We start from the raw sequence: 55,211 nt of genomic DNA, 5'->3' as shown, positions 1-55,211 counted from the left end.
CTGCGCGAGGAAGTGCTCGACACCCTGCGCCAGGAGCCGGTCGCCCGCTACGAGCAGGCGCTCGCCTACACCGGCACCATCGACTACCTGAATGCGCGCAACGGCCTCCACGAGAAGCTCGCGGCCCACGGCGTGCCAGTGCTCGATGCGCGTCCCAGCGAACTCGGGCCGGAGCTGATCAGCCGCTACCTGGGCTGGAAGCGCGCCGGCGTGCTTTGACGGATCAGACCGACTGCGGCTGGCGGGGGAAGCTGAAGTAGCGGCGCAGCGCCTCCACCAGTTCGAGGAATTCGGCGGGCGGCGCCAGCAGGTGGAAGCCGGAATCGAAATGACCGGGCGTGACGTCCTCGCAGGTCCACCGGCAGTCGGCGGAAAAATCGATGCATTGCGGGCGACCGCCCAGTCCCGGAACCTTCAGGCGCAGTTCGAAACGCGCGCCGACCAGCATCGGCAGTTGGCTGATCAGCAGCAGGCCGTCCTCGGAGACGTTGCCGATGTAGCCCATCGGCTTGTCGGTGATGCGATTGAACACCTTCAGGTAGCTGGGCAACTGATGGCGCTGGATATGTCGTTGAAGACCCATAATGGCATTTCGCTATGATTTGCAGTCCAGTATGACGATGCCGGCGCTCGGGGAACAAGCTCAGCGGCAGCGTTCGGACTCCCGCGAGGCCAGTTCGCGACGAATGGCGTCCAGCTCGGCATCGCTCAGGTAAACCGGCCCGCCGCCGGCGTCCTGCCGATAGAAGCGGCCGCCGCGTTCGAGCTGGGACAACTGTTGCCGCAAGCGCCCGCATTCCTCGGCCAGCGCAGCCTGGCGCTGGCCGGCACGTTCGGCGGCGGCGGTGCGTTCCTCGCGACGAGCATCGAAATACTCCTGGGTGCGCTGCTCGCGCTGGCGGGTCGCGGCGTCACGTTCCACCACCTGCGGCCTGACTTCGACGCGTTGCGCGCCGGCCGGTGGCGTGGCGGAGAAGTGTACCTTGCCCTGGGCATCGGTCCAGCGATAGATGTCCGCCTGTGCCAGCACGGGCATCAGGGCGACACAGAACCACAGGGCACGCATGCGAACCTCCTCCGTGAAATCCAGGACGAAGCTTACCGGATCGACCGGGGTCCCATGCGACCGACGGTCAGCCTGAACGCCCGTCCAGTCTCCCGGCCGCCTACAGGCGGGTCGGCACGGCGCTGGCCGAGGCCGGCGTCTCATTCAGCCGGCCCAGCTGGCGCAAGGTCTCCAGCCGCGCCTTGGCACGGTAGGCATATTCGCTGGTGGGGTAACGGGCGATGATGAAGTGGTAGGTCTGCGCCGCGTCGACGAACAGGCTCTGGCGTTCCAGGCACTGGCCGCGCAGCAGCGAGATTTCCGGCTGCAGGTAGGGCCGCGCGCGAATCCGCCGTTCGGCCCGCGACAGGTCGAGCATCACCTGTGCGCAATCGCCTTTGTCGTAGGCGCGGTAGGCCCCGTTCAGGTCGCTGTTCAGCGACCAGCTGTTACAACCGGTGGCACTCAGCGCCAGGCAGGCAACGATCAAGCTTCGCATAGGCATATCCTCCGTTGGGAACTGTATCGGCGCGTATTGGCGTGACTGAAGGGCCTGACTAGACTGGGATGCCCCTCGCCCTGGCGCCAAGGAGATGCCATGCGCTTCGCCCGCCGTCTCGTCCTGCTCCCGTTGCTGTCGCTGCTGGCCGCCTGCTCGCCGACCACGCCGCTGTTCGTCGCCCAGGTGACCACTGGCGAAGTCGCCGAATACAAGCAGATGAAGAGCAACCGCATGACCGCCGCCATCGAGGAGGAAGGCGACCTGCTGACCTACAGCGCCATGGCGATCCGCGACAACAGGAGCACCGAGGCGGAGAAGCTCTACCTCACCGGCTACGACAATAGCCGCTACAGCGCCGAAGTGCGCGGTATCTCGCTGTACCAGATCGGCCTGATCTACATGAGCCGCTACAACGACCAGCGCGACGACGCCAAGGCCACCGACTACTTCCAGCGCGTGGTCCGCGAGTTCCCCGGCACCCACGCCGCCGAGCATGCCCAGGCGCGCCTGCTGGCGATGCGCCAGCGAGCCAGGGAGCCGGTGCAGAAGAGCGCCCGCGAATTGCTCGCCACCTGGAAGCCACAGCAGAACCTCGACCTCTACAAGACCAGCCTCGACCCGGACATGACCCTGCTGTCGCGCCGCGCGGTGCTCAAGGATCGCGTCGACGAGGCCGCCGAACTCTACCTGCTGGCGGTCAACGATCCGGCGATTCCTGCCGGTATAAAGGAAAAGGCCCTCTACCAGCTCGGCCTGATGTACCTGGCGCCGGACAACCCGCACCCAAACCGCGACAAGGCCATCGAATACCTGCGCCGCCAGTTGCTCGACTATCCTGAAGGCGAATTGTCGAACAAGGCCAGCCGGCACCTCGACCAGGCGCTCAACGTGCAACCGCGCTGATCCCCGCCGGACTGACCCAGATCAAGCGCCCGTCGCGGCGCCTGGTCTGCAATGGCATTCCCGCCCAGTGTCAGGAGCGTTGCCATGAACCTGCATAACCTGCTGGTGGTCGTCGATCCGAGCAGCGACGAACAGCCGGCCCTTACCCGTGCCCAGTGGATCGCCGAACGCAGCGGCGCCAGCGTCGAGTTGCTGCTGTGCGACTTCAACCCGGCGCTGGACGGCGGGCTGTTCTTCGACAGTCACTCGCTGCAGCGTGCCCGCGACCTTTACCTGGACGAACGGGTCACCTGGCTGGAGCAGCTTTCCATGCCGCTGCAGCAGGCCGGCATCCGCACTCAGGTCGAGGCCCAGTGGGGCAAGCCGCTGGACCGTATGGTCCTGCAACGGGTCGGCGAAACCCGGCCCGACCTGGTCCTCAAGAGCACCCGCAAGCACAACCTGCTGCGCCGCCTGCTACTGGGCAACAGCGACTGGCAATTGATCCGCCACTGCCCGCAGCCGCTCTGGCTGGTCCATCACGACGCCTGGCGCGGCCAGCGCCTGTGCGCGGCGCTCGACCCACTGCATGCCAGCGACAAGCCGGCCGCCCTCGATCACCGGCTGATCGCCGCCGCCCGCCAGCTCGAAGCCAGCCTGGGGCTGCGCGCCGACTACCTGCATACCCACGCGGCGATGCCGCGCAGCCTGCTGTTCGACGCGGAAATGCTCGCCGGCTACGAGCGTTTCGTGCTGCAACATGAGGAACGTCACCGCCAGGCCTTCGACGACCTGCTGGCGGCCTACCCGGAGATCGCCGCGGAGCGCCGCCACCTGCTGGCCGGCTATGCCGAGCAGGCGATCCCCGACTTCGTCCGGGCCAACGACATCGACCTGTTGCTGATGGGCGCGGTCGCCCGGGGGCACCTGGACAACGCGCTGATCGGGCAGACCGCCGAACGCGTCCTGGAGGAGGTGGAATGCGACCTGCTGGTGCTCAAACCGACAAATGACATCTGATGCAGATAGTATGACTCCGCAGTCGCCGCCGAGCCTCGCCGGTGGTAGCCTGCACGCCAGCGTTATCCAAGGAGTCCTTTGCATGTCCGTTCGCCGCACCAAAATCGTCGCCACCCTCGGCCCAGCCAGCAATTCCCCGGAAGTGCTGGAGCAACTGATCCTGGCCGGGATCGACGTCGCCCGCCTCAACTTCTCCCACGGCACCCCCGATGAACACCGCGCCCGCGCCAGGCTGGTGCGCGAACTGGCGGCCAAGCACGGCCGCTTCGTCGCCCTGCTCGGCGACCTGCAAGGACCGAAGATCCGCATCGCCAAGTTCGCCAACAAGCGCATCGAATTGCAGGTCGGCGACAAGTTCCGCTTCTCCACCAGCCACGCCCGCGACGCCGGTACCCAGGAAGTGGTCGGCATCGACTACCCGGACCTGGTGAAGGACTGCGGGGTCGGCGATGAACTGCTGCTGGACGACGGCAGGGTGGTGATGGTGGTCGAGGAAGTCGCCGCCGACGAACTGCGCTGCCGGGTGCTGATCGGCGGCCCGCTGTCCGACCACAAGGGCATCAACCGCCGCGGCGGCGGTCTCACCGCGCCGGCGCTGACCGACAAGGACAAGGCCGACATCAAGCTGGCCGCGGACATGGACCTGGACTACGTGGCCGTTTCCTTCCCGCGCGACGCCAAGGACATGGAATACGCCCGCCGCCTGCTCACCGAGGCCGGAGGCAAGGCCTGGCTGGTAGCCAAGATCGAGCGCGCCGAGGCGGTCGCCGACGACGACGCCCTCGACGGCCTGATTCGTGCCAGCGACGCGGTGATGGTGGCCCGTGGCGACCTCGGCGTGGAAATCGGCGATGCCGAGCTGGTCGGCATCCAGAAGAAGATCATCCTGCACGCCCGCCGCAACAATAAAGTGGTGATCACCGCGACCCAGATGATGGAGTCGATGATCCACAGCCCGATGCCGACCCGCGCGGAAGTCTCCGACGTGGCCAACGCCGTGCTCGACTACACCGACGCGGTGATGCTCTCGGCGGAAAGCGCCGCCGGCGAGTACCCGGTGGAAGCGGTGCAAGCCATGGCCCGCGTCTGCCAGGGCGCCGAGAAGCACCCGACCAGCCAGAAATCCAGCCACCGCCTCGGCCAGACTTTCGACCGCTGCGACGAGAGCATCGCCCTGGCGTCGATGTACACGGCCAACCACTTCCCGGGGATCAAGGCGATCATCTGCCTGACCGAAAGCGGCTTCACCCCGCTGATCATGTCGCGCATCCGCTCGTCGGTACCGATCTACGCCTACTCCCCGCACCGCGAGACCCAGGCTCGCGTGGCGATGTTCCGCGGCGTGGAAACCATCCCCTTCGACCCGGCGGCGCTGCCGGCGGAGAAGGTCAGCCAGGCCGCGGTCGACGAGTTGCTCAAGCGCGGCGTGGTGACCAAGGGCGACTGGGTGATCCTGACCAAGGGCGACAGCTACACCGCCCAGGGCGGCACCAACACCATGAAGGTGCTGCACGTCGGCGACCTGCTGGTATAAGCGCACGTCGCGGCGGATAACGCCCGTGGCGTTATCCGCCCTACGGACCGGCGCTCCGCTAACTCAACGTGGTGTAGGGCGAATAACCGCTACGCGGTTATCCGCCGTTTCAGCCGCATCGCGGCGAATAACGCCTGGGGCGTTATCCGCCCTACGGATCGTCGCTCCGCGGGCCCAACAGCGGTGTGCTCAGGCGAACCTGGAGAAATCCGGCTGGCGCCGGTGCATGAAGGCGCTGAGCGCCTCGATCGCCTCGGGCGAGCGCAGTCGGGTACTGAAGATATCGCCTTCCTCGGCGATCACCCGGCGAAGCTCCTCGATAAACGGCGCTTTCATCAGGCGCTTGCTCTCCACTACCGCCGAGGGCGCCAGGTGCAGGAAGCGCCGGGCCGCATCGCGGGCGTGCTCCAGCACCGTGGCGCCATCCTCCAGCGCCGCATTGGCCAGGCCCCAGGCCGCCGCCTGCTCGCCGCTGAAGTCCTGGCCGAGCATCAGCAATTCCGCAGCCTTGGCATGACCGAGCATGCGCGGCAGGATCAGGCTCGAGCCGAACTCCGGTGTCAGGCCGAGGTTGACGAACGGCATCTTCAATCGCGCGTTGCGACCAACGAAGACCAGATCGCAATGCAGCAGCAGGGTGGTGCCGATACCCACCGCCGGTCCGTTCACCGCGGCGATCACCGGCTTGGGGAATTCCAGCAGGGCGCTCATGAAGCGGCCGACCGGGCTGTCGCGCAGGGATGGCGGTTGCTCGAGGAAGTCGAGGATGTCGTTGCCGCTGGTGAAGCAGGCGTCGCCGCCAGTGATCAGCACCACCCGCACAGCCGTATCGGCCTGCGCCTCCAGCAGCGCCTCGGCCATTCGGCTGTACATCGCGCGGGTCAGCGCGTTCTTCTTGTCCTGGCGGTCCAGGCGCAGGGTCAGCAGCCCCGTTTCGCGTTCGACCCGAATCAGCTCGCTCATCGTCACTCCAGGGATGCGGCGCAGGGCCGCGGCAATGGCTGCAAGGCACCGCCACCGGCGCCGCGTCAGGCGTGGGGCAGGAACAGGTCCGCCAGGGTCTGGCTACGCGGTACGCCGGCCAGGTAGAGGTGCCGGGCGAAGCGTTCGACGCTGGCGGGTTGGCCGCAGAGTAAGGCCATGCTGCGCCGCGGAACAAGGCGGAGATCGGCCAAGGCAGAGGGCAACTGCGCCGCCGACACCAGGTTGACGCGCAGTTGCGGATGACGTCCGGCCAACTCCGCCAACTCGCTCGCCAGGTAGTGGTCGCGCGCCAGGTGCAGCAGCTGGATCGGCGCCTGGTGTTCCGCGCGCAAGGCTTCGCGAAGTATCCCCCAGAGCGGCGCCAGCCCGGTGCCGGCGGCCATCAGCAACAGCGGTCGCTCCTGCCAGTCCGGCTCGTAGCGCAACGCCCCGCCGCGCAACTCGCCCAGACGCAGGAGCGCGCCAGGCGCCAGGCGCCGGGCGCGGTCGCAGAACGCGCCGGGAGCGCTACAGTCGATGTGGAACTCCAGCCATGGGTCCTCGTGAGGCAGGCTGGCCAGCGAATAGGGACGCGCCACGCCATCGTCGCTCCACAGCAGCAGGTGCTGCCCGGCGCGATAGCGCAAGGGCCGCTCCGGCTCCAGGCGCAGGCGCAGCACATCGCCCAGCCAGTGGCAGGCGACGACCCTGGCCGGCAGCCCGTCGCGCTCAGGATCGAAAGGCTGCAACACGAGGTCGCCGAGCACCCGGCACTGACAGGCCAGCCGCCAGCCCGCTTCGCGCCGTACCGGATCGAGCGCCTCCGGGAGGGTGTCTTCCACCTCGCCCTGCAGGCAATGCACCAGGCAGGCGTGGCAACTGCCGGCGCGGCAGCTATGGGGCACGGCGATGCCGCCGGCGAGCAGCGCATCCAGCAGGTTGCTGCCGGCGGCGACGGCAAGACGTCGCTCGCCGACCCGTATGTCAGGCACTGGTGACCTCCCAGGTGGCGTCGCAGCGGTTTCGTCCGCCACGCTTGGCACGGTAGAGCGCCTGGTCGGCCCGCTGCAAGGCCTCGTCGAGATCGTCGTCGGCATACAGCAGGGTCATGCCCACCGAAAGGCTCAGGGTATCCACCGTGACCCCGACCGGTTCCGCCTGTTCGAACGCCAGGCGCAGGCGTTCGCAACAGCTTTCCAGCTGTTCCGCGTCGGCGTGGGGCAGCAGCAGGACGAACTCCTCGCCGCCGTAACGGGCCAGGACGTCGCCATCGCGCAGACAGGAACGCGCCACCGCGGCGAAGGTCTGCAGGACCCGATCGCCGGCGGCGTGGCCGTGGCGGTCGTTGATCCGCTTGAAGTGATCGAGGTCGATCAGCGCCAGGCCGTGCTGCCGGTTCGGCAGCAGGTCTTCCAGCGCCCGACTGGCCAGGCGCATGAAATGCCGGCGGTTGAACAGCCCGGTGAGTTCGTCGGTAGCCACCAGGTCTTCCAGTTGGCGCATCATGCCGCGCAGCGTGTCCTGGTGCGCCTGCAAGGCATAGCGGCGCTGGCGCATGCGTTGCCGCATCGCCTGTATGTAGCTGGCGAACAGGCTCAGCCAGACCATTACGATGAACATCACGAGCACCTGCAATGCAGCCCGGCCCGGCAGCTCGAGACGCTGCTGCAAGGCCTCTACCAGGTAGATGCCGGAAAAAGCGATGAACGCCAGCGCCGCACAGCGGGCGAAGACCCGCGGCGGCAGTTGGAACACGCCGAACAGCAGGGCCAGCACGTAGAACACCATGAAGGTGCCGCGCAGGCTGTCGACGTGATAGAGGAAATAGGTCAGCCAGGCGATCGCCACCAGCACCTGCGGCTCGGTCAGGCTGGGATCGGCGTAACGCAGGTTGCGACCGCTGGCGAACAGCCAGAGGAAGGCCAGTTGGCAAGCCACCACCAGGGTGGTGCTGGCCGCCGCGGTGGTCGGCGCTGCGCGGTAGAAGCCGCTGAGTAGCGCCAGCCAGAGCAGGACCAGGCCGAGCAGGTAAGTGCCTGCGGCCATGCCGAACCGGCGGAGCAAGAGCTTTTGCAGCGCACGCTGTTTCAGAGGAGGCTTGTCTGTGCGCATGGGCTCCGTCCCGTAATGGCACCTGGCCGCAATGTACCCTGCCCCCTGCGGGTTGCCTAGTCGAACGAACTGCCAGCTAGCGGACCGCGGATTTATCGGCCGACCAGCCGTGGCCGACCAAGGTCTGATCGTCGGCGCGTGCGCCCGTCTCGCCGGAACGGCTATACTGTCGCGCCTTTTTTGCGCCGGTGCCTGACCGGCGCGCTCCTCGGCTGCGGCCGGCTCCGTGACCCTGCCCCGCATTCGAATTACCCGCCTGAAGAGGACCGTGCTCCATGGCCGTGATCAAGCAAGACGACCTGATCCAGAGCGTCGCCGATGCCCTGCAGTTCATCTCCTACTACCACCCGGTCGATTTCATCCAGGCCATGCATGAGGCCTACCTGCGCGAAGAATCGCCGGCTGCCCGCGACTCCATGGCGCAGATCCTGATCAACTCGCGCATGTGCGCCACCGGCCACCGCCCGATCTGCCAGGACACCGGGATCGTCACCGTGTTCGTCCGGGTCGGCATGGACGTGCGCTGGGACGGCGCTACCATGAGCGTCGACGATATGATCAACGAAGGCGTGCGCCGCGCCTACAACCTGCCGGAGAACGTCCTGCGCGCCTCGATCCTGGCCGACCCGGCCGGCGCGCGGAAGAACACCAAGGACAACACGCCGGCGGTGATCCACTACTCCATCGTTCCCGGCGACAAGGTCGAAGTCGATGTCGCGGCCAAGGGCGGCGGCTCGGAGAACAAGTCGAAGATGGCCATGCTCAACCCGTCCGACTCGATCGTCGACTGGGTGCTGAAGACTGTACCGACCATGGGCGCCGGCTGGTGCCCGCCGGGCATGCTCGGCATCGGCATCGGCGGCACCGCGGAGAAAGCAGCGGTGATGGCGAAGGAAGTCCTCATGGACCCGATCGACATCCACGAACTGAAGGCCCGCGGCCCGCAGAACCGCATCGAGGAACTGCGCCTGGAGCTGTTCGAGAAGGTCAACCAGCTGGGCATCGGTGCCCAGGGCCTGGGCGGCCTGACCACCGTGCTCGACGTCAAGATCATGGACTACCCGACCCACGCCGCCTCGCTGCCGGTGTGCATGATCCCCAACTGCGCCGCGACCCGCCACGCCCACTTCGTGCTCGACGGCTCCGGCCCCGCCGAACTGGAAGCGCCGTCGCTCGACGCCTACCCGGAGATCGTCTGGGAAGCCGGCCCGTCCGCGCGCCGCGTCGACCTGGACAAGATCACCCCGGAAGAGGTGCAAAGCTGGAAACCGGGCGAGACCCTGCTGCTCAACGGCAAGATGCTCACCGGCCGCGACGCCGCGCACAAGCGCATGGTCGACATGCTGAACAAGGGCGAAACGCTGCCGGTGGACCTGAAAGGCCGCTTCATCTATTACGTCGGCCCGGTCGATCCGGTCGGCGACGAGGTGGTCGGCCCGGCCGGTCCCACCACCGCCACCCGGATGGACAAGTTCACCCGCCAGATCCTCGAACAGACCGGCCTGCTGGGCATGATCGGCAAGTCCGAGCGCGGTCCCATCGCCATCGAGGCGATCAAGGACAACAAGGCGGTATACCTGATGGCCGTCGGCGGCGCCGCCTACCTGGTCGCCCAGGCGATCAAGAAGTCCAAGGTGCTGGCCTTCGCCGAACTGGGCATGGAAGCGATCTACGAGTTCGAGGTGAAGGACATGCCGGTCACCGTCGCGGTCGATACCAACGGCGAGTCGGTGCACATCACCGGCCCGGCGGTCTGGCAGAAGAAGATCGCCGAAAGCCTGGCGGTCGAGGTCAAGTAAGCCTGCTCCATCCCTGGAAAAGCCCGGCCCCGCGCCGGGCTTTTTCGTACGGCCACTGGCCGGAGCCTGGACTGGCAGCGCCGCAGGCGCCTTGGTTCAGCCGAACCAGAAATACAGCAAGGTCAGGTTCGCCGCCGAGATCAGGCCGAACAACGACCAGGCCAGCGCGCTGACCCAGCGCGGGTTGACGAACTCCCCCATCAGGTTCCGGTCGCTGCTGAAGCGAATCAGCGGCCACAGGGCGAACGGCAATTGCAGGCTGAGCACCACCTGGCTGAGCACCAGCAGCTTGCCTACCGCGCCTTCGCCCAGCCAGAGCACGCCGATCAAGGCCGGCACCAGGGCCAGGCCGCGGGTGATCAGGCGCCGCTGCCAGCAGGGAATCTTCGCCCGGAGGAAACCCTCCATCACCACCTGCCCGGCAATGGTGCCGGTGAAGGTCGAGCTTTGCCCCGCCGCCAGCAGGGCGAAGCCGAACAGGAAGCTGGCCAGGGCGCCGCCCACCAGCGGGTCGAGCAGGTGGTAGGCGTCCTGGATCTCCACCACCTCGGTATGGCCGCTGCCGTGGAAAGCCGCGGCGGCGAGGATCAGGATCGCCGCATTGACCAGCAGCGCCAGGGACAGCGAGCCGATGGTGTCGAGCCGGGAAAAGCGGATCGCCGAGCGTTTGCTCGCCGCGTCGTCGCCGCTGACCCGGGTCTGCACCACGGACGAATGCAGGTAGAGGTTGTGCGGCATCACCGTCGCGCCGAGGATGCCGATCGCCAGGTACAGCGGCTCCTGGCTGCTCAGGGTGTCCCAGGATGGCCGCAGGCCGGCGGCGACATCCGGCCAGTAGGGGCCGATCAGCACCAGTTCGACGAAGAAACACGCGCCGATGGTCGCGATCAGCCCCAGCACTATGGCCTCCAGGCGGCGGAAGTTGGCGCCCTGCAGGGCCAGCACGATCAGGGTATCGAAGGCGGTGAGGACCACCCCGGTGGTAATCGAGACGCCCAGCAGCAGGTGGAAGGCCAGCGCCGCGCCGAGCACCTCGGCAAGGTCGGTGGCGACGATCGACAGTTCCGCCAGCAGCCATTGGCCACGCGCCACGCCAGGGCGATAGCGCTCCCGGGAGAGCTGCGCGAGGTCGCGGCCGGTGGCGATCCCCAGGCGCGAACAGAGGCTTTGCAGGAGCATCCCGGAAAAGCTCGCCAGCACCACCACGAACAGCAGCGCGTAGCCGAAGCGCGAGCCCGCCTCGATGGCGGTGGCCCAGTTGCCGGGGTCCATGTAGCCGACCGAGACCAGCAGGCCGGGGCCGACGAACAGCGCCAGCTTGCGCAGCGGCGAGGCGTCGGCCGGCACCGCCACGCTGTGGCTGACCGCCGAGGGACAGAACGGCGCGGTGGCCGTGGTGGGCAGGGAGTATTTCACGAGGCGACGCCGGATCGGGGAGGAAGTGCGACCAGCCTAAACGTTTCACCCCGGTCGCGTCTTCCCTCCCCTCAGGCCTGGGCGCGCTGGCCGACCAGGCTCAGCTCGGCGACCTTCTCGCGCCGCTGCGCCAGGTAGCGGGTGCAACTGACACGCAGGAAGGAGGCGAAGTTGAGCACCTCGCCGCGATAGTCCATCACTTCCTCGTAGAGCTTGGTGATCAACTGGTTGGTGCTCAGGCCCTCGCCTTCGGCGATTTCCCGGAGGATGTCCCAGAACTGGTTCTCCAGGCGCAGGGTGGTCACCACCCCGCGGATGCGCAAGGAACGCGAGCGCGATTCATAGAGGATCGGGTCGGCTTTCACATAGAGTTCGCACATGCGCGGGGGTCTCCTGGGTCTCAGTGGCTGATACGGGTGCCGAGCACCTCAAGGAAGCGCGCCAGCCACGCCGGATGCGCCGGCCAGGCCGGCGCGGTGACCAGGTGGCCGTCGATGTGGGCCTGGTCCGACGGAATGTCGACGTACTCGCCGCCGGCCAGCCGCACCTCCGGGGCGCAGGCCGGATAGGCGCTGCACGCCCGCCCTTGCAGGACGCCGGCGGCGGCCAGCAGCTGGGCGCCATGGCAGACCGCGGCGATCGGCTTGCGCGCGGCGTCGAAGTCACGCACCAGAGCCAGCACCTGCTCGTTCAGGCGCAGGTATTCGGGGGCGCGGCCGCCGGGGATCAGGAGGGCATCGTAATCCTCGGCGCGGGCCTGGGCAAAGTCGGCATTGAGGGTGAAGTTGTGGCCCGGCTTCTCACTGTAGGTCTGGTCGCCTTCGAAATCGTGGATGGCGGTGCGCACGCTTTGCCCGGCCCGCTTGTCCGGACACACCGCATGCACCTGGTGGCCCACCATCTGCAGGGCCTGGAACGGGACCATGGTTTCGTAGTCTTCGGCATAGTCGCCGACCAGCATCAGGATCTTCTTCGCAGCCATCACGCGCACTCCTTCGGGCAGGGCCCGGTCATACCGGGGATGCACCTAAGGTAGCCAATCCGCAGGGGGACGCGGGTAATAGACGGTTACTACACGCGTGCCGGGTTCAGATGCCGATCTTGTCCAGGGCCCGCCCGACGCCTTCCCAGAACGAGCGCTGCACGCGTTTCCGGTAGCCGCTGGCGGCGAACTGCATGGGTTCCTGGACCTGGTGGGTAGCGCCGATTTCCGCAGCGCCGAGATCGGCCGCCACCAATTGCAGCGGGCCATCGCCCTCACCCGCCGGGTGCTCGCTCTTCGGTGGCGGGTTGAGTTCGTCGTAGCGCAGGTAGTAGACCGAGCCGGCCCTGGCCTCGAGCATGAAGCTGGCGATGCGGGTGAAATCCATCGGACCGTCGGCGAACAGGGTCCAGAAGCTGCCCGCCAGCGGCCGGCGCATTTCCAGCTTGTAGCTGCCGGTCTCGAACTCGAACGCCAGGTAGCCGTTGCTCGGCAGGCTGCCGATCAATTCGTTGTTGAGGAAGATCCCCGGCGCCTCGAGTTCCTCGTCCGCCCACTGGCTCCGCGGACGGTAGAGGTAGACGGTGGCGTGGCTGGCATCGGCGCTCGGATGGGCGACGAAGGCCGGTCCGTCCACCGCACCGAAGAACGCGCCGGGCGTGCTGCAGCCGACCAGGCTCGCGACGATCGACAGGGCCAGCGACAGGCTGCGCAGCATGCTCCATCCCTCTTCTTATGGTTATCCGCGCAGCATAACCAGCCGGGTCGGGCCTGCCACCCGTCGAAAGTCCGGTTCGCCGGGAGAACGGCCTCAGGCCGGGCGCGGCACCTTGGCCAGCGCCGGCGTCGGCATCAGCCGGCGCACCAGCCACTTGCGCACCGGCACCACGCCGCGCTCCTGGAACAGTACGCAGAACGCCACTAGCAGGACCAGGAACAGCGGGTAGTAGAGCAGCGACGATGGCAGCGCGGCCGCCGCCTCGGTGCAGGCGCGCCAGTCGTCGAGACAACGCCCCGGCACGGCGATAAGGCGCTCGCTACGGGAGAACAGGGTGAACATCGGCACATGCAGGGCGAACAGCGACAGCGAGGCGGCCCCCAGGCGCGGCGACCAGTGGCGGACGAAAGCGCTCTTCGGGTCGGCGGGCAGCGCGCAAAGGCACACCAGCAGCAACTGGGCCGGCAGCAGCAGGCCGTTGTGCAGCAGGAAGTACCAATGCTTGGCGCCCTGGGTGAACAGGTAGTCGGCCACCAGGAAGGCCGCCACCACCAGCGCCACCAGCGCGGCCAGCAGGCCACGTCCCGGCACCATGCCGCGGTCGCGGTAGCCGCGGAACAACCCGTAGGCCAGGATGCCGCCAAGGAATTCCGGCAGGCGCAGCAACGGATTGCGATGCAGCAGGCCGGTCCAGGGGATCCCGTAGCTCTCGCTGGCCACCACCAGCACCGGCGGGATCAGGTAGACCAGCCAGACCAGCGCCAGCACCTTCCACTTGTGCCGGCTGCGCATCAGCCGCGGGGCGACGAAGGGAAACGCCAGGTAGAAGAACATCAGCGTCGACAGCGACCACAACGGCGCGTTGAAGGTCAGGTAATAGGGATTCCAGGCCTGCAGCAGGAGGATCTGCAGGATGCTGTTGACGAACAGTTCGGTGTTGCTCATCCAGTGCAGGAAGAGTTCCGGGTGGGTGCGGCCGAGCACTTCGTTGGTGTCGTAGATGACGAAGCGCGGGGTGGCCTTGTCCAGCTCGGGACCGATTCCCAGGTGGCTGAGGGCCAGCAACACCAGGATCGACAGCAGCAGGGAGAACAGGTGCAGCGGATAGAGATTGGACAATCGCTTGGTCCAGAAGCTGCGGGCGCTTTCGCGCAACCGGCCGCTGCGTGCGTAGACATGGGCCAGGAGGAAGCCGGAAAGCACGAAGAAGGTACTGGTGGCGAAGAACCCCAGGCTGGTCAGTTCGTCGAGACCTGGAAACTTCTGCTCTTTCGGATAGGTATGCAGGGTGTGGTACACCACCACGTACAGGCCGAGCAGGAAGCGCAACCATTCCAGTCCGATGAAACGTTCCTTGGAGTCGGGCGTTGCCACGCATCTCTCCTTTGTCATTGTAATGGGCGGTCCGGGGTAGACCCGCAAGCTCCCCGGCAAGTTTCACCGGGCCGGCCAGCGGCTACGAACGGCCGCTCCCTAGCGCCGGCGGTCGAGGAAATTCACCACTACCCGGTCCAGCCAACCCCACAGGCGCTGGTGCAGGCGCATCCACAGGGGTCGCGCGCGCCACATCGCCAGGGTCACCTCGCGGCTGTCGGCGAAGTCCGCCAGCAGGCTCGCCGCCGCCTCATTGGTGAAGTCCGGGTCGAGGGCCTCGAGATTGGCGTCGAGGTTGAAGCGTAGATTCCAATGATCGAAGTTGCAGGAGCCGACGCTCACCCAATCGTCGACCATGACCATCTTCAGGTGCAGGAAGCGCGGCTGGTATTCGTGGATGCGCACGCCGGCGCGCAGCAGGCGCGGGTAGTAGCGCTGCCCGGCATAGCGCACCGGGGCGTGGTCGGTGAGCCGCCCGGCCAGCAGCAGGCGCACCTCCACGCCGCGCTGGGCGGCCTTGCGCAGGGCCCGGCGAACCTTCCAGGTCGGCAGGAAGTACGGCGTCGCCAGCCAGATCCGTCGGCGCGAGCCGTTCAGCGCGCGGACCAGCGATTGCAGGATGTCGCGGTGCTGGCGGGCGTCGGCGTAGGCCACCCGGCCCAACCCACGGGCCGCCCCCGGCTGCGGCGGAAGGCGGGTAAGGGTCATGCTCTCACGGGGCTTCCAGGCTTTCTCTTCGAGACAGGCCAGCCATTGCCGCTCGAACAGCGCGGCCCAGTCCGCCACCACCGGGCCGTCCATCTCGACCATCACCTCGCGCCAGGCGCTGACGTCGCTGACCGGTTCCCAGAATTCGTCGGTGATCCCGGCGCCGCCGACATAGCCGAGGCGCCCGTCCACCAGCAGCAGCTTGCGATGGTCGCGGTAGAGATTGCCGCCAGTCAGCTTCCAGCGCAGCGGGTTGTACAGCCGCAGTTCGCCGCCGGCCTCGCGCAGGCGCTGGATCCAGGCGCTGCCCAGGCCGAGGCAGCCGAAGCCGTCGAACAGGCAGCGCACGGCGACGCCCCGGCGGCGGGCATCCAGCAGGGCGACGAGAAACAGTTCGGCGCAATGCCCGTCTTCCACCAGGTACAGCTCCAGCTCGATGCTCCGCTGCGCCGCCTCGATGGCCAGCAGCATGCGCGGGAAGAACCGCACGCCGTCATTGAGCAGGGCGAAGCGGTTGTCGCTGCGCCAGGGAAAGACCGGGCCGCTCACCGCGAAGTGAAGATCAGCACGGCGCCGACCGGCACCGAGAGCCCGATGCTGCCGGCGCCGGCCAGCTTGCGCAGGGTCTCGATGCCGGGGGCGAGGTCGAAGTCGGCGGCGTCCAGCACCAGCGGCGACAGGGTCACCACCTGGAAGCGATGCTCGTCCAGGCGGGTCACCAACAGGTCGCTGGCGTAGCTCTTGCGCTTGCCATGCAGGCTGACGGTCACCGGCTGGCGCATTTCCAGTTGCACGCCGTCGGCCAGCTCGACGATCGGCGCCAGGTCGAGCTGGGCGGTGATCTCCGCCTCGGCGAAGCGCTTGGTCTCGAACAGATGCTCGCGGATGCGTTCGTCGCGCAGCGGGATGTCGGTGCTCACCGAGTCCAGCTCGACGCGCAGGCGCGCCTGGCCCTTGTCGTCGACCTTGCCGTGCATGACCAGGAAGCGGCCGACTTCCGAAAGGGTAGCGTTCTTGGTGGAGATGAAACTGAGTCGCGACGACTCGTAGTCCAGGTACCAGGCGGCCTGGACCGGCAAGGCCAGGAGGGCCAGGCCGAGGCAGATCAACTTGTGCATGCGGGCTCCCTTTGCGTCCGGCGCCACCTTAAACCGGCCGCCTGGGAGCAGGCAAACTCCCGCGTCAGTCGAGCGCGTGCTGCAACTGACTGACGGTATCGGCCAGGGTTCCCAGGTGCCGGCGGCGCACCCGTTCGACGCAATCCTGGTCGCGCGGCCAGTGCAGCGCCACGCTGCCGAGCAGGCGACCCTGGGCGCGTACCGGCAAGGCCACCGCGCGGATCAGGAACGGCAGGCGCACCGGATACTCCCAGTGTCCCTCGGTACGCTCGCCGTAGCCCTGGCCGTGGGCCTGCTCGCGGGTGCGCAACCAGAGGTCCTCGTCTACCTGGTGCTGGCGCGCCAGGCGGCGCACCTCGCTGTCTGCCAGTTCGCCCAGGCAGGCCTTGCCCATGGCAGAATGGAACAGGCTGGCGTGCTGGCCGACCACCAGCCGGTTGGCCGGGTAGCGCTTGCGCAGGACGCCGGGCACCGAGCTTTCCGCCACCAGCAGGCGGTCGCCGTCGAGAATCGACAAATCGGCGACCAGCCCGGTGCGCTCGCTCAACTCCACCAGCAGCGGCGCGGAACGCTCCACCACCTGGCAGCGGAAGCGCTCGGCGGCGTCACCGTAGAGGCGGGTGGAACGCAGCCGGTAGCGCCGGTCGGTCAAGCCGCGGTACAGCCAGCCCTGCTCCAGCAGGGTATGCAGCAGCCGCGACACCGTGGCCTTGGGCAGCTCAGTCAGGTAATGCAGTTCCTCGAGCCCCAGCGCCTGGTGCTGGCCCAGCAGATCGAGGATCGCCAGCGCGCGCTCCACCGAACGCACGGTTCCCGCCTCTTCTCTTTCCGGCATGACGACACCTCCACCGTCGACAGACCGTTATGGCAAAGCAAGATGCAGGCCCAGGTCATGTAGGAAGAATCTGCGAATACGGCAGCATTGCTCCGCGGCCTAGTCGATTCCCCCTGGAGCCTCGAGCATCGCCGGCGGACGGCGGCTGACCCAACGGGTCAGGCCCTCGTGGGCATGGGCCAGTTGCAGCACCGCCAGGTCGGCCTGCGCCGGGCCGATGATCTGCAATCCCATCGGCAGGCCCGCCGCGCCGAAGCCGATAGGTACGCTGATCGCCGGCAAACCGGCCAGGGTCGGGCCGATCACCACCTCCATCCAGCGGTGATAGGTGTCCATCGGCCGCCCGGCGACCTGCCGCGGCCACGCCGTTTCTGCATCGAAAGGAAACACCTGGGCGCTGGGCAGCAAGAGGAAATCGTAACGTTCGAACAGACGCGCCAGCGCCCGATACCAGTCGCTGCGATCCAGCGAGGCGCGATAGACCTCGGCGGCGCCGAGGCCGAGCCCGGACTCCACTTCCCACTGCGCCTCCGGCTTGAGTCGGACGCGCCGTGCGGGATCGGCGTAAAGCTCGCCAAGCGAGCCCTGCACCAGCCACTGGCGATGGACCAGCCAGGTGCGCCACAGGCGCTCCAGGGGATAGTCCGGCAGGCACGCCTCGACGTCGCAGCCCAGCTCGGCGAAATCGCCCAGCGCGGCTTCGCAAAGCTCCAGCACGCCCTCCTCCATCGGCAGGTAGCCGGCGTAGTCGCCGAGCCAGCCGAGCCGGGCTCCGCGGAAGTCGCGCCCGAGGTCGTCGGCGAACCTGCGCGGATCGTCGCGCAACGACAGCGGACAGCGCGGATCGTAGCCGGCCTGGGTGGCCAGCAGCCGGGCCAGGTCGGCCACGCTGCGCCCCATCGGGCCTTCGGTGGCCAGTTGCTGAACGAACAGTTCCGCTTGCGGGCCGTGCGGCACCCGTCCCTGGGACGGGCGGAAGCCGTAGACGTTGTTGTAGGCGGCGGGGTTGCGCAGCGAACCCATCATGTCGCTGCCGTCGGCCACCGGCAGCATGCGCAGCGCCAGCGCCACCGCCGCCCCACCGCTGCTGCCGCCGGCGATCCGCGCCGGATCGTAGGCATTGCGGGTGGTGCCGAACAGCGGGTTGTAGGTCTGCGAGCCGAGCCCGAACTCCGGTACGTTGGTCTTGCCGATGACGATCGCACCGCTGCTCTTCACCCGCTCGACGACGATTGCGTCGTGCTCCGGCACCTGCCCGGCGAACAGCGGCGAACCCAGGGTGGTAGGAATGCCGGAGGTGGCGGCGAGGTCCTTGATCGCCTGCGGCATGCCGTGCATCCAGCCCAGCCATTCGCCGCGCGCCAGTTGCCGGTCGCGCTCGTCGGCCTGGGCGAGCAGACGGCTTTCCGCCTGCAGCGAGACGATGGCGTTGACCCGCGGGTTGAACCGTTCGATCTGCGCCAGGTAGGCCTGCATGACCTCGCGGCAGGATAGTTCGCGTCGGCGGATCGCCGCGGACAGCGGCAGCGCGTCAAGCGCGACGATTTCCTCGTGGCCGTCGCTTCGATGGCGGGTGGCGCTCATTCACAGACTCCTTGCCGGCTTGCCCAGGGCCGGTTCACGGGGGCGCGGGGCGGGCGTCGCGCCCTCCCGCAGATAGAGGGTGGCGAGCAGCCCGAGGAAGGCCGCGCCGAGCACGTAGAACGCCGGCGCCACTGGCGAGCCGCCGACCTCGGTGAGCCAGGTGACGATGAACGGAGCGAAACCGCCGAACAGCATCACCGCCAGGTTATACGCCACCGCCAGGCCGGTGGAACGCACCCGCACCGGAAACTGCTCGGCCACCGCGGTCGGCGCCGGGCCGAAGAAGCCGCCGATCGCCGTGCACAGCAACAGTTGCATCAGCAGCAGGCGCCCCAGGCTCGGCGCCGCGGCGACCCAAGCGAACAGCGGATAGACCATGAACATGAAGGCCAGGGTCGCGACCAACAGCACCGGGCGCCGCCCGACCCGGTCGGAGAGTCCCCCAGCCAACGGGATTACCAGGGTCATCAGCGCCACCGCAGCCATCTGCACCATGAACACCTCGTCCAGCGGCAGGCCCAACTGCTTGTGGGCGAAGGTCGGCATATTCACCAGCACCACGTAGAAGGACACCGTGCCGATCACCGTCAGGCCCATGCTCACCAGCACGCTGCGCCGGTATTCGCGCAGCACGCCGAGCAGCCCCTGGCGCTCGCCGGGCTCCCGGATGGCTTCGAGGAAGGCCTCGGTCTCGCCCATGTAGCGGCGGATCCACAATCCCACCGGACCGATCAGCAGACCGAACAGGAACGGCACCCGCCAGCCCCAGCTCTCCAGGGCCTCGGCGTCCAGGCAATGGGTGACCAGCGCGCCCATCCCCGCACCGGCGAACACCGCCAGGCACTGGCCGAACAATTGCCAGGAACCGTAGAGACCGCGCCGGTGCGGTGGCGCGCTTTCCACCAGGAAAGCCGTGGCGCTGGCGTACTCGCCGCCGGTGGCGAAACCCTGCAGCATTCGCGCGATCACGATCAGCAACGGTGCGCCGACGCCGATCGCCGCGTAGGTCGGGGCGAAGGCGATCATCGCGATGGACAGCGTCATCAGCAGGATGATCAGTTGCATCGCCGCCTTGCGTCCCCTGCGGTCGGCATACAGGCCGAGCAGGACCCCACCGACCGGACGCATGAAGAAACCGACACCGAAGGTGGCCAGGGCCATCAACAGCGAGGTGTACTCGTCGCCGGAAGGGAAGAACAGCCTGGCGATCAGGCTGGAAAGGAAGCCGTAGACGATGAAGTCGTACCACTCCAGGGCGTTGCCGATCACGGCAGCCGCCACCTGGCGGGTACGCGAGGTACCGCTCGGGCAAGCGTGCATGGGAATCTCCTGGTAACCGGGGGAATGCCGGCGCGACTCAGGCCGCGCCGTTATTGGCGGCAGTCAGTCGAAGGCCGGACGCCGCGGGGGCGGCCAGCCAGGTCTCGGCGAGCGCGCCCCAATAGGCCGCGCCCCGGACCAGGATGTCGTCGTTGAAGTCATAGGCCGGGTTGTGCACCATCGGCCGTCCTCTGCCGTTGCCGATGAACAGGTAGCTGCCGGGGCAGCGCTGTAGCATCCAGGCGAAGTCCTCGCTGCCCATCAGCTTCGGCGTGGCGCCGTCGACCTGCTCCGCGCCGGCCAGCTCGACCCCGACCTGGCGGGCGAACTCGGTTTCCTCGACGCTGTTGACCAGCACCGGATAGGCCGGGTAGTGCTCGATGCTGGCCTGGCACCCATAGCTGGCGGCCTGCAACTCGATGATCTGGCGAACCCGCTGCAGCACCTGCTCGCGCACCTGGCCGTCGAGCGCCCGCAGGCTCAGGCGCAGCACGGCGCGCTGGGGTATGACGTTGGCCGCCTCGCCGGCCTGCAATGCACCGACCGTGACCACCGCGGCCTTCTGCGGATCGACGTTGCGCGCCACCACGCTCTGCAGGGCCATCACCGCGCTCGACGCGGCGAGCAGCGGATCGACGCTCAAGTGCGGCATCGAACCGTGGCCACCGACGCCCTCCAGGGTGACGCTCAGCAGGTCCTGGGAAGCCATCATCGGTCCCGCGCGGAAGCCCAGGTGCCCGGCCTCCAGTCCCGGCATGTTGTGCATGCCGAACAGCGCATCGCAGGGAAAGCGCTCCAGCAGCCCGTCGGCGAGCATCGCCTCGGCGCCGCCCTGGCCTTCCTCGGCGGGCTGGAAAATCAGTACCAGGGTGCCGTCGAAACGCCGCGTCGCCGCCAGGTAGCGTGCCGCGCCGAGCAGCATCGCGGTGTGTCCGTCGTGGCCGCAGGCGTGCATGCGCCCGCCGTGGCAGCTGCTGTAGCCGAGCCCCGTGGCCTCGACGATCGGCAGCGCATCCATGTCCGCCCGCAGGCCGAGCCGCCGCGTACCGTCGCCCTGGCGGAGGACGCCGACCACGCCGGTGCGGCCGATCCCTTCGTGCACTTCGTAGCCCCAGCCGCGCAGGCACTCGGCGACCAGCGCGGCGGTGCGTCGCTCCTCGAAGCCCAGTTCGGGATGGGCGTGGATGTCCTGGCGCAGGCTACGCAGGTCGTCGGCGACCTCCTCGAGCCAGGCCACGATGTGTCGATGTCGAGCCATGCCGTCTCTCCTCTGGCCGGATTGCGCTCCGGTCTTGTTGGCGGGAGGCCCGGACGCAAGGCCGGCCGGGCGTGGTCACAGCTAAGCGCGGCGCGCGGCGAAGGACAACGGAAGGCGGTTCCACTGGGTGGAACCCAAGGCCCGCGCCGCCCTGCGCCGGCGCGTCAGAACTGTTCCGGCGGCACTTCGCGGAAGTTCAGCACGGCGAACACCGGTACCTCGGGAGTGATCGAGGGAATATTGGCCATGTCCTTCAAGGGCTTGAGCTTCTCTTCCAGGTCGAAGTCGAGCAGCTTCAGCAGCACCGGCTCCAGGGTCGCCACCTGGACCAGCCCTTCGCCCTGGCGGGTGACCAGCACGTCGGCCTTCAGGCGGCGCTGCTGGCCGTGCAGGTCGAGGGTGAAGTCGAGCTTCTCGACCCGCGACTGACCGACCCGCAGGTCGTCGAAGCCGGCCATGTCCAGGCGGCTCTCCACGGTGGCCTCGGGGAAGCGCGAGGTTTCGAAGAAGTTGTCCTTCATTCGCTCGTCGCGCAGGGCCAGGCCGCTGTCCAGGGTGCCCAGCGGCACCACGATGCGCGCGACGCCCTGCTTGTCGATCTGGCCGCTGAGACGGTCGAAGCGCTGCACCTCGGCCATCTTCGCGCGTTTCACGGAAACGAAGCTGATCCGCGAGTAATCCGGCTCCAGTTGCCATTCCGCCGCCGACAGCAGCGGGCTGAGGAGCAACAACAGGACACACAATACAACAGGCATTCCACCTCCGGCTTCGGGCCGGCGCCGTCCCTCGCCCCGCGCCCCGACATGCGCCGCCGGTCAGTCCGGCAGCCTGTCCGCCTCGGGCATGAGCCGGCATCCCTCGCGCGGGCCCAGCCAGGCGGCCGTCTGCGTACTGCCGAGGCCGCGGGCGGTCACCCGGCGGCGGGCTTCGTCGTCGAAGAAGCCGCTGATCGGCACGTACTGTTGGGTATAGGCCCGGCAATAGTCCGCGGAGTTCCCCATCACGTAGCGGCAGGAGCAGTACTCCTTGGCCGTGTAGGCGCCGATGATGGCGGGAAAGGCCGCCAGGTGGATGCGGTTCTGCCAGGCCCACGCGAGGGCGGCGAGCAGCCCCAGGACGAACAGGAAGAGCAAGGGATGGCGACGGATCATGGCCGCGCCTCCCCGGCGAACGCCGCCTGCGCCAGGCGCAGGAATTCGTTGTGACGGAAACGCCCGTCGCGGTCGTCGGCGTAGCGCACGATCACCAGCTTCTCCTCGGGCAGCACGTAGAGCGCCTGGCCCCAGTGGCCGAGCGCGGCGAAGGCGGTCTCGGCGACGTCCGGCCAGGGCGCCCGCGCGCCTTTCACCGCACGGTTCAACCACCACTGGCCGCCCGGCACCGCCTCGCCCTCCTCTTCCGCGCTCGGCCGGTAGCGGGCGAAGGGCGTCAGGTTGAACTCGACCCATGCCAGCGGCAGCAGTTGCCGCTCGCGCCAGCGCCCGTGGCGCTGCATCAGCAGGCCGACGCGCGCCAGGTCGCGGGCGCTCATGTAGACGTACGACGAGCCGACGAACGTGCCGGCGGCGTCTCGCTCCCATACCGCCGAACGGATGCCCAGCGGCTCGAACAGCGCGCGCCAGGGGTACTCGGCATAGTCCGCGCCGAGCATGCCGTGGAGGGCCGCCGCCAGCACGTTGCTGTCGCCGCTGGAGTAGCGGAAACGCCGGCCCGGCGGCCGGGCCGGCGGGGTCTCGGCGACGAAGCCGGCCATGTCGTCACGCCCACGGGTGTAGAGCATCGCCACCACGGAGGATTTCAATGGCGCGAACTCGTAGTCCTCCTGCCAGTCCAGCCCGGAAGACCAGTTCAGCAGGTGGCGCAACGTCACCTCGGGATGACGGGCGAACGGCGGGTAGTAGCGCGCCACCGGGTCGTCGAGCTGGAAGCGCCCTTCGCCCTCGGCGACGCCGAGCAGCGTGGCGAGCAGGCTCTTGCTCACCGACCAGGTAAGGTGCGGGGTCTCGGCACGGCTCGGGCCGGCGTAGCGCTCATAGAGCAGGCGACCGTCGCGGATCACCACTACCGCGTCGGTACGGATGCCTTTGCGACGAACATCGTCGCGACGGCCGAAGGCATAGCGCTCGAATGCCTCCAGCGCCGGCCCCGCGGGCTGTTGGGCACGGGGCCAGTCGGTGTCGGGCCAGTCTTCGGCCAGGGCAGGGAGGGCGAATACCAGGGCCAGCGCGGCGAGGGCGCGGCGGGACAACGGCAAAGCGGGCATCGGCGGGCCCTCTCGACGGTCGAGGGGCAACCCTAGCATGGCGTCGATGACGCCAGGAAGCGCGGACTCAGCCGGGCATGCGGTAGTCGTCCGGACCGAGCAGGTCGATGCCGCACTCGAGGTTCTCGATCCAGTAGAGGAAGGCGCTGATCATTTCCTTGCCGACGAAGGGCCGCCCGTGTTGCGGCACGATCATCTCCACATCCATGTCCCGGACCATCCGCGCCCACAGGCGGCAGATCTTGTTCGCCGCCATGTAGCGGCGATGGAATCCGTCCATGTACTGGATATGCGCGGCGAAATCGCTGACCGGCGCGGCGTCGTCCACCAGCGAGGCGCCCATGTCGCCCGAGAAAAGGATCTTGCTCACCGGGTCGTAGAGCTGGAAGTTGCCCACCGAATGCAGGAAATGCGCGGGGATCGCCTTCAACGAGCAGTCGCCGAGAGCGATCGCCTGGCCGCGGTCGGGCAACGGCATGACCCGGTCGTAGGTGTTGATGCCATGGCTGACCGCCAGGTAGTTGGCCGTCAGGTGCGGCAGGAAGCGCGCCCACAGCTTGGAGCAGATCACCCGGGCGCGGGTGTGCAGCAGCCACTTGTCGAGGGCGGCGATGATGTCCGGGTCCTGGTGCGAAGCGAAGATGTAGTCCAGCTCCTGCAGCGGAAAGCGTTTCGACAATTCCAGCGAGAGCGGCGTGTAGGTCAGGTCGCCGCCGGGATCGAGCAGCAGGTACTGGCCGTTGTCGACGATCAGGAACTGGTTGGACTGGACCCCTTCGCCGCTGACGAGGTCATCGAAACACAGGCACTGGTGGCTGCCGTTGTCGAACAGCACGATCGGTTCGCGTCGCATGGTCGGTGAAATCTACTCTGTGCAGGCGCCGAGGAGCATTCCTCGCCGGATGCTGCGCAGGGTAAGCGCCTGCGGCGCGGCGCCTCACTGACCTGGGTCAAGCCCGAGGCGGGTCAAGGCCTTCTCCAGGCGAACTTTGCGGGCCCCGTTGGCAATCGCCAGCAAGCCGCGATCGCGTTGCCATAATGCCTCCCAGGTCGAGGCGTTGGCGGCGAAGGCGGCATCCAGTTGCCCCTCCAGCGCCGAGAACTGTTCGAACAGCCCAGCCAGTACCGCCTGGGTGCCGACGCAGGCGACCGGATGCCGCGCGACCTCGGCGCAGCCGCCGAGGATGCCGGCCAGGCGCAGCAGCAGCGGCGAGGGCCAGCCGCATTCATGGCCGACCCCATAGAGCCAGCCGACCAGCGCCGCCAGCACATGGACATCCTCCAGCAGGCGGAACGGCCTGACGTAGTCGTCCCAACCATCGCCGGGCAGGCGCTCGCAATGGGCACCGTCGAGCAACAGGCGGGAATGCGGCACATCCGGCATCAGCGGCAGCGCCGGCAACGCCTCCAGGCGCGCCCCCGGGGCGCCGGCCAGGACCACCGTCATCGACAGTCGCGGCGGCTGCCCCGGAGCCTCGTCGCGGGCGGCCACCAGCCACCAGGAGGCGCTGTCGCCAGCGGTGACGAAATCCTTTTGTCCATGCAGGACCAGCCCCTCCAGGCGGGTCTGCAGATCCGCCGGGCGCACGCTGCGCTTCTCGGTCACGCACAGCGCGCCGAGACCTTCCGGCGCCGCCGGCCAGAGCGCGCGCAGGGCCGCCTGGTAGCCGGCGAGGAAGGCCAGGCCCGGACTCGCCGCCAATCGTCCGCCGAGCACCGCCCGCTCCAGGGTGCCAAGACCGTCGGCGCGCGCCAGGGCGGCGGCGTGCCAGTCTTCCAGGGAGCCTTCGGTGGGCAGGCGGTCGAGCGGGCCGAGCAAGCGTTGCCAGGACATGGCGGACTCCAGTGTGGAATGTGTCGGAACCGGCATCCTGCCGAGGGTGCCAGCGTTGAACAACGGCGCGTTACATCCGGCGACAATGTCATACAAGCATCACGCCCCTGTCACAGGGGTGACACCGCGCCTTCCTAGCCTGAGCTTGCACAGCAAAGCCGAGCGGCCGCAACCCGCGGCGCCGGCCCAAGGAGGCCCAGGCATGACCCAGACCGCCATTACCCGCGAACCCGTCGCCGGACGCCGCCTGAAGGCCGAGCGCCTGAACGGCGCCCGCGCCCTGCGCGAGGCCCAGGCCCTGCGCTACCGCGTATTCAGCGCCGAGTTCGACGCCAAGCTCGAAGGCGCCGAAGACGGCCTCGACCGCGACGACTACGACCGTCACTGCGCACACATCGGCGTCCGCGACCTCGACAGCGGCGCCCTGGTGGCCACCACCCGGCTGCTCGACCATCGCGCCGCCGAACGCCTCGGGCGCTTCTACAGCGAAGAGGAGTTCCACCTCTCCGGCCTCGACGCCCTGCACGGCCCGGTCCTGGAGATCGGCCGCACCTGCGTCGCTCCCGAATACCGCAACGGCGCCACCATCGCGGTACTCTGGGGCGAACTCGCCGAGGTCCTCAACGAGGGCGGCTACCGCTACCTGATGGGCTGCGCCAGCATTCCCATGCGCGACGGCGGTATGCAGGCCAAGGCGGTGATGCAGCGGCTGCGCGAACGCTACCTGTGCACCGACTACCTGCAGGCCGAGCCGAAGAACCCGCTGCCGCCGCTGGACGTCCCGGAAAACCTCACCGCCGAGCTGCCGCCGCTGCTCAAGGCCTACATGCGCCTGGGCGCGAAGATCTGCGGCGAGCCCTGCTGGGACCCGGATTTCCAGGTCGCCGACGTGTTCATCCTGCTCAAGCGCGACGAACTCTGCCCGCGCTACGCCCGCCACTTCAAGGCGGCGGTCTGATGGCGCGGCTGCGCCTGCTGCTGCGCAGCGCCCGCCTGCTCGGGCTGGTCGCGCTCGGACTGGGCCTGGCCGCTTGGGTCAGCCTGCGCGAGCGGCTGCCCGGCGCCGACGTCACGCCGCTGCGCCAGCGCCTGACCCGCTGGTGGCTGGCGCGCCTCTGCGCGGCCCTGCCCTTCGAGGTCAGGGTCAGCGGCGAAGCGCCCCGGCAACCCATGCTGTGGGTAGCCAACCATGTGTCCTGGACCGATATCCCGCTGCTCGGCGCCCTGGCGCCGCTGACCTTCCTGTCCAAGGCCGAGGTGCGTGCCTGGCCGCTGGCCGGCTGGCTGGCGGAAAAGGCCGGCACCCTGTTCATCCGCCGCGGCTCGGGCGACAGCCGGCTGATCAACCAGCGCTTGGCCGAACAGCTGCACCGCGGACGCAACCTGCTGATCTTCCCGGAAGGGACCACCACCAACGGCGAAAGCCTGCGCACCTTCCACGGTCGCCTGATGGCCAGCGCCCTGGAAGCCGGCGTGGCGGTGCAGCCGGTGGCGATCAGCTACCGCCGCGACGGCGTGCCCGATGCGCAGGCGCCGTTCATCGGCGACGACGACCTGCTCAGCCACCTCGGCCGCCTGCTGCGCGGCGAGCGCGGCAGCGTGCATATCCAACTGCTGGAACCGATCCCCAGCCAGGGCCTGGACCGCGCCGAACTGGCCCGCCAGGCCCAGCAGGCGGTGCGCCTGGCGCTGTTCGGCACTGCCGCCCCTACGCAAACCCGGCGCGCCGCCTAGTCGCGCTTGGGCGGCACCGCCAGCACGTCACATGGCAGGTCGCCGAGGGCCGCCTCGGCCACGCTGCCGATCAGCGCGCGGCGGAAGCCGGTCAGGCCCTGGGTGCCGAGCACCGTCAACTGCGGCGCCTGGCGGCGTACCTCGGTCATGATCACGTTGATCGGCAAGCCTTCGCCGACGCGCAACTGGATGTCCTCGCGGCCCAGCCCCAGGCCGGCGACGTAGTCGCGCAGCTCGACGTTGGCCTTGAGTTCCTCCTGGTCGACGTAATGCTCGACGCGGTCTTCCTTGATCCCCGAATAACGCATCATGCCCTTGGCGAACGGCTCGAAGGCATGCAGCGCGGTGAGGCTGGCGGCGTCGAGGAAGCCGAGCTGGCCGGCCATCTGCACCGCGCGCGTCGAGGTCGGCGAGAAGTCCAGCGCCAGCAGCACCCGGCGGTACTCCTCTTCCGGCGCACCGGCCGCGCGCAGCACCGGGATCTTCGCATTGCGTACCACCCGCTCCAGGGTGGTGCCGATGAACAGATCGCGCAGCGGCGTGTGCCGGTGCGCGCCCATCACCAGCAGGTCGGCGCCGATCTCCTCGGCCACCGCGTTGATCACCACCACCGGATCGCCGACCCGCACGATCGCCTTGGACTCGACGCCGAGGCGCTCCTTCAGGGCCTGTCCGTTCACTTCCAGCAGGTTGGCGATGGCCAGCCGTTGCGGCGCGATCAGCACCGGCGGCTGGTCGTCGTCGAGCACGTTCAGCACGGTCAGTTCGGCATTCCTCGCCTTGGCCAGCGCCGCGGCGCGCATGACCGCCAGCTCAGAACGCGAGGACAGGTCGGTCGCCACCAGGATTCGTTTCATCTTCCACCTCCATTGGCAGAGCGTTGAACGTCGGCCCCATTGAACGATCGACGCGACCGCTGCCGTTTGATGTGCATCAAGCGGATGCTTCGGACTGAAACAATTGATAGGTGATTCCGCCGGCCGGGCCAATGGCCGCTGCGCCAGGCTCAGCGCTGGCTCAGGGCGAAAGCCTGGAGTTGCGGGTAGAAGGCGCGGAAATCCGCGCTCAGGTCATCGTAGCGCTGGGCCAGTTCTTCCCAGGAGCCGTCCAGCAGGTGCGGTCGCGACAGCCTCCGCGACATGCCGCCCAGCACTTCACGCAAGACCGCGAACTCGCGGTAGCTGCCCAGCCAGTCCTGGGCCGCCATCCGCGGCGCGATGCGCGCCAGGCGCTCCGGCAGCGGCGAGGCGGTGCGCAGGGTGCCGTAGACCCGCTCGACGAACTGCGGCAGCGGTTCGTCGGCGTAGTCGTTCCAGTCGCGCGCCAGGCAGTGGTCGAAGAACACGTCCAGCAGGACGCCGGCGAAACGCCGGCGCTCCAGCGGGAAGCGCCGCTTGGCCGCATGCACCAGTGGGTGGCTGTCGGTGAAGGCGTCGATGCGCCGGTGCAACTGGATGGCCCGCTCGATCTCGTCCGGCCATTGTCCCTGCAGGCGGCCCTTGACGAAGTCGCCGTACAGGCTGCCGAGCAGTTGGGCCGGTTGCGGGCCGCCGAGGTGGAGATGCGCGAGGTAGTTCATGCGGGCTAGCTTACCCCAGGGACGGAACGGTCGTTTCGATCATCGTCATCAGCCCTGTCGATAGCGACTATCGTCGCAATCGATCCCCATATCGTCCCACACCGATATATAGTTCGTCCCAACCCGATATGGACGGCCAACGGACCACCGCCATGCCACTGGACATCGACGAAATCATCAAGGCTCTCTCCCACCCGGTGCGACGCGACATGCTGCGCTGGCTGAAGGAACCGGAGAAGTACTTCGTCGAGCAGGACCACCCGTTCGAGATCGGCGTCTGCGCCGGCAAGTTCGACCAGCGTACCGGTCTCTCCCAGTCCACCGTATCGGTACACCTCGCCACCCTGCAACGCGCCGGTCTGGTGACCAGCCGCCGGGTCGGCCAGTGGAACTTCTTCAAGCGCAACGAGGAGACCATCCAGGCCTTCCTCGACCAACTCGGCGACGAGCTGTAAGCAGCACTCGCTTCCACCCCACCACCTCGCAGTCCAGGAGCTCGACCGATGCCGGCGTCTCTTCTCGTCCTCGCTTTATCCGCCTTTGCCATCGGTACCACCGAATTCGTCATCATGGGCCTGCTGCCGCAGGTCGCCGGCGACCTGCGGGTATCCATTCCCAGCGCCGGCTGGCTGATCAGCGGCTACGCCTTCGCCGTGGCCTTCGGCGCCCCGCTGATGGCCATGGCCACCGCCCGCCTGGAACGCAAGAAAGCCCTGCTCGCGCTGATGGGCATCTTCATCGTCGGCAACCTGCTCTGCGCGGTGGCCGCCAACTACGGCCTGCTGATGCTGGCGCGGATCGTCACCGCGCTCTGCCATGGCGCCTTCTTCGGCATCGGCTCGGTGGTCGCCGCCAGCCTGGTGGCGCCGAACCGCCGCGCTTCCGCCGTGGCCCTGATGTTCACCGGCCTGACCCTGGCCAACGTGCTCGGCGTGCCGCTGGGTACCGCGCTCGGCCAGGAAGCCGGCTGGCGCGCGACCTTCTGGGTGGTGACCCTGATCGGCGTGGTCGCCTTCGTCGGCCTGGCCAGGGTGCTGCCAAACGACCGCGAGGAAGAGAAGGTCGACCTGCGCCAGGAAATGTCCGCGCTGAAGAACCCGTCGCTGTGGCTGGCCCTGGGCACCACCGTGCTGTTCGCCGCCTCGATGTTCGCCCTGTTCACCTACGTCGCGCCGCTGCTCGGCGAAGTCACCGGGGTCAGCCCGCGCGGCGTGACCTGGACCCTGCTGCTGATCGGCGTCGGCCTGACCGTCGGCAACGTGATCGGCGGCCGCCTCGCCGACTGGCGCCTGGGCACCACCATGGCCGCGGTGTTCGCCGCCATGGCGCTGGTCTCGGCGCTGTTCAGCTGGACCAGCCAGGCCCTGCTGCCGGCGGAGATCACCCTGTTCTTCTGGGCCGCCGCCGCCTTCGCCGCGGTGCCCGCGCTGCAGGTCAACGTGGTCCGCGTCGGGCATGCCGCGCCGAACCTGGTGGCGACCCTGAACATCGGCGCCTTCAACGTCGGCAACGCGCTCGGCGCCTGGGTCGGCGGCAGCGTCATCGACCACGGCCTGGGCCTGACCCGCGTGCCGCTGGCCGCCGCCGCGCTGGCCGCGCTGGCGCTGCTGGCCACCCTGATCGCCTTTTCCGGAAACGGCCGCGCCCAGGCGCAGCCGGTCCTCGATTGATCCCCTGTCCGTCTATTCCCTAGTGGAGGATGTTCCATGGCTACTCTGTTCGATCCCATCGTGCTCGGCGACCTCGAGCTGCCCAACCGCATCGTCATGGCGCCGCTGACCCGCTGCCGCGCCGATGAAGGCCGCGTGCCCAACGCCCTGATGGCCGAGTACTACGCCCAGCGCGCCGATGCCGGCCTGATCCTCAGCGAGGCCACCGCGGTCACGCCGATGGGCGTGGGCTATCCCGACACCCCCGGCATCTGGTCCGATGACCAGGTCCGTGGCTGGAGCAACGTGACCAAGGCGGTGCACGCCGCCGGCGGGCGCATCTTCCTGCAACTCTGGCACGTCGGGCGGATTTCCGACCCGCTCTACCTGAATGGCGAGCTGCCGGTGGCGCCGAGCGCCATCGCCGCCGAGGGGCACGTCAGCCTGGTGCGCCCGAAGCGTCCCTACGTCACCCCGCGCGCGCTGGACACCGAGGAGATCGCCGACATCGTCGAGGCCTACCGCCAGGGCGCCGAGCGGGCCAAGGCCGCCGGCTTCGACGGCGTGGAGATCCACGGCGCCAACGGCTACCTGCTCGACCAGTTCCTCCAGGACAGCACCAACAAGCGCACCGACCGCTACGGCGGCTCCATCGAGAACCGCGCGCGCCTGCTGCTGGAAGTCACCGACGCGGCGATCTCCGTATGGGGCGCCCAGCGCGTCGGCGTACACCTGGCGCCGCGTGCCGACTCCCACGACATGGGCGATTCCAACCGCCTGGAAACCTTCAGCCATGTCGCCCGTGAGCTGGGCAAGCGCGGCATCGCCTTCATCTGCGCCCGCGAAGCGCAGGCCGACGACAGCATCGGCGTAGCCCTGAAGAAAGCCTTCGGCGGACCCTACATCGCCAACGAGCAGTTCACCCTCGACAGCGCCAACGCCATCCTGGCCAAGGGCGACGCCGATGCGGTGGCCTTCGGCGTCCCCTTCATCGCCAACCCGGACCTGGTCGAACGCCTGCGCCAGGGCGCCGAACTGAACCCGCCGCGCCCGGAAACCTTCTATACCGGCGGTACCGAAGGCTACCTGGACTATCCGACCCTGGCCTGATCGCGCCAGCCAGGAAGAGCCCGCCACGCTTGCCGTGGCGGGCTCTGTGCTTTGCCCGTCTAGCGCAGGCGGAAATACGGCTCCGGCTCCGCGCACGGATCGCGCTGGGCGCAGCCCTTGCAACCGCCGCCGCAACCGCCCGAGCTTTGCGCAGCCACCCGCTCGACCTTGCCGAGCGCGATCAGCCGCTCCAGGATCGCCTCCACCAGCGCCGGCGGCGCGTCCACCTGGCGGCTGAGCTGTTTCAGCCCACGCGCCTGGCCGTCTTCCAGGGCGGCGCGGATCTGCATGAGTGTCGCCATCAGTGACATCCTCCCTGCCCGCTCGGGGCATCGGCCATTCGGCCTGGCAGTTGCAGTACCTGCTCACGGCCGAACAGACGCAGGCAGGTCATCAGGATCAGGTTGAAGAGCAGCACCACGGCGATGGTCAGGACGCTACGCTCGGGGTGCGCGGCGAAGGTGGCGACCTGGTAGCAGAGGGTCGCCAGTGAGTAGGCGACGTTCAGCCCCCAGAGCACCGAGAAAGCCATCCAGCCCTTGCTGCTTTCCCGGGCGATCGCGCCCATGGCGGTCACGCAGGGCACGTAGAGCAGGACGAAGACCAGGTAGCTGTAGGCCGCGATGGGGCTGCCGAACTTGCTCGCCATGGTGCCCATCGAGCCGGTCTCCATGTCGCCGTCGGCCATGCTCGCCTCCACCGGGTTGGCCAGCACGCTGAGGCTGAAGGTATCGACCAGGCCGTCCCAGGTTTCGACCAGGGCGTCGCGCAGTTGCCCGGGCAGGTCGTAGCCTTCGTAGTCGAAGGCCTCGCCCTGGATCTGCTCGGCGGTGTAGAGGGTGTTCAGGGTGCCGACCACCACTTCCTTGGCCATCGCCCCGGTGACCAGGCCGACGGTGGCCTGCCAGTTGTCCGGCTGCACCCCGAGCGGCGCCAGCAGCGGAGTGAGACGCTGGCTGACGCTGGCCAGGGCGGAATGGCCGATGTCGCCCTGCACCGGCTTGCCGTCGAGGGTGATGCTGTTCAGGCCGCCGATCACCAGGCTGACCAGGATGATCACCTTGCCGGCCCGCACCACGAAGCCGCGCAGGCGCGACCAGGTCTGCAGCAGCAGGCTCTTAAGGTGTGGCACATGGTACAGCGGCAGTTCCATGACGAACGGCGAGGCCTCGCCGCGCATCAAAGTGTGCTTGAGCAACAGCCCGGTGAGGATCGCCACGACGATGCCGAGCAGGTACAGGGAGAAGATCACCAGCGCGCCGCCCTGGCCGAAGAAGGCCCCGGCGAATACGGCGAAGATCGCCAGGCGCGCGCCGCAGGACATGAACGGCGCCATCATGATGGTAATCAGCCGCTCGCGCTGCGCGTCCAGGGTCCGCGCACCCATGATCGACGGTACGTTGCAGCCGAAACCGACGATCAGCGGCACGAACGACTTGCCCGGCAGGCCCAGCGCCTGCATCAGGCGGTCCATGACGAAGGCCGCGCGGGCCATGTAGCCGGAATCCTCGAGCAGCGAGAGGAACAGGTACATCAAGCCGATCTGCGGCACCAGCGGCAACACCGTGTTGACCCCGCCGCCGATGCCCTGGGCGAGGAACGCCGTGAGCCAGTCGGGCAGGCCGAAGCGAATGCCCAGCCACTGGATGCCATCGATGAAGATCGCCGACGAGCCCTTGTCGAAGATCGGCTGTAGCGCCCCGCCGATGTTGATGGCGAAGAAGAACATCAGGTACATCACCAGCAGGAAGATCGGCAGGCCCAGCCAGCGATTCAGGACGATCCGGTCGAGCCATTGGGTCAGCCGGTGCGGCTGCGCCTGCTGGTGGTCGCAGACCGCCGCGCAGATCTCGCCGATAAGCCGGTAGCGCGCATCGACGATCGCCAGCTCGGGCTCCTCGCCGCAGCCCCGGCGCGCCTGTTCCAGGGTGGCGGGCGGCAAGCCCAGCGCCGGGCCGTTGAAGATGTCGCCTTCCAGCGCCTGCAACGCCAGCCAGCGCGGCTCGATGGCCGAGGCCGCCGGAGCGCGCGTTTCCAGAAGGTAGCCGACCTGCGCCTGGATGGCCGGCGGGTAGTCCACCGCCAGCGCCGCCTGCGGGACCTGCAACTCGTCGATGGCCGCCTTCAGCTCGTCGATGCCATCGGCGCGGGTGGACACCAGCGGCACCACCGGGCAACCGAGACGCCGCGCCAGACCGTCGATATCGATGCGGATGCGCTGGCTACGGGCGATGTCGAGCATGTTCAGCGCGACGATGCAGGGGATGCCCATCTCCCGCAACTGCACCGTGAGGTACAGGTTGCGCTCCAGGTTCGCCGCATCCACCACGTTGACCAGCACGTCGACTTCGCCGCTGGCGATGTAGCGGCAGGCGATCTGCTCGTCCAGCGAGGCCTGGGCGGAAACGCTGGTCAGCGAATAGGTGCCGGGCAGGTCGACCAGGCGTACCGCGTGGCGGGCGGTGTGGAACGCACCCTCCTTGCGCTCCACGGTGACGCCGGCCCAGTTGCCGACCCGCTGGCGCGAGCCGGTGAGCTGGTTGAACAGGGTGGTCTTGCCGGAGTTGGGATTGCCGATCAGGCCGAGGGTCAATGCGGTCATGGGGATTCCGGGCGGGGTCAGTCGAGCGGGACGAGGGTCAGCAGGGCGAGGTCCTTGCGCCGCAGCGCCAGGCTGGTCTGGCGGGTCTCGACCTGGATCGGGTCGCCCAGCGGGGCGATACGCACCACGCGCAGCGCCGCGCCGGGCAGAAGCCCCATGGAGAACAGGCGTTGGCGATAGCCGTTGCTGATGGCGGGGGAATAACCGGTGATGCGGTAGGAACGGGACGGTTGCAATGCGCTCATGGCGGATTCCAGGCAGAGGAAGGGACCAATGGCCTCCCTGGCCGGTGACCGAGAATCTAAACGACTCTCACTTAAGGCTCGCTTAAGGACGCAGTATCGGAGTGGAGGAGCAGCGGATTCGCTGATCCAGAGCAATGGAAGCGGGGATTTTCGCCGGGCGCGGCGAACTGTCGCCGCCAGCGCCCGGTGCGACGGGGCGGCTGGCGGCGCAAGGGGTCAGCGGGTATTGAGCTGCTGCTGCAGGTTCTGCACCTGGGCCTGGAGGGTGTTGATGTTGCGCATCACCTGGGTGCGGAAGGCGTCGAACTCGGCGGTATTGCCGCCCTGGGCCGGGCGATTGTCGAGCTGGCTGCGCAATACCAGCAGGTCGTCCTGGATACCCTTGATCGTCTGGCTCGGGTTGCCCTGCTTCTTCAGCGCCGCGACATCGCCGCCGAGGGCCTTGAGTTGCTCGTTGGTCTTGCCCAGTTCGACCTGCAGGGCTTTCAGCTTCTCCTGTTCGGCGGCCAGTGTCTGCAGCTTGCCGTCCAGTTGCGCGACCAGTTGCGCCGCGCTTTCCTGCTGGGCCTTGAGATCGCTGGCCAGTTGATCGAGGCGTTTGCCCTGGCCGCCGAACTGGTTGCTCACATCGGCCTGCTGGCGTTCCTGGCTGCCGAGTTTCTCCTGCAGTTGCTTGACCTGCAGGCGCAGCGCCTCGCGTTCGCTGGTGACGCTGGACTCGCTGGCGACCACCTTGCCGCGAATGTCGTCGAGGCGCCCGGCGGCTTCTTCGCTGATCCTCACGAAGCTTTCCTGGGTCGCCACCAACTGCTGTTCCATCAGGCTGATTTGCTGGTGGCTCCACCAACCCACCCCGGCGAGGGCGATCAGCATCGCCCCGAGCAGGGCCCAGAGCGGGCCGGTAGAGGCCGGACGGCGCTCCTTGGTGTCGACGACCCGGCGCTGCTCCGGTTCGTAGACGTGCCGCGGGTGGTGGCCGAATTCGTCGCGGTCGGCGGCATCGGTGGTCAGGCTGGGCACATCGTCGAGTTCGTCGAAAGCATCGTTACGCATGGTGAAAACCTGTGAAGGGGAACGGCATCCTGCCGGAGGCCTGGAGAAAGGGCCGAACGGCGCATTATATCGGTTCTGCCCCGCCCCTTCAGCGTCTGCTCGAAGCAAATTGCCGGACCGGGGCGCTCCACCGCGAAGCCGTGCGCCCCAAGACGGAGCGAACGCTGTCCGGCACAGACCGCCGCAGGCCGCCGCCGGTTCCCTGCCCCGCACGCCGGCGCTGGTCCGCGGCCCGCATGGCACGTCGCTTGCCTGGGCTTTGCCGGGCAGATTCGAGAGCCGGAGGATGCATGGAGTTGAACAAATCCTTGCTGGATTGCATGCGCGCCGTGCGCCGACGCCTGCGCGAGGAACAGGCGCTGGATATCCACTTCCAGCAACGCGATGCGGTCGCCGCGATGCAGGCGGCCTGCGCCCGCTCCGGCGATGCGACAACGCGGGAGCTGGGACTGCGCCTCGGCAGGCTCAGCGGGGTCGCGCTGCCGCCGGCGGAACCTTCCCTGTTGCCCGCGCAGGCGCCGAGCCGACAATACGCCGGCCCGCTACGCGGCTGATCAGAGTCCCTGGGCGCGCCACCAGGCGCAGAACTCGTCGAGCGCGGTCCACAGGCTGACCCGCGGGTCGTAGTCGAGGTATTCGCGGGCGCGGTTGATGTCCAGGGTGAAGTTCTTCGCCATCACCGCCATGCCCAGGCGGAACAGCACCGGCTCCGGACGCCCCGGCAGGATCCGGCAGACGCCTTCGTTGAGCGCCGCCAGGCCATAGCCGACGGCATACGGCAGGTGACCGCCGACCGGCGGCAGCTCGAGCTGGCGCATCACGTAGTTGACCGCATCCCAGAACGGTACCGGCTGCCCGTTGCTGATGTTGTAGACCTTGCCCAGCGCCGGCTCGCCGGCCAGCAGGCAACTGAACAGCGCGTCGTTGAGATTGTGCACGCTGGTGAAGTCGACCCGGTTCAGGCCGTTGCCGAGGATCCGCAGGCGTCCCTTGCGGTGGGCCTGGATCATTCGCGGGAAGATGCTGGTGTCGCCGGCACCGACCACGAAGCGCGGACGCAGCGCCAACACTTCCAGGCCCAGGTCGCGGGCGCTGAGCACCAGTTGCTCGGCCTGGTACTTGGTCGCCCCGTAATGGTCGGAAAAACGCCGGGGTACGTACTCTTCGTTCAGGTCCAGGTGGTCGCGCCCGTCGAAATAGATCGACGGCGACGACAGATGCACCAGGCGCCGCACCTTTTGCCGCATGCAGGCCTCGACGACGCTCTCGGCAAGCCCGACGTTGGCCGCCAGGAAGCGTTCGCGCGGCCCCCAGACTCCGACCGCGCCGGCACAATGCACCACCGCCTCGACATCCTCGCAGAGGCGCAGGACCAGCGCCGGGTCGGCGAGGTCGCCGGGAACGAACTCGGCGCCCCGCGCCACCAGATGCTCCACCGCGTCCGCACGACGACCGCTGACCCGTACCGACAGGCCCTGCTCCAGGGCGAAGCGAGCGAAACGCCCGCCGATGAAGCCCGTCGCCCCCGTTACCAGAATCCGCATTGCGTTTCTCCCGTTGTCCTTCTTGTGCCGCGACTCTAGCAACCCGGAGCCGCGCCACCACTGGCACAGCATGCCAGAACAACGACCTTGCGGGCCGCCGGCACGACTTGCGTTGGGCGACAGAAGCGGCGCTGCGCGCTACAAGGTCTAACCTGAAAGCCACCTGCACGCTGGGAGACGCACCATGGCCAGTCACTGGATGATCTACGGCGCCAACGGCTACACCGGCCGGCTGGTCGCTGAACAGGCGCAGCGCGAGGGCCTGACGCCGCTCCTCGGCGGACGCAACCCGGCCGCCCTGCACGCCCTCGGCAGCCAGCTCGGGCTGGAGTGCCGGGTCTTCGACCTGGGGGATCCGCAGGCCTGCCGCGAAGCCCTGGACCAGGTGAAGGTGGTGGCCCATTGCGCCGGTCCGTTCTCCGCCACTAGCACGCCGATGATCGCCGCCTGCCGTGCCGCCGGCACCCACTACGTGGATATCACTGGAGAGATCGCGGTGTTCGAGCAGGCCCACGCCGGCGACGCCGAGGCCCGCGAGGCCGGCATCGTGGTCTGCCCGGGCGTCGGCTTCGATGTGATCCCCACCGATTGCCTGGCCGCCTGCCTGAAGGAGGCGCTGCCGGACGCGCAACGGCTGGCGCTGGGCTTCGACACCGGCAGCGGGCTTTCGACGGGAACCGCGAAGACCAGCGTCGAAGGCCTCAAGCTCGGCGGCAAGATCCGCGAGAATGGCCGCCTGCGCGACGTACCGCTGGGCTACAAGCGCCGCGACATCGATTTCGGCCGCGGCCTGCGGCACGCCGTGACGATTCCCTGGGGCGACGTGGCCACCGCCTACTACAGCACCGGCATCCCGGACATCGAGGTCTACCTGCCGGCGCCGCCGCTGCTGGCCCTGAGCATGCGCCTGATCGACCCACTGCGTCCGCTGCTCGGTCGGCAACGGGTCCAGGACTGGCTCAAGGGGCAGGTCGACAAACGTATCTCCGGCCCCGACCAGGCGGCCCGCGAGCGTCTGCGCACCTGGGTCTGGGGCGAGGCGCGCAACGCCCGCGGCGAACGCCGCACGGCGCGCCTGGAGACGGCCAACGTGTACGACCTGACCCTGCACGGCGTGCTCCTGGCAGTGCGCCACCTGCTGGACTACCAGGGGCCCGGCGGCTACTTCACGCCATCGCGGTTGCTCGGCGCGCGCTGCGTCGAATCGTTGCCCGGCTCCGGACGAATCACCGTCATCGGCTGATCAACCTGACACCCGCACCAAGCCGTCGCCGGCGCGGGCGAGCAGGTGCTCGGTGAGCGACGCGAGCAGTTCGCCGCCGTTGCGCCAGTAGTGCCAGTACAACGGTACGTCGATGACCTGGCCGGGCAGCAGCTCGACCAGTTCGCCGCGCGCCAGCTCGCCTTGCACCTGGCGCTCCGGCACCAGGCCCCAGCCGAGACCGCCGGCGGTGAGGCGGACGAAACCTTCCGAGGATGGGCAGAGGTGGTGGATGAAACCGCCCTCGACGCCGAGGTCCTTGAGAAAGCGGTGTTGCAGCAGGTCGTCCGGGCCGAACACGATCGCCGGCACGCCGGCCAGGGCGGCCGCCTCGACCCCGCGGGGAAAGTGCCGGGCAATGAAATCCGGGCTGGCCAGGCCGCGATAACGCATGGCTCCGAGCAGCAGCGAACGCGCGCCGGCCACCGGCCGCGCGCTACCGCACACGCAGCCCGCCACTTCGCCCGCGCGCATGCGCTTGAGCCCGACCTCCTGGTCCTCCACCACAAGGTCCAGCAGCACCCGCCGCTCGGCGCAGAAATCGCCCACCGCGGCGGCCCACCAGGTCGCCAGGCTATCGGCGTTGAGAGCGATGCGCAGGCGCTCCGGGGCACCGCCTTCATCCAGGTTCGGCACCCAGCGCTGCAGGTCGCCCTCCAGCAGCCGCACCTGCTGCACATGGTTGAGCAGGCGGCGCCCGAGATCGGTGGGATGCGGCGGCGTCTCGCGCACCAGGACCGGCTGGCCGACCCGCGCCTCGAGCAGCTTGATCCGCTGCGATACCGCCGATTGCGACAGCCCCAGCGCCTGTGCGGCGCGCTCGAAACCGCCCTGCTCCACCACCGCGGCCAGCGCGGCGAGCAACTTGTAGTCGAACAAAATCAGTTTTCCTAATGAGAGATCAGCAGGATTCGTTTTCCTTATAAACCGCCCGCGGCCACACTCGCCAGCACTTTTCCGATTCACCCGACGCGGACCGACCATGGCTGGCGAAACCTCGCTGCGCACCCTGCTGCGCACGCTCACTCCCGAACTCAATCCCGGCGACTATGTGTTCTGTACCTGCGCCGATGGCGCGCTGCCGAACGGCGCCGAGCCGCTCGCCAGCTTCCGCGAGCGCGAGGGCCTGACCCTGGTGCTCGAACGCCGGCAGGCCGAACGCCTGGGCCTGCCCTACGAATACGTGGCGGCCTGGATCACCCTGACGGTGCACTCCTCGCTGGCGGCGGTGGGCCTGACCGCCGCCTTCGCCACGGCGCTAGCCGAAGCCGGGATCAGTTGCAACGTGATGGCCGGCTATTTCCACGACCACCTGTTCGTCGCCCGCGACGAGGGCCGGCGCGCCCTCGCCGTGCTCCAGCGGCTGGCGGCGGAGGCACACTGACATGTGGCAGAGCTATCTCAACGGCATCCTGGTGGCTGCCGGCCTGATCATCGCCATCGGCGCGCAGAATGCCTTCGTCCTCGCGCAGAGCCTGCGCCGCGAGCATCACCTCTCGGTGGCCGCGCTCTGCGTGTTCTGCGACGCGGTGCTGGTCAGCCTCGGCGTGTTCGGCCTGGCCAAGCTGCTGCTGGAAAACCCGACGCTGCTGGCCATCGCCCGCTGGGGCGGGATCGCCTTCCTGACCTGGTACGGGCTCAAGGCGCTGCTTCGCGCGTTGCGCCCGGACGCTCTCGGCAACGCCGCGGAAACCGGGCCACGCTCGCGCAAGGCGGTGCTTCTGGCGGCACTGGCGGTCACCCTGCTCAACCCCCACGTCTATCTCGATACCGTACTTCTGATCGGTTCGCTCGGCGCCCAGCAGGCCGCGCCGGGCGCCTATGCCCTCGGCGCGGCCAGCGCCTCGCTGATGTGGTTCTTCGCCCTCGCCCTCGGCGCGGCGTGGCTGGCCCCCTGGCTGGCGCGCCCGGCCACCTGGCGCCTGCTCGACCTGATGGTGGCGGCCATGATGCTGGGCATGGCCGCGCAACTGCTGTTCCGGGGATAACGCGGTTTCCGTCTTCCCGAGCGAACCCTCGCGCCGCCAGGCAGTCCAGAGAGAATGCGGCGGTGTTCGCCGGCGAGCTTGCAGAAGCCCGTCGCAGCGCGCCGCCGCCGGCCTTTGCCCCTACAGTTGCTGCGTGGATATGCCCCGACACGGGTGCTATGATCCGGAGTTCGCGGCACTGGGAGCCTAGGCTCCGAGTCGCACCCGGCGCCCTTTCCGGAGCGCTCCGCCGAACGTCCCCCCGGGGATCCAGGACGGGCTCCCGGACAGGCATCGGACCGGCCCCGTGAACCGGTCGCGCGCTAGCCGCGCCAGTCCTGACCTGAGGAAGAATAGGAGAGACACCATGGCTTTCGAATTGCCGCCGCTGCCTTACGAAAAGAACGCCCTTGAGCCGCACATTTCCGCAGAAACCCTGGAATACCACCACGACAAGCACCACAACACCTACGTGGTGAACCTGAACAACCTGATCCCGGGTACCGAGTTCGAAGGCAAGAGCCTCGAAGAGATCGTCAAGAGCTCCTCCGGCGGCATCTTCAACAACGCCGCCCAGGTGTGGAACCACACCTTCTACTGGAACTGCCTGAGCCCGAACGGCGGTGGCCAGCCCACCGGCGCCCTGGCCGACGCCATCAACGCCGCCTTCGGCTCCTTCGACAAGTTCAAGGAAGAGTTCACCAAGACTTCCGTCGGCACCTTCGGTTCCGGCTGGGGCTGGCTGGTGAAGAAGGCCGACGGCTCCCTGGCCCTGGCCAGCACCATCGGTGCCGGCAACCCGCTGACCAGCGGCGACACCCCGCTGCTGACCTGCGACGTCTGGGAACACGCCTACTACATCGACTACCGCAACCTGCGTCCGAAGTACGTCGAGGCGTTCTGGAACCTGGTCAACTGGGACTTCGTAGCGAAGAATTTCGCTGCCTGAGTCTGATCAGAACCACGAAAAAGCCCGGCATTCGCCGGGCTTTTTCGTTTTAATCTGCGGTCCAGGAGCCATCGTCTACCCTCAGGAACTGGTAGACCTTCGCTCGTGATAGCCTCTTGAGGTAAACAAGCTCTTCCTACCGGCTTGTCTTTCGCCCTGGCGACGAACAAGGAAGGCCCCTTGAAACTGGACTCCCGACACAGCCTCTCGCTCAAGCTGCTGCGTGTCGTGCTACTGGCGGCGCTGGCCGTTGGCGTAGTGCTCAGTTGCGCGCAGATCGTCTTCGACGCCTACAAGGCCAAGCAGGCGGTGAGCAGCGACGCCCAACGCATCCTCGCGATGGTCCGCGACCCTTCCACCCAGGCGGTCTACAGCCTCGACCGGGAAATGGCGATGCAGGTCCTCGAAGGCCTGTTCCAGCACGAGGCGGTGCGCCAGGCGAGCATCGGCCATCCCGGCGAGCCGATGCTGGCGGAGAAATCCAGGCCGCTGCTGGACCTGCCGACGCGCTGGCTGACCGACCCGATCCTCGGCCAGGAACGCACCTTCAGCATTCGACTGATCGGCCGCCCGCCCTATAGCGAATACTACGGCGACCTGAAGATCACCCTGGACACCGCGCCCTACGGCGAGAACTTCGTCACCACTTCGGAAATCATCTTCATCTCCGGCATTCTCCGCGCCCTGGCCATGGGCCTGGTGCTGTTCCTGGTCTACCACTGGATGCTGACCAAACCGCTGTCGAAGATCATCGAGCACCTGGTCAGCATCAATCCCGACCGCCCCAGCCAGCACCAGTTGCCGCTGCTCAAGGGGCACGAACGCAACGAGCTGGGGCTCTGGGTGACCACCGCCAACCAGTTGCTCGCCTCGATCGAAAGCAACAGCCACCTGCGCCGCGAGGCCGAAGACAACCTGCTGCGCATTTCCCAGTACGACTTCCTCACCGGCCTGCCGAACCGCCAGTTGCTGCAACAGCAACTCGACCAGATCCTCGACGGCGCCGGCCGCCAGCAGCGCCGGGTAGCAGTGCTGTGCCTGGGCCTCGACGATTTCAAGGGGATCAACGAGCAGTACACCTACCAGCTCGGCGACCAGTTGCTGATCGCCCTCGCCGACCGCCTGCGCGGGCACAGCGCGCGGCTCGGTTCGCTGGCGCGCCTGGGCGGCGACCAGTTCGCCCTGGTCCAGGCCGACATCGAGCAACCCTACGAGGCGGCCGAACTGGCGCAGAGCATCCTCGACGGCCTGGAAGCGCCGTTCGAGATCGACCAGCACGAGGTGCGCCTGCGCGCCACCATCGGTATCACCCTGTTCCCCGAGGACGGCGAGACCACGGAGAAACTGCTGCAGAAGGCCGAGCAGACCATGACCCTGGCCAAGACCCGCTCGCGCAACCGCTACCAGTTCTACATCGCCAGCGTGGACAGCGAGATGCGTCGCCGCCGGGAACTGGAAAAGGACCTGCGCGACGCCCTGCAGCGCCACGAGCTGCACCTCGTCTACCAGCCGCAGGTGGACTACCGCGACCACCGCGTGGTCGGCGTCGAGGCACTGCTGCGCTGGCAACATCCGTTGCACGGCTTCGTCCCGCCGGACCTGTTCATCCCGCTGGCGGAACAGAACGGCAGCATCTTCAGCATCGGCGAGTGGGTGCTCGACCAGGCCTGCCGGCAATTGCGCGAATGGCACGACCAGGGCTTCGACGACCTGCGCATGGCGGTCAATCTTTCCACCGTGCAGCTCCACCACAACGCCCTGCCACGGGTGGTCAGCAACCTGCTGCAGGTCTACCGCCTGCCGGCGCGCAGCCTGGAGCTGGAAGTCACCGAGACCGGCCTGATGGAGGACATCTCCACTGCCGCCCAGCACCTCCTCAGCCTGCGCCGCGCCGGCGCGCTGATCGCCATCGACGATTTCGGCACCGGCTATTCCTCGCTGAGCTACCTGAAGAGCCTGCCGCTGGACAAGATCAAGATCGACAAGAGTTTCGTCCAGGACCTGCTGCAGGACGAGGACGACGCGACCATCGTTCGCGCCATCATCCAGCTCGGCAAGAGCCTGGGCATGCAGGTGATCGCCGAGGGCGTGGAAACCGCCGAGCAGGAGGCGTACATCATCGCCGAAGGTTGCAACGAAGGTCAGGGCTACCTGTACAGCAAGCCGCTGCCGGCCAGGGAACTGACCCAGTACCTCAAGCAGGCGCGACGCCTGAGCCAGGCCACCAGCAGCGAACGGCCCTGATCAGAACAGGCGGCTGAACAGCCAGCCCGCCAATAGCGCGCTGCCCAGGCAGAGCAACGCGGCCCCCGCCGCCTGGCGGCGCAGTCGCACGGCGAGATCGTCCTCGCCCTGGCTGGAGAGAATGAAGGGATGCGCCTCCCCCGGCTTGCCGAGCCGGTGGCGGGTCGGCGCGGCGCTGCTTGCCCGATGCCGATCCTCGGCCTCCAGCCGTGCCGCCAGGCGCACCCGGTTCCATTCGCGCTCGTCCAACTCGCCGTTGCCGTCGCTGTCGAAGCGCGCCAGCAGCCCGTGGAAATCGCCCTTCCATTCACGGATCACCGCACCCTGCGCCCGTTCGGCATCGAGTCCCTGGCGACCGCCACCGCTGCTGCGGAATTCGCCCAGCGCATAGAGCGGCTCGCCGGCATGCAGGCGCTCCTCGGTGTAGCGGTAAAGCCGCTCTCCGCCGACCAGGGTGCCGAAGCTCTCCAGCAGTCGCAGGGTATCGATCGGTGCTTCGCGAAAAGCCTCCCAGCGCTGCTGGGTCAAGGGTCGCACCTCGGCGCCGCGTGGGTCGACCAGGCAGGCATCGGTGGCATCGCGCAAGCCGAATGGCGACTCGCTGGCACCTTTGTCGACGGTGCGCCAGGCCTTCTCGCGGCCACTGCGCTTTTCCTCGACTTCGATGCGGTAGCGCCACCACAGGCACGGCTTGCCGGTCAAGGGAGCCTGCAGCGGGCCTTCCGGGCCCTCCTCGAGCACCCCGTAGAGTTCGACGAAACCCTGCGCCGCCGAACGGATCCGCGAGGTCGGTACGTCGCCGAGCAGGCGCGCCCGGGCAAGGCGGTGCACGAACTGCCAGCCGGCCCAGGCGCAGAGCCCCAGGCTGGCGGCGATGAACAGCCAGCGCAGGTCGAAGTCCATCTCAGCCGAACAGGGCCTTGAGATCGACGTCGGCCTTCTCCGCCTCGCTGAACTGCAACAGCTCGGCGGCCTTGAAGCCAGCGACACGGGCGATCAGCAGGTCGGGAAATTGCTCGATGCGCACGTTGTTCAGGTTCACCGCCTCGTTGTACAGCTCGCGGCGATCGGCGATCCCGTTCTCCAGGCCGCTGATGCGCTGGGAAAGGAACTGGAAACTTTCGTTGGCCTTGAGCTGCGGGTAGTTCTCAGCCAGCGCGAAGAGCTGCCCCAGGCCGGCGCGCAGGCCGCTCTCGGCCTTGCCAAGGGCATTCACGTCGGCGCGCTCGCGGGCGCTGGCGACGGCGTTGCGGGCGGCGATGACCCGCTCCAGGGTGGCGCGCTCGTGCTGCATGTATTGCTTGCAGGCCTCGACCAGCTTCGGCAGCTCGTCATGGCGCTGCTTGAGGAGCACGTCGATGTTGGCCCAGGCCTTGCCCACGGCGTGCTTCAGCCGTACCAGGCCGTTGTAGAGCACCACCGCGTAGCCGGCGAGCAGCAGCAGGACAACCCAGAAAGCGATAGCGGTCAGACTCATGGACGGAGCTCCGGACGAAGATACTGGCATTCTAGCTGCGCCCGACATGTCCAGGCACGACGGCGATCACGCTGCGCCCTTTTCAAAAATGCAAATCTTTCGCATTATGTGGCGGTTTTTTAACGCCCTCGCGGGTGTTTCCGACAAGCGCACGCCGCTTCGGCACGCCACCAATAAAGCAAAGGAATCCGCCATGACTCGTATGCCCCTGGCCACCGCCAGTCTGCTGGCCCTCGCCATCTCCCTCGCCGGCTGCGGCGACGACAAGAAAGCCGAAGCGCCCGCAACACCGGCGGCCAGTACGCAGCCCGCCGCGCCCGCCGCCGCCCCGGCCACCAAGGTCGACGAGGCCGCCGCCAAGGCGGTGATCAAGAACTACGCGGACCTCGCCGAAGCCACCTTCGCCGATGCCCTGAGCACCGCCAAGGACCTGCAGAAAGCCATCGACGCGTTCCTCGCCAAGCCTGACGCGGAGACCCTGAAAGCCGCCAAGGAAGCCTGGTTCGCCGCTCGTACCCCCTACTCCCAGAGCGAAGCCTTCCGCTTCGGCAACGCGATCATCGACGACTGGGAAGGACAGGTTAACGCCTGGCCGCTGGACGAAGGCCTGATCGACTATGTCGCCAAGGACTACCAGCACGCCCTGGGCAACCCCGGCGCCACCGCCAACATCGTCGCCAACACCGAGATCCAGGTCGGCGAAGACAAGATCGACGTCAAGGAAATCACCGGCGAGAAACTGGCCAGCCTGAACGAGTTGGGCGGTTCCGAAGCCAACGTCGCCACCGGCTACCACGCCATCGAGTTCCTCCTCTGGGGCCAGGACCTGAACGGCACCGGTCCGGGCGCCGGCAACCGTCCCGCCACCGACTATGCCCAGGGCAAGGACTGCACCGGCGGCCATTGCGACCGTCGCGCCGCCTACCTGAAGGCCGTCACCGACCTGCTGGTCAGCGACCTCGAATACATGGCCGGACAGTGGAAAGCCGGCGTCGCCGACAACTACCGCGCCAAGCTGGAGGCCGAACCGGTGGATACCGGCCTGCGCAAGATGTTCTTCGGCATGGGCAGCCTGTCCCTCGGCGAACTGGCCGGCGAGCGCATGAAGGTCGCGCTGGAGGCCAACTCCACCGAAGACGAGCACGACTGCTTCAGCGACGACACCCACCACACCCTGTTCTTCAACGGCAAGAGCATCCGCAACATCTACCTCGGCGAGTACAAGCGCATCGACGGCAGCGTGGTCAAGGGCCCGAGCCTGGCCGACCTGGTCGCCAAGGCCGACGCCGCCGCCAACGACACCCTGAAGGCCGACCTGGCCGACACCGAGGCCAAGCTGCAGGCCATCGTCGACAGCGCCGAGAAGGATGGCGTGCACTTCGACCAGATGATCGCTCCGGACAACAAGGACGGCCAGCAGAAGATCCGCGACGCCATCGCCGCCCTGGTCAAGCAGACCGGCGCCATCGAGCAGGCCGCGGGCAAGCTGGGTATCCAGGACCTGAAGCCGGACAACGCCGACCACGAGTTCTGATTCCTTCCTGCGCCAACAGCGTGCGGCCCATGGCCGCACGCTGCGTTTCAGGGCCTCGAAAGCGGACTTCGCGGGCCTTTACAAACGCAAATCCCTCTTATTTTGATTAGCTCCAACTGGTAAGCTTGCGGGCTGTTTCTACGCAGTCCGGGATGTTCGCCGATGTCGTTGCCGTCACCTTCCATGCCGCTCGCCTGTCTCCTGACGGCGCTCCTTCTGGGCGGATGCGGCGCCGACGACGAACCGCTGCGCGCCGAGCCCGGTGAACACCTGTCCGGGGGCGCGACCACGGTGCTGCAAAGCGACCGCAACGCCTTCTCCCTGCCCTCCGCCAACCTCGCCCCGAGCCGGCGCCTGGACTTCAGCGTGGGCAACAGTTTCTTCCGCAACCCCTGGGTCATCGCCCCTTCCTCCACCACCGCGCGCGACGGTCTGGGACCGCTGTTCAATACCAACGCCTGCCAGAACTGCCATGTGAAGGACGGCCGCGGCCACCCGCCGGGAGCGGACGCGGTCAGCGCGGTGTCGATGCTGGTACGCCTGTCGATCCCGGCCGGCCCTGCGGACGGCAAGACCCTGTTGCACCAGGGGGTGATTCCCGAGCCGACCTACGGCGGCCAGTTGCAGGACGTCGGCATTCCCGGCGTCGCCCCGGAAGGCAAGGTGCGGATGGACTACGAGCCGCTGAAGGTGAGGTTCGAGGACGGCACCGAGGTCGAACTGCGCAAGCCGATCCTGCGGATCAGCCAGCTCGGCTATGGGCCGATGCATCCGCAGACGATGTTTTCCGCCCGCGTCGCCCCGCCGATGATCGGGCTCGGCCTGCTCGAGGCGATTCCCGATGAGGCGATCCTGGCCAATGCCGATCCGGACGACCGCAACGGCGACGGTATCCGCGGGCGCGCCAACCAGGTCTGGGATGCCGCGCGGCAGCGCACCGCGCTCGGCCGCTTCGGCTGGAAGGCCGGCCAGCCGGATATCCCGCAGCAGAACGCGCACGCCTTCGCCAACGACATGGGCCTGACCAGCAGCCTGCTGCCCCACGACGACTGCAGCGCCGCCCAGGTCGAGTGCCGCCGGGCGCCCGACGGCGGCGAGCCGGAAGTCAGCGACAACATCTTCGCCCAGGTGCTGTTCTACAGCCGCAACCTGGCGGTCCCGGCGCGGCGCAAGGTGGACGACCCGCAGGTGCTGGCCGGCAAGCGCCTGTTCGCCCAGGCCAACTGCGTGGCCTGCCACGTTCCCGCCTTCACTACCGGTTCCGACGCCAGCGAGCCGGAGCTGGCCAACCAACGGATTCGTCCCTATTCCGACCTGTTGCTGCATGACATGGGCGACGGCTTGGCGGACAATCGCCCGGAATTTCTCGCCAGCGGGCGGGACTGGCGAACCCCGCCGCTATGGGGCATCGGCCTGACCGAAACGGTCAACGGTCACACCCAGTTCCTCCACGACGGGCGCGCCCGCAATCTGCTGGAGGCGATCCTCTGGCACGGCGGCGAAGCCGAAGCGGCCAAGCGGCACGTGCTCGGCTTCGACGCCGACCAGCGCAGCGCCCTGCTGGCCTTCCTGAATTCACTCTGAGGAGCCCACATGTTCCGCCCACGACTGCTCTTGACCAGCCTCGCCATCGCCCTCGGCGCCTGTTCGCCGCAAGACCCGCAGGCCGTCACCAGTGCCGCCCTGGCGCAACAGGTGATCCTGCCGACCTACAGCCGCTGGGTGGAGGCCGACCAGGCCCTGGCCAGCAGCGCCCTGGCCTACTGCCAGGGCAAGGAAGACCTGGCCAAGGCCCGCGACGCGTTCCACGCCGCGCAGAAGGCCTGGGCCGAGCTGCAACCGCTGCTGATCGGCCCGCTGGCCGAGGGCAACCGCGCCTGGCAGGTGCAGTTCTGGCCGGACAAGAAGGATCTGGTCGGGCGCCAGGTCGAACAGTTGCTGAAGAACAACCCGCAGGTCGACGCCGCGGCCCTGGCCAAGGCCAGCGTGGTGGTGCAGGGGCTCTCCGCCTACGAATACATCCTCTTCGACAGCAAGATCGACCTCGCTGACGCCGCCACCAAGGCCCGCTATTGCCCGTTGCTGGAAGCCATCGGCACCCACCAGCAGCAACTGGCCCAGGACATCCTGGCGCGCTGGAAGAACGACGGCGGCATGCTCACCCAGATGAGCAAGTTCCCCAACGACCGCTACGCCGACGCCCACGAGGCGATCGCCGAGCTGCTGCGGGTCCAGGTCACCGCCCTGGACATGCTGAAGAAGAAACTCGGTACTCCGCTGGGCCGGCAGAGCAAGGGCATTCCCCAGCCCTACCAGGCCGAGGCCTGGCGCAGCAACGCCTCGCTGGCCAGCCTGGACGCCAGCCTGAGCGGCGCCCAGGCGCTCTGGGAAGGTATCGACGGCAAGGGCCTGAAGACCCTGCTGCCGGCCGAACAGAAGGCCCTGGCCGGCAAGATCGACGCCGCCTACGTCGACAGCCACGCGAAGCTGGCGGCGCTGGAACAGAAACCGCTCTCCGAACTGCTCGCCAGCGAAGACGGGCGCAACCAGCTCAACGCCCTCTATGACAGCCTGAACGTGGTCCACCGCCTGCACGAAGGCGACCTGGCCCGCGCCCTCGGCGTGCAACTGGGCTTCAACGCCAACGATGGCGACTGAGGTTGGCACCATGCTGCGACGTCATGTGATCGGCCTGGGCAGCCTGCTGCTCGGCGCCTTGTCCTTCGGCGGCTGGAGCTTCAACCGCCAGGGTAGCCAACCGCTGGTGCTGTCGGCGCGCGACGACGCCGATGGCCAGCATTACGCGGTGGGCTACCGCCTGGACGGCAAGTGCCAGTTCGCCACCCGCGTGGCCCAGCGCTGCCACGACATCGTCCAGCACCCGAGCCTGCCGCTGGCGCTGTTCGTCGCCCGCCGGCCAGGCACCGAAAGCTACCTGATCGACCTGAACGACGGTCGCCTGCTGCAGACCCTGGTCTCGCAGAAAGACCGCCACTTCTACGGCCACGGCGTGTTCCACCAGAGCGGCGAGTGGCTCTACGCCACCGAGAACGACACTACCGATCCCGGTCGCGGCGTGCTCGGCGTCTACCGTTTCGACGGCGAGCGACTGCAGCACAGCGGCGAGATCTCCACCCACGGCCTCGGGCCGCACCAGGTTTCCTGGATGCCCGACGGCGAGACCCTGGTAGTGGCCAACGGCGGCATTCGCACCGAGGCGGAAAGCCGGGTCGAGATGAACCTCGACGCCATGGAGCCCAGCCTGGTGCTGATGCGCCGCGACGGCAATCTGCTGTCCAAGGAAACCCTGGCGCAGCAGATGAACAGCGTCCGCCACCTGGCGATCGGTCGCGACGGCACCATCGTCGCCGGCCAGCAGTTCATGGGCGATGCCCACGAACATGCCGACCTGCTGGCGATCAAGCGCCCCGGCCGTCCCTTCGAAGCCTTCCCGGTGGCCGAGGAGCAGCGCCTGGCGATGGCCCAGTACACCGCCAGCGTGGCGATCCACGACGACCTGCGCCTGGTGGCCCTGACCGCCCCGCGCGGCAACCGTTTCTTCATCTGGGACCTGGACAGCGGTGCCGTACGCCTCGACGCGCCGTTGCCGGACTGCGCCGGCGTGGGCGCGGTGAAGAACGGCTTCGTCGTCACATCCGGACAGGGCCGTTGCCGCTTCTACGACTGCCAGGGCGAGCGCATCGCCGCGCAACCGCTGGAGCTGCCTGCCGGCCTCTGGGACAACCACCTGCACCTGGCCTGAGAGCGCGGCATCAACCTCTCGCCATACCGGTCCGCGAAAGTCGGAAGCGACCTGCAACACGCTTGAAATCTTTCGCCAATCCTGTGCTTTGACAAGCCTTGAAAGCTGCACGTAATGTGTCGGATTCGCCCCGAAACGGGGCGCTCTCGGCATACCAGGGACCAGGATTATGTTGCTCCGCCGCATGTTGATCATGCTCGCCGCGGTGATCGCCGTGGTGGCGATTCTCGCCGGCTACAAGGTCTACTCCATCCGTCAGCAGATCGCCCTTTTCAGCGCACCGAAACCGCCGATCAGCGTGACCGCCAGCCTGGCCGAAAAGCGTCCCTGGCAGAGCCGCCTGCCAGCCATCGGCAGCCTCAAGGCATTCCAGGGCGTGACCCTCACCGCCGAAGTCTCCGGCACGGTACGCGACGTACTGTTCCTTTCCGGCGACCAGGTGAAGCTGGACCAACCGCTGATCCAGCTGGAAAGCGACGTCGAGGAAGCCACCCTGCGCACTGCCGAGGCCGATCTCGGCCTGGCCAGGGCCGAGTACCAGCGCGGCCGCGAACTGATCGGCAGCAAGGCCATCTCGAAAAGCGAATTCGACCGTCTCGCCGCGCAGTGGGCCAAGACCAGCGCCACCGTCGCCGAGCTGAAGGCGGCGCTGGCGAAGAAGCGCGTGCTCGCGCCCTTCGCCGGGACCATCGGCATCCGCCAGGTGGACGTCGGCGACTACGTCTCGCCCGGGACGCCGATCGCCACCTTGCAGGACCTTTCCACCCTGCTCCTGGATTTCCACCTGCCCGAGCAGGACTTCCCCCTGCTCAGCCGCGGCCAGTTGGTGAAGGTCCGGGTCGCCGCCTACCCCGGCCAGGTGTTCGACGCCGAGATCGCCGCCATCAACCCCAAGGTCGACAACGAGACCCGCAACCTGCAGGTCCGCGCCGCCCTGGAGAACCCGGACGGCAAGCTGCTGCCGGGCATGTTCGCCAACCTCGAGGTGATGTTGCCTGGCGAGGAACAACGCGTCGTGGTGCCGGAGACGGCGATCACCTTCACCCTCTACGGCGACTCGATCTACGTCGTCGGGCAGAAGAAGGACGAGCAGGGCCAGGTGTCGAAGGATGACAAGGGCCAGCCGCAACGGGTCGTCGAGCGCCGCTTCGTCAGGATCGGCGAACGCCGCGAAGGCCTGGCGGTGGTGCTCGAAGGCCTGGAGGGCGGCGAGCAGGTAGTGACTTCCGGGCAACTGAAGCTCGACAACGGCGCCGCGGTGGCCATCGTCGCCGAGCGGGACCTCCAGCAAGAGCACTGAGTCGCGCGCCTTCCCGCTCCAAGGCGGAAGGCTTGCCAAGGGACTGAAACATGGCTTTTACCGATCCGTTCATCCGTCGTCCGGTCCTGGCGAGCGTGGTCAGCCTGCTGATCGTCCTGCTCGGCATGCAGGCCTTCAGCAAGCTGGTGATCCGCGAGTATCCGCAAATGGAGAACGCGCTGATCACGGTGACCACGCTCTACGCCGGAGCCAACGCGGAGACCATCCAGGGCTACATCACCCAGCCGCTGCAGCAGAGCCTGGCCAGCGCCGAAGGCATCGACTACATGACCTCGGTGAGCCGGCAGAACTATTCGACCATCTCCATCTACGCGCGGATCGGCGCCAATACCGATCGCCTGGTCACCGAGCTGCTGGCCAAGTCCAACGAAGTGAAGAGCCAACTGCCGCCGGACGCCGAGGACCCGGTGCTGCAGAAGGAGGCCGCGGATGCCTCGGCGCTGATGTACATCAGCTTCTACAGCGAGCAGATGAACAACCCGCAGATCACCGACTACCTGTCGCGGGTGATCCAGCCCAAGCTGGCGACCCTGCCCGGTATCGCCGAGGCGGAGATCCTCGGCAACCAGGTGTTCGCCATGCGCCTGTGGCTGGACCCGGTGAAGATGGCCGCGTTCGGCGTCACCGCCGGCGAGATCAACCAGGCGGTGCAGCAGTACAACTTCCTCGCCGCCGCCGGCGAGGTGAAGGGCCAGTTGGTGGTCACCAGCGTCAATGCTTCCACCGACCTCAAGTCGCCCCAGGCCTTCGCCGCCATCCCGGTGAAGACCGACGGCGACCGCCGGGTGCTGATGGGCGATGTCGCACGGGTCGAACTGGGCGCCGCCAGCTACGACGCGATCAGTTCGTTCAATGGGATTCCCTCGGTCTACATCGGCATCAAGGGCACGCCCAGCGCCAACCCGCTGGACGTGATCAAGGAAGTGCGGGCGAAGATGCCCGAACTGGAAGAGCAATTGCCGCCCAACCTCAAGGTGTCCATCGCCTACGACGCCACGCGCTTCATCCAGGCCTCCATCGACGAAGTGGTGAAGACCCTCGGCGAGGCGGTGCTGATCGTCATCGTGGTGGTGTTCCTGTTCCTCGGCGCGTTCCGTTCGGTACTGATCCCGGTGGTGACCATTCCGCTGTCGATGATCGGCGTGTTGTTCTTCATGCAGGCCATGGGCTACTCGATCAACCTGCTGACCCTGCTGGCGATGGTCCTGGCCATCGGCCTGGTGGTGGACGACGCGATCGTGGTGGTGGAAAACATCCACCGCCACATCGAGGAGGGCAAGCCGCCCTTCGAGGCCGCCCTGGAGGGCGCGCGGGAGATCGCCGTGCCGGTGGTCAGCATGACCATCACCCTCGCCGCGGTCTACGCGCCGATCGGCTTTCTCACCGGCCTCACCGGCGCCCTGTTCAAGGAATTCGCCTTCACCCTGGCCGGCGCGGTGATCATTTCCGGGATCGTCGCCCTGACCCTGTCGCCGATGATGTGCTCGCGCCTGTTGCGCCACGAGGAGAATCCCTCGGGCCTGGCGCATCGCCTCGACCTGATCTTCGAGGGCCTGAAGCGACGCTACCAGCGCGCCCTCCACGGCACCCTGGACACCCGTCCGGTGGTCCTGGTGTTCGCCGTGCTGGTACTGGCGCTGATCCCGGTACTGCTGATGTTCACCAAGAAGGAGCTGGCGCCGGAAGAGGACCAGGGCATCGTGTTCCTCATGACCAACTCGCCGCAGACCGCCAACCTCGACTACCTGAATCGCTATACCGCCGAGTTCGAAGGCATCTTCCGCAGCTTCCCGGAGTATTACTCGGCGTTCCAGATCAACGGCTACAACGGCGTCCAGGCCGGCATCGGCGGCATGCTGCTCAAGCCCTGGGACGAACGCGAAAAGAGCCAGATGGAATTGCTCCATGCGGTGCAGGCGAAGCTCAACGAGATTCCCGGCGTGCAGATCTTCGCCTTCAACCTGCCGTCGCTACCGGGCACCGGCGAGGGCCTGCCATTCCAGTTCGTGCTCAACACCGCCAACGACTACGAGTCGCTGCTGCAAGTGGCGCAACGGGTGAAGCAGCGCGCCAGCGAGTCCGGCAAGTTCGCCTTCCTCGATCTCGACCTGGCGTTCGACAAACCCGAGCTGGTGGTCGACATCGACCGCGAGAAGGCCGCGCAGATGGGCGTCTCCATGCAGGACCTGGGGGTGGCGCTGGCCAGCCTGCTCGGCGAGGGCGAGATCAACCGCTTCACCATCGACGGGCGCAGCTACAAGGTCATCGCCCAGGTCGAACGCCCCTATCGCGACAATCCCGGCTGGCTCGGCAGCTACTACGTGAAGAGCCGCAACGGCCAACTGGTCGCCCTCTCGACCCTGATCGAGACCCACGAACGGGCACGGCCGCGGCAACTGAACCAGTTCCAGCAGCTCAACTCGGCGATCATCTCCGGCTTCCCCATCGTCAGCATGGGCGAGGCCATCGAGACGGTTCAGCAGATCGCCCGCGAGGAGGCCCCGCGCGGCTTCGCCGTCGACTACGCCGGCGCTTCCCGGCAATACGTGCAGGAAGGCAGCGCATTGCTGGTCACCTTCGGACTGGCCCTGGCGATCATCTTCCTGGTCCTCGCCGCACAGTTCGAAAGCTTCCGCGATCCGCTGGTGATCATGGTCACCGTGCCGCTGTCGATCTGCGGTGCGCTGATACCGCTGTTCCTCGGCGTGTCGAGCCTGAACATCTATACCCAGGTCGGCCTGGTGACACTGATCGGCCTGATCAGCAAACACGGCATCCTGATCGTCGAGTTCGCCAACCAGTTGCGCCACGAACAGGGGCTGGGGCGTCGCGAGGCCATCGAGCAGGCCGCCGCGATCCGCCTGCGGCCGGTACTGATGACCACCGCGGCGATGGTGCTCGGGGTGATCCCACTGATCCTCGCCACCGGCGCCGGGGCGGTCAGTCGCTTCGACATCGGCATCGTGATCGCTACCGGCATGTCGGTGGGCACCCTCTTCACCCTGTTCGTCCTGCCGTGCATCTACACCCTGGTGGCCAGGCCGGATGCCCCGCCAGGCGTGACGCAAGCGGCAAACGCACACTGATCGGAAACGGCGGACAGCGACAACAGCGCTGTCCGCCGGCGCTGTCGCTCCATCCCACAGCCCTCCGGGCGCGATCCTATGTCCGCCGGCAGCCGCCTCCAGTAGACTGCCCGCTGAAACGCAGTGGTGAGACGAGCATGGCCGAGAGCGCTTTTTCCGAACGTATCGTGCAGAACCTGCTGGATACCGACTTCTACAAGCTGACCATGATGCAGGCGGTGCTGCACAACTATCCCAACGCCGAGGTGGAGTGGGAGTTCCGCTGCCGCAACCAGGAAGACCTGCGCCTGTACCTGCCGGCCATCCGCGAACAACTGGAATACCTGGCGGGCCTGGCGATCAGCGACGAGCAACTGGCCTTCCTCGAACGGATTCCCTTCCTCGCGCCGGACTTCATCCGCTTCCTCGGGTTGTTCCGCTTCAACCCGCGCTACGTGCAGACCGGCATCGAGAACGACGAATTCTTCCTGCGCCTGAAAGGCCCCTGGCTGCACGTGATCCTCTTCGAAGTGCCGCTGCTGGCGATGATCAGCGAGGTGCGCAACCGCGCCCGCTACCCGGCCGCCACCGTCGAGCAGGCGCGCGAACGCCTGCAGGAAAAGTTCGATTGGCTGCGCCGGGAGGCCAGCGCCGAGGAACTGGCCGGCTTCAAGATGGCCGACTTCGGTACCCGCCGCCGCTTCTCCTATCGGGTCCACGAGGCGGTGGTGAGCGGTCTGAAGGAGGACTTTCCGGGCTGCTTCGTCGGCACCAGCAACGTCCACCTGGCACGCAAGCTCGACCTCAAGCCCCTCGGCACCATGGCCCACGAATGGCTGATGGCCCA

At 67.7% G+C, this 55,211-nt stretch carries 54 protein-coding genes and 1 pseudogene (1 of these 55 only partly in view); 23 read left to right on the top strand and 32 right to left on the bottom strand.

What is annotated here, in order from left to right; genetic code table 11:
* Nucleotides 1-219, top strand: partial view of a DUF58 domain-containing protein gene (locus HMPREF2581_RS21855; protein ID WP_003141223.1) — the end only. The gene continues 1,113 nt to the left of window position 1, outside the view; the window shows 219 of its 1,332 coding nt (coding positions 1,114-1,332); the start codon falls outside the window, past its left edge; the stop codon is at nucleotides 217-219.
* A 4-nt stretch (nucleotides 220-223) separates the two neighbouring features.
* On the opposite strand, the gene HMPREF2581_RS21850 is transcribed toward HMPREF2581_RS21855, so the two are convergent.
* The 3 genes from HMPREF2581_RS21850 to HMPREF2581_RS21840 all read right to left on the bottom strand — a co-directional run bounded on the left by HMPREF2581_RS21850 (nucleotide 224) and on the right by HMPREF2581_RS21840 (nucleotide 1,550).
* Complete coding sequence (locus HMPREF2581_RS21850; RefSeq protein WP_003093898.1) at nucleotides 224-583, bottom strand: PilZ domain-containing protein; 360 nt, start codon at nucleotides 581-583, stop codon at nucleotides 224-226.
* A gap of 60 nt (nucleotides 584-643) precedes the next feature.
* Nucleotides 644-1,066 (bottom strand): DUF4124 domain-containing protein, encoded by a 423-nt coding sequence (locus HMPREF2581_RS21845; RefSeq protein ID WP_003093901.1) that lies wholly within the window; start codon nucleotides 1,064-1,066, stop codon nucleotides 644-646.
* A 100-nt stretch (nucleotides 1,067-1,166) separates the two neighbouring features.
* On the bottom strand, nucleotides 1,167-1,550 hold the full coding sequence (locus HMPREF2581_RS21840; protein ID WP_003141224.1) for a tetratricopeptide repeat protein: 384 nt from the start codon (nucleotides 1,548-1,550) through the stop codon (nucleotides 1,167-1,169).
* Nucleotides 1,551-1,643: 93 nt separating this feature from the next.
* Between HMPREF2581_RS21840 and HMPREF2581_RS21835 the strand changes: the two genes are divergently transcribed.
* The 3 genes from HMPREF2581_RS21835 (at nucleotide 1,644) to pyk (ending at nucleotide 4,983) form a co-directional block, all read left to right on the top strand.
* Nucleotides 1,644-2,450, top strand: coding sequence for a tol-pal system YbgF family protein (locus HMPREF2581_RS21835; RefSeq protein WP_003141225.1), 807 nt, complete (start codon nucleotides 1,644-1,646; stop codon nucleotides 2,448-2,450).
* An 84-nt stretch (nucleotides 2,451-2,534) separates the two neighbouring features.
* On the top strand, nucleotides 2,535-3,449 hold the full coding sequence (locus HMPREF2581_RS21830; protein ID WP_003093926.1) for a universal stress protein: 915 nt from the start codon (nucleotides 2,535-2,537) through the stop codon (nucleotides 3,447-3,449).
* A gap of 82 nt (nucleotides 3,450-3,531) precedes the next feature.
* Nucleotides 3,532-4,983, top strand: a complete 1,452-nt coding sequence (pyk, locus tag HMPREF2581_RS21825; RefSeq protein ID WP_003141226.1) for a pyruvate kinase — start codon at nucleotides 3,532-3,534, stop codon at nucleotides 4,981-4,983.
* A 189-nt stretch (nucleotides 4,984-5,172) separates the two neighbouring features.
* Here the strand turns inward: pyk and HMPREF2581_RS21820 are convergent, their stop codons facing one another.
* The 3 genes from HMPREF2581_RS21820 to HMPREF2581_RS21810 form a co-directional block, all read right to left on the bottom strand.
* Nucleotides 5,173-5,946: an enoyl-CoA hydratase gene (locus tag HMPREF2581_RS21820; RefSeq protein WP_003093932.1), complete on the bottom strand. Its 774-nt coding sequence runs from the start codon at nucleotides 5,944-5,946 to the stop codon at nucleotides 5,173-5,175.
* Between the two features lie 65 nt (nucleotides 5,947-6,011).
* Complete coding sequence (locus HMPREF2581_RS21815; RefSeq protein WP_003093934.1) at nucleotides 6,012-6,938, bottom strand: iron-sulfur-binding ferredoxin reductase; 927 nt, start codon at nucleotides 6,936-6,938, stop codon at nucleotides 6,012-6,014.
* Entirely contained in the window at nucleotides 6,931-8,058 is a 1,128-nt protein-coding gene (locus HMPREF2581_RS21810; RefSeq protein WP_003093937.1) for a GGDEF domain-containing protein, read from the bottom strand. Before HMPREF2581_RS21810 ends, HMPREF2581_RS21815 begins: the two co-directional genes overlap by 8 nt.
* A 275-nt stretch (nucleotides 8,059-8,333) precedes the next feature.
* Between HMPREF2581_RS21810 and HMPREF2581_RS21805 the strand changes: the two genes are divergently transcribed.
* Nucleotides 8,334-9,857, top strand: a complete 1,524-nt coding sequence (locus HMPREF2581_RS21805) for a fumarate hydratase (protein WP_003093938.1) — start codon at nucleotides 8,334-8,336, stop codon at nucleotides 9,855-9,857.
* A gap of 96 nt (nucleotides 9,858-9,953) precedes the next feature.
* On the opposite strand, the gene HMPREF2581_RS21800 is transcribed toward HMPREF2581_RS21805, so the two are convergent.
* The 16 genes from HMPREF2581_RS21800 to HMPREF2581_RS21725 all read right to left on the bottom strand — a co-directional run bounded on the left by HMPREF2581_RS21800 (nucleotide 9,954) and on the right by HMPREF2581_RS21725 (nucleotide 25,267).
* The gene (locus HMPREF2581_RS21800; protein ID WP_073651059.1) at nucleotides 9,954-11,261 is read right to left on the bottom strand and encodes an Nramp family divalent metal transporter; all 1,308 of its coding nucleotides are present in this window, start codon (nucleotides 11,259-11,261) and stop codon (nucleotides 9,954-9,956) included.
* Nucleotides 11,262-11,344: 83 nt separating this feature from the next.
* Nucleotides 11,345-11,653 (bottom strand): ribbon-helix-helix domain-containing protein, encoded by a 309-nt coding sequence (locus tag HMPREF2581_RS21795; protein ID WP_003093942.1) that lies wholly within the window; start codon nucleotides 11,651-11,653, stop codon nucleotides 11,345-11,347.
* Between the two features lie 20 nt (nucleotides 11,654-11,673).
* Nucleotides 11,674-12,258, bottom strand: a complete 585-nt coding sequence (locus HMPREF2581_RS21790) for a DJ-1/PfpI family protein (RefSeq protein WP_003141230.1) — start codon at nucleotides 12,256-12,258, stop codon at nucleotides 11,674-11,676.
* A 103-nt stretch (nucleotides 12,259-12,361) separates the two neighbouring features.
* Nucleotides 12,362-12,973 (bottom strand): DUF2846 domain-containing protein, encoded by a 612-nt coding sequence (locus tag HMPREF2581_RS21785; RefSeq protein ID WP_003101143.1) that lies wholly within the window; start codon nucleotides 12,971-12,973, stop codon nucleotides 12,362-12,364.
* A 93-nt stretch (nucleotides 12,974-13,066) separates the two neighbouring features.
* Nucleotides 13,067-14,347 (bottom strand): acyltransferase family protein, encoded by a 1,281-nt coding sequence (locus HMPREF2581_RS21780; RefSeq protein WP_003141232.1) that lies wholly within the window; start codon nucleotides 14,345-14,347, stop codon nucleotides 13,067-13,069.
* A gap of 99 nt (nucleotides 14,348-14,446) precedes the next feature.
* Complete coding sequence (locus HMPREF2581_RS21775) at nucleotides 14,447-15,526, bottom strand: phospholipase D-like domain-containing protein (RefSeq protein WP_003141234.1); 1,080 nt, start codon at nucleotides 15,524-15,526, stop codon at nucleotides 14,447-14,449.
* Nucleotides 15,527-15,600: 74 nt separating this feature from the next.
* Nucleotides 15,601-16,173 (bottom strand): YceI family protein, encoded by a 573-nt coding sequence (locus HMPREF2581_RS21770; RefSeq protein ID WP_003093949.1) that lies wholly within the window; start codon nucleotides 16,171-16,173, stop codon nucleotides 15,601-15,603.
* A gap of 64 nt (nucleotides 16,174-16,237) precedes the next feature.
* Nucleotides 16,238-17,008: an IclR family transcriptional regulator gene (locus HMPREF2581_RS21765; RefSeq protein WP_003093951.1), complete on the bottom strand. Its 771-nt coding sequence runs from the start codon at nucleotides 17,006-17,008 to the stop codon at nucleotides 16,238-16,240.
* A 99-nt stretch (nucleotides 17,009-17,107) separates the two neighbouring features.
* Entirely contained in the window at nucleotides 17,108-18,592 is a 1,485-nt protein-coding gene (locus HMPREF2581_RS21760; protein ID WP_003093953.1) for an amidase, read from the bottom strand.
* Complete coding sequence (locus tag HMPREF2581_RS21755; protein WP_003141238.1) at nucleotides 18,593-19,912, bottom strand: citrate-proton symporter; 1,320 nt, start codon at nucleotides 19,910-19,912, stop codon at nucleotides 18,593-18,595.
* A 37-nt stretch (nucleotides 19,913-19,949) separates the two neighbouring features.
* Nucleotides 19,950-21,170: a M20 aminoacylase family protein gene (locus tag HMPREF2581_RS21750; RefSeq protein ID WP_003093956.1), complete on the bottom strand. Its 1,221-nt coding sequence runs from the start codon at nucleotides 21,168-21,170 to the stop codon at nucleotides 19,950-19,952.
* A gap of 164 nt (nucleotides 21,171-21,334) precedes the next feature.
* Nucleotides 21,335-21,925 carry a YceI family protein gene (locus tag HMPREF2581_RS21745; RefSeq protein WP_003093959.1) on the bottom strand — a complete coding sequence of 197 codons (591 nt, stop codon included), beginning with the start codon at nucleotides 21,923-21,925 and terminating at the stop codon, nucleotides 21,335-21,337.
* 60 nt (nucleotides 21,926-21,985) lie between these two features.
* On the bottom strand, nucleotides 21,986-22,321 hold the full coding sequence (locus tag HMPREF2581_RS21740) for a hypothetical protein (RefSeq protein ID WP_003093963.1): 336 nt from the start codon (nucleotides 22,319-22,321) through the stop codon (nucleotides 21,986-21,988).
* Entirely contained in the window at nucleotides 22,318-23,433 is a 1,116-nt protein-coding gene (locus tag HMPREF2581_RS21735; protein ID WP_003093965.1) for a serine hydrolase domain-containing protein, read from the bottom strand. The genes HMPREF2581_RS21740 and HMPREF2581_RS21735 overlap by 4 nt, the downstream gene beginning before the upstream one ends.
* Before the next feature lie 67 nt (nucleotides 23,434-23,500).
* The gene (locus tag HMPREF2581_RS21730; RefSeq protein WP_003093967.1) at nucleotides 23,501-24,286 is read right to left on the bottom strand and encodes an oxygen-binding di-iron domain-containing protein; all 786 of its coding nucleotides are present in this window, start codon (nucleotides 24,284-24,286) and stop codon (nucleotides 23,501-23,503) included.
* 84 nt (nucleotides 24,287-24,370) lie between these two features.
* Complete coding sequence (locus HMPREF2581_RS21725; RefSeq protein WP_003093969.1) at nucleotides 24,371-25,267, bottom strand: acyl-CoA dehydrogenase middle domain-containing protein; 897 nt, start codon at nucleotides 25,265-25,267, stop codon at nucleotides 24,371-24,373.
* Between the two features lie 202 nt (nucleotides 25,268-25,469).
* Between HMPREF2581_RS21725 and olsB the strand changes: the two genes are divergently transcribed.
* Together olsB and olsA are read left to right on the top strand one after the other, a co-directional pair.
* A complete protein-coding gene (gene olsB / locus HMPREF2581_RS21720) occupies nucleotides 25,470-26,225 on the top strand; it encodes an L-ornithine N(alpha)-acyltransferase (protein WP_003093970.1) in 756 nt (251 codons plus the stop codon).
* Nucleotides 26,225-27,001: a lyso-ornithine lipid O-acyltransferase gene (olsA, locus tag HMPREF2581_RS21715; protein ID WP_003112769.1), complete on the top strand. Its 777-nt coding sequence runs from the start codon at nucleotides 26,225-26,227 to the stop codon at nucleotides 26,999-27,001. The genes olsB and olsA overlap by 1 nt, the downstream gene beginning before the upstream one ends.
* Here the strand turns inward: olsA and HMPREF2581_RS21710 are convergent.
* Together HMPREF2581_RS21710 and HMPREF2581_RS21705 are read right to left on the bottom strand one after the other, a co-directional pair.
* Nucleotides 26,998-27,858: a universal stress protein gene (locus tag HMPREF2581_RS21710; RefSeq protein ID WP_003093974.1), complete on the bottom strand. Its 861-nt coding sequence runs from the start codon at nucleotides 27,856-27,858 to the stop codon at nucleotides 26,998-27,000. The two genes, olsA and HMPREF2581_RS21710, sit on opposite strands and share 4 nt — an antisense overlap.
* Nucleotides 27,859-28,007: 149 nt before the next feature.
* A complete protein-coding gene (locus tag HMPREF2581_RS21705) occupies nucleotides 28,008-28,580 on the bottom strand; it encodes an acyl carrier protein phosphodiesterase (RefSeq protein ID WP_003093976.1) in 573 nt (190 codons plus the stop codon).
* 152 nt (nucleotides 28,581-28,732) lie between these two features.
* On the opposite strand from HMPREF2581_RS21705, the gene pyeR reads away from it, so the two are divergent.
* Genes pyeR through HMPREF2581_RS21690 form a run of 3 tightly spaced genes read left to right on the top strand, consistent with a single transcriptional unit; the run spans nucleotide 28,733 to nucleotide 31,339 of the window.
* Complete coding sequence (gene pyeR, locus HMPREF2581_RS21700; RefSeq protein ID WP_003093978.1) at nucleotides 28,733-29,035, top strand: ArsR family transcriptional repressor PyeR; 303 nt, start codon at nucleotides 28,733-28,735, stop codon at nucleotides 29,033-29,035.
* 48 nt (nucleotides 29,036-29,083) lie between these two features.
* Nucleotides 29,084-30,250, top strand: a complete 1,167-nt coding sequence (locus tag HMPREF2581_RS21695) for an MFS transporter (RefSeq protein ID WP_003103801.1) — start codon at nucleotides 29,084-29,086, stop codon at nucleotides 30,248-30,250.
* A gap of 36 nt (nucleotides 30,251-30,286) precedes the next feature.
* Nucleotides 30,287-31,339, top strand: a complete 1,053-nt coding sequence (locus HMPREF2581_RS21690) for an alkene reductase (protein WP_003103810.1) — start codon at nucleotides 30,287-30,289, stop codon at nucleotides 31,337-31,339.
* Between the two features lie 59 nt (nucleotides 31,340-31,398).
* On the opposite strand, the gene HMPREF2581_RS21685 is transcribed toward HMPREF2581_RS21690, so the two are convergent.
* The 4 genes from HMPREF2581_RS21685 to HMPREF2581_RS21670 form a co-directional block, all read right to left on the bottom strand.
* Nucleotides 31,399-31,641 (bottom strand): FeoC-like transcriptional regulator, encoded by a 243-nt coding sequence (locus HMPREF2581_RS21685; RefSeq protein ID WP_003093982.1) that lies wholly within the window; start codon nucleotides 31,639-31,641, stop codon nucleotides 31,399-31,401.
* Complete coding sequence (gene feoB, locus HMPREF2581_RS21680; RefSeq protein WP_003111342.1) at nucleotides 31,641-33,941, bottom strand: Fe(2+) transporter permease subunit FeoB; 2,301 nt, start codon at nucleotides 33,939-33,941, stop codon at nucleotides 31,641-31,643. Before feoB ends, HMPREF2581_RS21685 begins: the two co-directional genes overlap by 1 nt.
* Nucleotides 33,942-33,958: 17 nt before the next feature.
* Complete coding sequence (gene feoA, locus HMPREF2581_RS21675; RefSeq protein ID WP_003103819.1) at nucleotides 33,959-34,186, bottom strand: ferrous iron transporter A; 228 nt, start codon at nucleotides 34,184-34,186, stop codon at nucleotides 33,959-33,961.
* A 216-nt stretch (nucleotides 34,187-34,402) separates the two neighbouring features.
* A complete protein-coding gene (locus HMPREF2581_RS21670) occupies nucleotides 34,403-35,239 on the bottom strand; it encodes an ATPase (RefSeq protein WP_003093989.1) in 837 nt (278 codons plus the stop codon).
* Nucleotides 35,240-35,529: 290 nt separating this feature from the next.
* Here HMPREF2581_RS21670 and HMPREF2581_RS21665 point away from each other — a divergent pair, with 290 nt between their 5' ends.
* Nucleotides 35,530-35,793, top strand: coding sequence for a hypothetical protein (locus HMPREF2581_RS21665; protein ID WP_016254086.1), 264 nt, complete (start codon nucleotides 35,530-35,532; stop codon nucleotides 35,791-35,793).
* Here HMPREF2581_RS21665 and HMPREF2581_RS21660 read toward each other — a convergent pair whose 3' ends face one another.
* Complete coding sequence (locus HMPREF2581_RS21660) at nucleotides 35,794-36,783, bottom strand: NAD-dependent epimerase/dehydratase family protein (protein ID WP_003141244.1); 990 nt, start codon at nucleotides 36,781-36,783, stop codon at nucleotides 35,794-35,796.
* Nucleotides 36,784-36,967: 184 nt separating this feature from the next.
* Between HMPREF2581_RS21660 and HMPREF2581_RS21655 the strand changes: the two genes are divergently transcribed.
* Nucleotides 36,968-38,026 carry a saccharopine dehydrogenase family protein gene (locus tag HMPREF2581_RS21655; protein ID WP_003141247.1) on the top strand — a complete coding sequence of 353 codons (1,059 nt, stop codon included), beginning with the start codon at nucleotides 36,968-36,970 and terminating at the stop codon, nucleotides 38,024-38,026.
* Here HMPREF2581_RS21655 and HMPREF2581_RS21650 read toward each other — a convergent pair whose 3' ends face one another.
* Entirely contained in the window at nucleotides 38,027-38,929 is a 903-nt protein-coding gene (locus HMPREF2581_RS21650; RefSeq protein ID WP_003120877.1) for a LysR family transcriptional regulator ArgP, read from the bottom strand.
* 97 nt (nucleotides 38,930-39,026) lie between these two features.
* On the opposite strand from HMPREF2581_RS21650, the gene HMPREF2581_RS21645 reads away from it, so the two are divergent.
* From HMPREF2581_RS21645 to bifA, 4 genes are all read left to right on the top strand, one after another.
* Nucleotides 39,027-39,428 (top strand): ACT domain-containing protein, encoded by a 402-nt coding sequence (locus HMPREF2581_RS21645; RefSeq protein ID WP_003094000.1) that lies wholly within the window; start codon nucleotides 39,027-39,029, stop codon nucleotides 39,426-39,428.
* Nucleotide 39,429: 1 nt separating this feature from the next.
* Nucleotides 39,430-40,032, top strand: coding sequence for a LysE/ArgO family amino acid transporter (locus HMPREF2581_RS21640; protein WP_003094003.1), 603 nt, complete (start codon nucleotides 39,430-39,432; stop codon nucleotides 40,030-40,032).
* Nucleotides 40,033-40,378: 346 nt separating this feature from the next.
* The gene (sodB, locus tag HMPREF2581_RS21635) at nucleotides 40,379-40,960 is read left to right on the top strand and encodes a superoxide dismutase [Fe] (RefSeq protein ID WP_003094005.1); all 582 of its coding nucleotides are present in this window, start codon (nucleotides 40,379-40,381) and stop codon (nucleotides 40,958-40,960) included.
* Between the two features lie 180 nt (nucleotides 40,961-41,140).
* A complete protein-coding gene (bifA, locus tag HMPREF2581_RS21630) occupies nucleotides 41,141-43,204 on the top strand; it encodes a cyclic-di-GMP phosphodiesterase BifA (protein ID WP_003094007.1) in 2,064 nt (687 codons plus the stop codon).
* On the opposite strand, the gene HMPREF2581_RS21625 is transcribed toward bifA, so the two are convergent.
* Together HMPREF2581_RS21625 and HMPREF2581_RS21620 are read right to left on the bottom strand one after the other, a co-directional pair.
* Complete coding sequence (locus HMPREF2581_RS21625) at nucleotides 43,205-44,107, bottom strand: GIDE domain-containing protein (protein WP_003141249.1); 903 nt, start codon at nucleotides 44,105-44,107, stop codon at nucleotides 43,205-43,207.
* A gap of 1 nt (nucleotide 44,108) precedes the next feature.
* Nucleotides 44,109-44,681: a LemA family protein gene (locus HMPREF2581_RS21620; protein ID WP_003094011.1), complete on the bottom strand. Its 573-nt coding sequence runs from the start codon at nucleotides 44,679-44,681 to the stop codon at nucleotides 44,109-44,111.
* A gap of 193 nt (nucleotides 44,682-44,874) precedes the next feature.
* Between HMPREF2581_RS21620 and HMPREF2581_RS21615 the strand changes: the two genes are divergently transcribed.
* The 7 genes and pseudogenes from HMPREF2581_RS21615 to HMPREF2581_RS21585 form a co-directional block, all read left to right on the top strand.
* Entirely contained in the window at nucleotides 44,875-46,215 is a 1,341-nt protein-coding gene (locus HMPREF2581_RS21615) for an imelysin family protein (RefSeq protein ID WP_003141251.1), read from the top strand.
* 162 nt (nucleotides 46,216-46,377) lie between these two features.
* Entirely contained in the window at nucleotides 46,378-47,799 is a 1,422-nt protein-coding gene (locus tag HMPREF2581_RS21610) for a di-heme oxidoreductase family protein (RefSeq protein WP_003141253.1), read from the top strand.
* 9 nt (nucleotides 47,800-47,808) lie between these two features.
* On the top strand, nucleotides 47,809-48,873 hold the full coding sequence (locus HMPREF2581_RS21605; RefSeq protein ID WP_003141254.1) for an imelysin family protein: 1,065 nt from the start codon (nucleotides 47,809-47,811) through the stop codon (nucleotides 48,871-48,873).
* 10 nt (nucleotides 48,874-48,883) lie between these two features.
* Nucleotides 48,884-49,978, top strand: a complete 1,095-nt coding sequence (locus HMPREF2581_RS21600) for a DUF1513 domain-containing protein (RefSeq protein ID WP_003141255.1) — start codon at nucleotides 48,884-48,886, stop codon at nucleotides 49,976-49,978.
* Nucleotides 49,979-50,147: 169 nt separating this feature from the next.
* Nucleotides 50,148-51,278: a multidrug efflux RND transporter periplasmic adaptor subunit MexV gene (gene mexV / locus HMPREF2581_RS21595; protein ID WP_003102651.1), complete on the top strand. Its 1,131-nt coding sequence runs from the start codon at nucleotides 50,148-50,150 to the stop codon at nucleotides 51,276-51,278.
* 50 nt (nucleotides 51,279-51,328) lie between these two features.
* Nucleotides 51,329-54,385, top strand: a complete 3,057-nt coding sequence (mexW, locus tag HMPREF2581_RS21590; RefSeq protein WP_003141256.1) for a multidrug efflux RND transporter permease subunit MexW — start codon at nucleotides 51,329-51,331, stop codon at nucleotides 54,383-54,385.
* 137 nt (nucleotides 54,386-54,522) lie between these two features.
* Nucleotides 54,523-55,211: pseudogene (locus HMPREF2581_RS21585) on the top strand (nicotinate phosphoribosyltransferase); the annotation flags it as partial.

Origin of the sequence: Pseudomonas sp. HMSC057H01, assembly GCF_001836405.1 — a bacterium.
GTDB classification, from domain to species: Bacteria; Pseudomonadota; Gammaproteobacteria; order Pseudomonadales; family Pseudomonadaceae; genus Pseudomonas; species Pseudomonas aeruginosa.
Note: the sequence above shows the minus strand (reverse complement) of the source record. Positions and strands in the feature narration are given on the sequence as shown.

Coding starts and splice junctions, on each gene's coding strand:
- pyk (WP_003141226.1), top strand. CDS start 3,532: ATGTCCGTTCGCCGCACCAAAATCGTCGCCACCCTCGGCCCAGCCAGC.
- HMPREF2581_RS21725 (WP_003093969.1), bottom strand. CDS start 25,267: ATGTCCTGGCAACGCTTGCTCGGCCCGCTCGACCGCCTGCCCACCGAA.
- HMPREF2581_RS21730 (WP_003093967.1), bottom strand. CDS start 24,286: ATGCGACGCGAACCGATCGTGCTGTTCGACAACGGCAGCCACCAGTGC.
- HMPREF2581_RS21755 (WP_003141238.1), bottom strand. CDS start 19,912: ATGCACGCTTGCCCGAGCGGTACCTCGCGTACCCGCCAGGTGGCGGCT.
- feoA (WP_003103819.1), bottom strand. CDS start 34,186: ATGAGCGCATTGCAACCGTCCCGTTCCTACCGCATCACCGGTTATTCC.
- feoB (WP_003111342.1), bottom strand. CDS start 33,941: ATGACCGCATTGACCCTCGGCCTGATCGGCAATCCCAACTCCGGCAAG.
- HMPREF2581_RS21655 (WP_003141247.1), top strand. CDS start 36,968: ATGGCCAGTCACTGGATGATCTACGGCGCCAACGGCTACACCGGCCGG.
- HMPREF2581_RS21765 (WP_003093951.1), bottom strand. CDS start 17,008: ATGCCGGAAAGAGAAGAGGCGGGAACCGTGCGTTCGGTGGAGCGCGCG.
- HMPREF2581_RS21605 (WP_003141254.1), top strand. CDS start 47,809: ATGTTCCGCCCACGACTGCTCTTGACCAGCCTCGCCATCGCCCTCGGC.
- HMPREF2581_RS21830 (WP_003093926.1), top strand. CDS start 2,535: ATGAACCTGCATAACCTGCTGGTGGTCGTCGATCCGAGCAGCGACGAA.
- HMPREF2581_RS21625 (WP_003141249.1), bottom strand. CDS start 44,107: ATGGACTTCGACCTGCGCTGGCTGTTCATCGCCGCCAGCCTGGGGCTC.
- HMPREF2581_RS21805 (WP_003093938.1), top strand. CDS start 8,334: ATGGCCGTGATCAAGCAAGACGACCTGATCCAGAGCGTCGCCGATGCC.
- HMPREF2581_RS21645 (WP_003094000.1), top strand. CDS start 39,027: ATGGCTGGCGAAACCTCGCTGCGCACCCTGCTGCGCACGCTCACTCCC.
- HMPREF2581_RS21810 (WP_003093937.1), bottom strand. CDS start 8,058: ATGCGCACAGACAAGCCTCCTCTGAAACAGCGTGCGCTGCAAAAGCTC.
- mexW (WP_003141256.1), top strand. CDS start 51,329: ATGGCTTTTACCGATCCGTTCATCCGTCGTCCGGTCCTGGCGAGCGTG.
- sodB (WP_003094005.1), top strand. CDS start 40,379: ATGGCTTTCGAATTGCCGCCGCTGCCTTACGAAAAGAACGCCCTTGAG.
- HMPREF2581_RS21690 (WP_003103810.1), top strand. CDS start 30,287: ATGGCTACTCTGTTCGATCCCATCGTGCTCGGCGACCTCGAGCTGCCC.
- HMPREF2581_RS21835 (WP_003141225.1), top strand. CDS start 1,644: ATGCGCTTCGCCCGCCGTCTCGTCCTGCTCCCGTTGCTGTCGCTGCTG.
- HMPREF2581_RS21660 (WP_003141244.1), bottom strand. CDS start 36,783: ATGCGGATTCTGGTAACGGGGGCGACGGGCTTCATCGGCGGGCGTTTC.
- HMPREF2581_RS21695 (WP_003103801.1), top strand. CDS start 29,084: ATGCCGGCGTCTCTTCTCGTCCTCGCTTTATCCGCCTTTGCCATCGGT.
- HMPREF2581_RS21610 (WP_003141253.1), top strand. CDS start 46,378: ATGTCGTTGCCGTCACCTTCCATGCCGCTCGCCTGTCTCCTGACGGCG.
- HMPREF2581_RS21600 (WP_003141255.1), top strand. CDS start 48,884: ATGCTGCGACGTCATGTGATCGGCCTGGGCAGCCTGCTGCTCGGCGCC.
- HMPREF2581_RS21615 (WP_003141251.1), top strand. CDS start 44,875: ATGACTCGTATGCCCCTGGCCACCGCCAGTCTGCTGGCCCTCGCCATC.
- HMPREF2581_RS21770 (WP_003093949.1), bottom strand. CDS start 16,173: ATGCACAAGTTGATCTGCCTCGGCCTGGCCCTCCTGGCCTTGCCGGTC.
- HMPREF2581_RS21685 (WP_003093982.1), bottom strand. CDS start 31,641: ATGGCGACACTCATGCAGATCCGCGCCGCCCTGGAAGACGGCCAGGCG.
- HMPREF2581_RS21795 (WP_003093942.1), bottom strand. CDS start 11,653: ATGTGCGAACTCTATGTGAAAGCCGACCCGATCCTCTATGAATCGCGC.
- HMPREF2581_RS21665 (WP_016254086.1), top strand. CDS start 35,530: ATGGAGTTGAACAAATCCTTGCTGGATTGCATGCGCGCCGTGCGCCGA.
- HMPREF2581_RS21705 (WP_003093976.1), bottom strand. CDS start 28,580: ATGAACTACCTCGCGCATCTCCACCTCGGCGGCCCGCAACCGGCCCAA.
- HMPREF2581_RS21820 (WP_003093932.1), bottom strand. CDS start 5,946: ATGAGCGAGCTGATTCGGGTCGAACGCGAAACGGGGCTGCTGACCCTG.
- HMPREF2581_RS21640 (WP_003094003.1), top strand. CDS start 39,430: ATGTGGCAGAGCTATCTCAACGGCATCCTGGTGGCTGCCGGCCTGATC.
- olsA (WP_003112769.1), top strand. CDS start 26,225: ATGGCGCGGCTGCGCCTGCTGCTGCGCAGCGCCCGCCTGCTCGGGCTG.
- HMPREF2581_RS21670 (WP_003093989.1), bottom strand. CDS start 35,239: ATGCGTAACGATGCTTTCGACGAACTCGACGATGTGCCCAGCCTGACC.
- mexV (WP_003102651.1), top strand. CDS start 50,148: ATGTTGCTCCGCCGCATGTTGATCATGCTCGCCGCGGTGATCGCCGTG.
- HMPREF2581_RS21785 (WP_003101143.1), bottom strand. CDS start 12,973: ATGCTGCGCAGCCTGTCGCTGGCCCTGTCGATCGTCGCGAGCCTGGTC.
- HMPREF2581_RS21760 (WP_003093953.1), bottom strand. CDS start 18,592: ATGAGCGCCACCCGCCATCGAAGCGACGGCCACGAGGAAATCGTCGCG.
- HMPREF2581_RS21840 (WP_003141224.1), bottom strand. CDS start 1,550: ATGCCTATGCGAAGCTTGATCGTTGCCTGCCTGGCGCTGAGTGCCACC.
- HMPREF2581_RS21620 (WP_003094011.1), bottom strand. CDS start 44,681: ATGAGTCTGACCGCTATCGCTTTCTGGGTTGTCCTGCTGCTGCTCGCC.
- olsB (WP_003093970.1), top strand. CDS start 25,470: ATGACCCAGACCGCCATTACCCGCGAACCCGTCGCCGGACGCCGCCTG.
- HMPREF2581_RS21850 (WP_003093898.1), bottom strand. CDS start 583: ATGGGTCTTCAACGACATATCCAGCGCCATCAGTTGCCCAGCTACCTG.
- HMPREF2581_RS21710 (WP_003093974.1), bottom strand. CDS start 27,858: ATGAAACGAATCCTGGTGGCGACCGACCTGTCCTCGCGTTCTGAGCTG.
- HMPREF2581_RS21750 (WP_003093956.1), bottom strand. CDS start 21,170: ATGGCTCGACATCGACACATCGTGGCCTGGCTCGAGGAGGTCGCCGAC.
- HMPREF2581_RS21845 (WP_003093901.1), bottom strand. CDS start 1,066: ATGCGTGCCCTGTGGTTCTGTGTCGCCCTGATGCCCGTGCTGGCACAG.
- pyeR (WP_003093978.1), top strand. CDS start 28,733: ATGCCACTGGACATCGACGAAATCATCAAGGCTCTCTCCCACCCGGTG.
- HMPREF2581_RS21740 (WP_003093963.1), bottom strand. CDS start 22,321: ATGATCCGTCGCCATCCCTTGCTCTTCCTGTTCGTCCTGGGGCTGCTC.
- HMPREF2581_RS21745 (WP_003093959.1), bottom strand. CDS start 21,925: ATGCCTGTTGTATTGTGTGTCCTGTTGTTGCTCCTCAGCCCGCTGCTG.
- HMPREF2581_RS21735 (WP_003093965.1), bottom strand. CDS start 23,433: ATGCCCGCTTTGCCGTTGTCCCGCCGCGCCCTCGCCGCGCTGGCCCTG.
- HMPREF2581_RS21775 (WP_003141234.1), bottom strand. CDS start 15,526: ATGCTGCTGGCCATCGAGGCGGCGCAGCGGAGCATCGAGCTGGAGCTG.